This is a genomic window from Liquorilactobacillus cacaonum DSM 21116, from assembly GCF_001436735.1.
Classification (GTDB): domain Bacteria; phylum Bacillota; class Bacilli; order Lactobacillales; family Lactobacillaceae; genus Liquorilactobacillus; species Liquorilactobacillus cacaonum.
Genome location: NZ_AYZE01000014.1, coordinates 460,405 through 518,075, shown reverse-complemented (window position 1 = coordinate 518,075; position 57,671 = coordinate 460,405). Strand labels below are relative to the sequence as shown.

Here is a 57,671-nt window from a genome sequence, read left to right as displayed (position 1 = left end):
GATATTGTGTGTGCAGCTGTCTCAGTTTTATCGATTAGCACAGTTAACGGTCTTGAACAACTTGCTAAAGCGGACATCCGTGTTGATTCTAATGAACAAGAGGGTGGCTTTATGCAGGTGGAACTTGCTGAATCTGCAATTGGTAATGCAGCTGCACAGTTGTTATTAGCTAATTTCAAACTAGGAATTAGTGATGTAGCGATAAGTTATTCTGATTATATTAAAATTATGAAAGATAAAAGCTAGGGAGGTGCACTAATTATGTTAATGAATTTACAATTCTTCGCTCATAAAAAGGGTGGTGGTTCGACTTCTAACGGACGTGACTCTGAATCAAAACGTTTAGGCGCTAAACGTGCTGATGGTCAGTATGTTTCTGGTGGTTCAATCCTTTACCGTCAACGTGGTACACGTATTTATCCAGGTGTTAACGTTGGTATGGGTGGCGATAACACTTTGTTTGCTAAGGTTGAAGGTGTTGTTCGTTTCGAGCGTAAAGGTCGCGACAAGAAGCAAGTATCTGTTTACCCAGTGGCTGAATAGATTAATTTAAGCTTTTGATATAAGATCAATACGGAACGTTAAGTTTTGTGTTGGTCTTTTTTTATTCTTTTTCAATGGTAGGAGGAATTTTGATGAACTCTAGCAGAGTTGAGAATTTACGTGCTGAAATGGTTAAAATGAGCATTGACAGTTTTTTGATTACAGATCCACTCAACATTTATTATTTAAGTGGATTTACAGGTGATGATGGTCTTTTATTAGTAACTGAAAACAATCAGTATTTGATAACAGATAGCCGTTTTGAACAACAAGTTAAAGCTAATCATCCCGATTGGAATTTTTGTAATACACGTAACTATTTAAAAACAGCCTGTGATATTGTTACCAAAGAACATTTGTCAGCTATGGCCTTTGAAGATACTATCTCATATCAAAATTACGACTACATAGATGAAAATGCTAGTTCTGACATTGTTCCTGTATCTGCGATTATTGAAAAGTTACGCGCTTTAAAAGATTACGATGAGATTAAAGAGATTCGCAAGTCATGTCAAATTGCTGGTAAGGGCTATGAGTTCATGCTAGAAACCGCTCATGCTGGTCAAAGCGAATTAGAATTATCAAATGAACTTGATTATTTTATGAAGAAAAACGGCACAGAAGAGAAATCTTTTGAAACGATTGTTGCAAGTGGAGATCGTACAACTTGGCCACATGGAACGGCAACGCATAAGTTGTTAGCTGATGGTGATTTGATAACTGTTGATTTTGGCTATTACTATAATCATTATACTTCAGACGTGACAAGGACCTTTTCATTAGGACAACAGTCTCAAGTTGTTAAAGATTTGTATCAAGTTGTCCTTGAAGCTCAATTACGTACAATTGAAGCAATTAAACCGGGAATAAGTGGGAAAGAATTGGATGAAATTGGACGCAGCTTCATCGAGAAAAAAGGATACGGTGAGTATTTTAATCATGGGATGGGACATGGAATCGGTTTAGATATCCATGAATTACCGAATGTTGGCTCACGCTATCTTGATATAATGGAACCAGGGCATATTGTTACTATTGAACCTGGGATTTATATTCCAGGCACAGCTGGGATAAGAATCGAAGATGATGTACTTGTGACAAAGAATGGATTTGAAGTGTTAACTAACTTTTCAAAAGAATATCAAGAGATATAGGATAAACTTGCTTTTTTATATTAAGTGTTGCTATTATAAAATGTATTCAATTTATTCTAGGTGTTTTTATGTGTTCGTTATGGTGAAGCACAATTAATGATGATTACCTAGACTATAATTTTTAGGAGGATTACAATGATTTCAGTTAATGAATTTAAAAATGGGTTAACGATTTTGGTAGATGGTGAAATTTGGCGTGTTGTTGAATTTCAGCATGTTAAACCAGGTAAAGGTTCAGCTTTTGTACGTTCAAAATTAAAGAACTTACGTAGCGGTGCAGTTCAAGAAAAGACGTTCCGTGCTGGTGAAAAAGTTGAAAGAGCACAGATTGATAATAAAAAAATGCAATATTTGTATGCGGATGGAACAAACCATGTATTCATGGATATGGAAACATACGAACAACTTGAATTACCAGAAGAACGTGTTAAAAACGAATTGAACTATCTTAAAGAAAATATGGTTGTGAGCATTATTATGTTTGGCTCTGAGACTCTTGGAGTTGATTTGCCAAATACAGTTGATCTTGCGGTCGCAGCTACAGAGCCTGGAATCAAGGGTGATACAGCTTCAGGTGGTTCAAAGCCAGCTACGCTTGAAACTGGGTTAGTTGTTCAGGTCCCATTCTTTATTAATGAAGGTGATGTGTTAACGATTAATACCCAAGATGGTAGCTATATTTCTCGTGCCTAATTCAAAGGAGGTTTCGATGATGGCAGAAAGCAATAACATTGTGATAGAAAGTAATGAATCAACATTAGGGCAGATTGAAATTGCACCTGAAGTGATTGAAGTGATTGTTGGAATTGCTGCAAGTCAAGTTGAAGGAGTTTATTCAATGCGCGGTTCACTTGCCAACAGTGTAAATGAACTTTTTGGACGCAAGAGTCGAGGTAAAGGTGTTAAACTTAGCCAAAATTCAGGTACTCTGAACGTTGAAGTCTATGCTTTTTTGAACTATGGTGTTTCAGTACCAAAAGTTGCAGCCGAAATTCAAGAAAAGGTGAAACAACAATTATTATTCATGACAGGGTTAGAATTAGCGACGATTGATGTTTATGTTCAGGGAGTTGTTCCTGAGAAACAGGTTTCAGCTATCAATCCGGCTAATTTATTTGATGAGGAAAATGGTGACGCAAAGTGACTATGAGTAGACATGATATGCGAAAGACTGCATTTCAAATGTTGTTTGCAATGGAGAGTAACAATGATGTGGAAATTAATGAGGTTTATTATCAAGTTAGAGATAACGAAGATGAACTTGAGCAAATTCCAAGTTATGTTCGCACTTTAGTTGTAGGAACTAATGAGAAAAAAGCAGAGTTAGATACGATTATTCAAAAGTACCTTGGTAAGAGTTGGACTCTTTCAAGGTTAAATAAAACAGATGTGATTATTTTGCGTTTGGCAATTTTTGAAATTCAAAATATTGATGATGTTCCTGGCAGAGTTGCACTTGATGAGGCTTTGGAATTAACTAAGGAATTTAGTGATGAAAAATCGCGTCGTTTTGTGAATGGGGTTCTTTCTAACTTGGTTAAATAATTAATGAGATTAGGTCGATTGCAAATTAATAGTTTGCAAGGCCTATTTTTTTACATCCTGAAGAAACTAAGCGTACTTAGAAGTAGGGAATATGCTAAAATATAATCATGTACAAATCAGAAATATGTTAGGATGAATGTTTATGGCAAAGCTATTAGATGGACGTGCACTTTCAAAAAAAATCAAGCTAGAATTACATGATAGAGTTGACCAACTTAAACAAGGAGGGACTGTACCTAAGTTAGTGGTGATTTTAGTTGGAGATGATGAAGCAAGTAAGATCTATGTTCGCAATAAGCATAAAGCTGCTGAGATGATTGGGATTCAAACAGAAGATATTAAGTTACCAGTGGATACTTCTGAAAAAGCAGTTCTCCAATTAATCGAAAAATTTAATGAAGATGATTTAGTTCATGGGATATTGGTACAACTTCCATTACCGCAGCAAATTAATTCAAGAAAAGTAACAGAGGCAATTAATCCTCAAAAAGATGTTGATGGATTTCATCCAAATAATGTCGGCCATTTGTTCATGGGTGAACCGCGAGCTTTACCATGTACACCGAATGGTATTATACAACTCTTGCATGAGTATCATGTACCAGTTGTCGGTAAAAAAGCGGTGGTTATTGGTAGAAGTAATATTGTAGGTAAACCAATGGCCGCAATGCTACTGAATGAAAGTGCAACAGTTACAGTTGTGCATAGTAAAACAAAAAATATGAAAGAAATTATTAAAACTGCAGATATTGTGGTTGTGGCGATTGGCAAAGCCGAGTTTATCACAAAAGAATATATAAAACCTGGTGCTGTTGTGATTGATGTCGGGATGAATCGCAATCATGCTGGAAAGTTAGTTGGAGATGTTGCTTTTTCAGAAGTTGAATCTGTTGCTTCGTATATAACACCTGTTCCTGGTGGTGTAGGTCCTATGACCATTGCAATGTTACTTGAACAGACTGTGAGATTTGCTGAATTGGAGGGATGACTTTTTGCCAGAACATGAATATTTATCCATAAGTGTATTAACAAAATATTTAAAGCGGAAATTTGATGTAGATCCCTATTTAGGCCGAGTTTATTTAACTGGCGAAATTTCAAACTTTCGGTTGCGCCCTAATGCACATCAATATTTTAGCCTTAAAGATGAACACGCTAAAATAAATGCGATTATGTTTAAATCAGCTTTTGAAAAAGTTAAGTTTAAACCAGAAGAAGGTATGAAAGTCCTTGTAGTCGGGAGAATATCACTTTATGAGGCAAGCGGTGGCTATCAAATATACATTGAAAAAATGGAACCTGACGGTGTGGGGGCTTTATATCAAGCCTATGAGCAACTAAAGAAAAAATTAGCACAAGAGGGATTATTTAGCGTTGAAAAAAAGTTTCTACCAAAGTTTCCAAAGAAAATAGCTGTAATTACAAGTCCATCAGGAGCAGTTATTAAGGATATTATGACAACCGTAAGACGACGCTTTCCAATTGCACAGATTGTTTTGTTTCCGGCATTAGTACAGGGAGAAAATGCTGCACGTGATATTGTTGACCGAATTCAGCAAGTTCAAGAAATTGGCAACTTTGATACTTTGATAATAGGGCGTGGTGGTGGATCGATTGAAGATTTATGGCCATTTAACGAGGAAATTGTTGCCCGTGCGATTTTTGATTGTCAAATTCCAGTAATTTCTTCTGTAGGTCATGAAACTGATACAACGATTGCTGATTTGGTGGCTGATGTACGTGCTGCAACTCCGACAGCGGCAGCAGAGCTAGCTGTGCCTGTATTAAACGACGAGATTTTGAAAATTGAGCAATTACGAATCAGGCTATTCCAAAATTTGCAAGCAAAAATAAAATTAAAACAGCAATTAGTTAATAAATTGAGTAATTCTTACGTATTTAAGCAGCCTGGTAGACTATATGAAGGTTTTTTACAAAAGATTGATATTTTAAAAAAGAGTGCACAACAAGCACTTCAAAAAAAATTGACTGAAAGAGAACGTGTTGTTCATTCCCTGATACAAAGGTTACAAGAAAAAGCCCCAAACGAAAGAGTACATTTGTATGGTTCACAACTGGAGTATCTAACAAAGCAACTTGAACACGCTATTAAGGAAGTGTTTCAAGATAAGCAACAAGGTTTAAGTAAAGCAACTTCGGATTTAGATAAACTTAGCCCATTGAAAATTATGGGACGTGGATATAGTTATATTTCTGGTGAAAAAGGAGAAATTATTAAGTCTGTTGTGCAGCTTTCATTGAATGAGGAACTTGAACTTCATTTACAAGATGGAAATGTGAAAGCAAAAGTAATGGAATTAGGGAAGGAAAAAAACAATGACTGAAAAAAAGAGTTTTGAAGATAATTTAAAAGAATTGGAAGAAATTGTACAAAAATTAGAACAAGGTGATGTTCCGTTAGAACAAGCTTTAAATCAGTTTCAAAAGGGAGTCTCATTAAGTAATGATTTACAAAAAACACTTGAAGAGGCTGAAAAAACACTTGCAAAAGTAATGGATAAAGATGGTAATGAAACTGTTTTTGAAAGAGATTCTGCTAATGAACAATAGAATGAAGGATTTTCAAGAACAAAATCTTCCCAAATTTGAAAAAAAGATTGCTAGTTTTTTAGGTAGTTTAGAAGCTGAAAAAACTTTGAAAGATGCAATGAGCTATTCAGTTGAAATTGGTGGAAAAAGAATACGTCCCTTAATGATAATGGCAATTTGTAATTTTTTCGAAAGGCCAGTCGATGATGATGTTTTAGTTATTGCGGGCAGTCTCGAGTTACTACACACATATTCTTTAATACATGATGATTTACCAGAAATGGATAATGATAATCTAAGAAGAGGTAAGCCGACTAACCATAAAGTCTATGGGCAAGCTCATGCCGTATTAGCGGGAGATGGTTTATTAACACTTTCTTTTGATTGGATAACGCGAACTAATTTAGGTGATAAGGCTAAGCTAGATTTAATTTCTTTCCTAGGGAAAGCTGCGGGCCCTGAAGGAATGGTAAGTGGGCAAGTTGCAGATATTGAAGGGGAACAAAAAATATTAACCTTGGAACAATTGCAGCGAGTTCATGCCCGAAAAACAGGGGCTTTGTTAAAGTATGCTTGTCAGGCTGGCAGTATATTAAGTAATGTAAACGAACGTGAATTTAACTTGTTAGTTAGTTTTGGAAGTCTTTTTGGACTAGCATTTCAGATTTACGATGATATTTTAGATGTAGTTTCAACAACAGAGAAGATGGGGAAAAAGGTCCATAAAGATCAAAGTGAAAATAAAAATACATACCCTGGGATTTTAGGATTAGAAGGGGCATATAAAATGCTAGATGAAGTAATAGGAAAAGCAAGAAATGAACTTATTCGATTAGATGCAGTGGACAGTATTCTAGGGGATTTTTTAGGATATTTTGAGAGAAAGGGTAATTGATGAAAAAAGAACGTATTGATGTCTTACTTGTACAGCAAGGATTGTTTGAAACGCGTGAACAGGCTAAAAGAGCAGTAATGGCAGGTGAAATTTTAGGTGAGAATGAGGAACGATTAGACAAACCCGGTATGAAAATTGATACGTCTACTCAGTTACACTTTAAAGGCAAAAAGATGCCTTATGTTAGCCGTGGGGGATATAAATTAGAAAAAGCACTTAAGGTATTTGATGTAGATATTAAAGGTAAAACTGTGTTAGATATCGGTTCTTCAACAGGCGGGTTTACTGATGTTGCTTTGCAAAATGGTGCAAAATTAAGCTATGCATTAGATGTGGGGACAAATCAATTGGCTTGGAAAATCAGGCAAGATTCTCGTGTTATCGTAATGGAGAATACAAATTTCCGTTATAGTAAACCTGAAGATTTCACGAATGGAGTACCAGAATTTTCTACAATTGATGTTTCATTTATTTCATTAGAACTGATTTTGCCACCTTTACATGCAATTTTGCAAGATGCGGGAGATGTGATTGCATTAATAAAACCACAATTTGAAGCTGGACGTGAGAACGTAGGTAAAAATGGGATTGTGAGAGATAAAAAAGTACATTTGGCTGTTCTAGAAAAAATTACTACATTTGCATTATCAACAGGATTTGATGTTTGTGGAATTGATTTTTCACCGATAACTGGTGGAGAAGGTAATATTGAATTTATTTGTCATTTGAAAAAAGTAGATAATGAGGGTTCTAACAAGTCTGGAATTGATAATAAAGCCATAATTGAGAAAGCATATACAACTTTTGGCAAATAATTATTAATTTTTATGAACTTTTTCTTTAATATTTATTCAAGTTGGGCTATTATAATTAGTGAATTATGAATAAATGTGGGGGATTGGTGATTGGTATGCGTAAACAAGAGCGACAAAAGGCGATAAAAGAGTTATTAACACAGTATAGTATTGATAGACAAGAAGACATCGTAAAGCTTTTGGGTGAACAAGGAATTGGTGTGACACAGGCAACAATTTCACGCGATGTCAAGGAGATGCAGTTAATAAAATTACCGTCTGCTTCTGGTGATTATCAATACAGCCTTCCCACAGAAAAAAAATTAAATGCGGAAAAGAAATTGCGGAATACATTGAAGGATGCATATTTATCCTCACGTATTCAAAGAGAATTATTACTCATTAAGGTTTCTCCTGGAAATGGACCAGTAATTGCAAGTTTGATAGATCAAATGCGTTATGAAGAAATTTTCGGGACGTTGGGTGATGATGATACCGTTTTAATAATTGCAAAATCAAGTGAAGCTGCAATTATTGCTCAAGAATTAATCCTTGAAATGACGAACTAATAAAGGAATGATAAGATGTTACGCGAGTTGATGATTAGAGATTTTGCAATCATTGAGAGACTTGATATAAACTTTGAGGACAAAATGACTGTCTTAACTGGTGAGACCGGTGCAGGTAAATCAATAGTAATTGATGCATTGGGTCTTCTTGCAGGTGGAAGGAGCTCTCAAGAGTATATTCGAAAAGGTGCAGAAAAAGCTCTATTGCAGGGTTTATTTATTTTACCAAAGAGTGCGCAATTATATCATGATTTGGACGAGATGGGTATAATCGTTGAGGATGAATCTTTAATCATTCAACGTGAACTTTATCGTAGTGGCAGGAGTGTTTGTCGTATAAATAATATTTTAGTAACCTTGGGTGCATTGAAAAAAATTGGAAATCAACTGATTGATATTCATGGGCAAAATGAGCATCAAATGTTAATGAATCCAGATAATCATATTTCACTTTTAGACAAATTCAGTTCTAAAACGCAAGAATTAAAGAAAGAATATCGTAATTTGTATAATGGCTATTTAGAAAAGGTAAAGATTCTCAAGAAACAACAAAGCAATGAACAACAATGGGCACAAAGATTAGATATGTTACAATTTCAAGTTCAGGAAATTAATGAAGCCAGTCTTATTTTAGGAGAAGATGTCGAACTTGAAAATAAAAAGCAAAAACTAGAAAATTTTCAAACAATTAGAGACACTTTATCACAAAGTTATGAATTGCTTTCAGGAGAAGCGATTGATTTTTTGGGACATTTGGGTGATACAGTAGAAGGAATGCAACGCATCGAGAATTTATCGGAAGATTTGCATAATATTTCAGAAAACTTGTCGAGTTCTTTTTATATGCTTCAGGATGCTGCGCGTGACATCTCAAATGAATTGGATATTATGGAATGGAATGAAGATGAACTTAATCAAGTCAATCAACGGCTTGACTTAATAAAACAACTTGAGCATAAGTATGGGAATTCTATAAAAAAAGTGCTGGATTATTATACTCAAATTGAAAATGAATTGACACAGATGCAAAATGCTGGCGAAGATAGTGAAATCCTACAGAAAACTGTACAAAAGTCTTATAATAAAGCACTTGAAGTTGCCAAGCAATTAAGTCAAGAGAGAATACAAGTTGCTAAAAATTTGGCAAAAGAAGTTGAATTACAGTTAAACTCCTTGTACATGAGTAAGGCACGATTTGATGTTCGTTTTATTACCAATGAAGATCAACTAACAATTGATGGTATTGATAGAGTTGAATTTTATATTCAAACAAATCAAGGTGAAAGTAGTGGCCCTTTGGCAAAAATTGTGTCGGGTGGCGAATTATCACGTATAATGTTGGCACTCAAAACGATTTTCTCACAAGAACGTAACAAGACAAGTATTATTTTTGATGAGGTTGATACTGGTGTTAGTGGTCGTGTTGCACAATCAATGGCTGAAAAGATAGGACAAATTGCTGAAACATCGCAAGTCCTCTGTATTACACATCTGCCACAAGTAGCTGCGATTAGTAATCACCATTTTCTTGTTACAAAGAGAACCATTAAGGGGCGAACAGAAGCCACTGTAGAAAAGCTAGATGCACAAAGTAGAATTAGCGAAATTGCACGAATGCTAGCTGGTACTGAGATTACAAAATTATCATTGGAGCATGCTAAAGAATTACTTGAAATGGGTAAGAAAACACAGCAAAAATTAGATAATGATGTTTAATAAACAGTGTCAGTATTATTAATAAAAAGGATCCTTTTAGATACGAGACTTGGATATTAAAGTAGAGTGTCAAAAAAAGGGTGCTTTTTTTAAAATAATAAATTAGTTTTTTTTAGAATCAAAATCATGATTTAATGCTTTTTTGTGATCACTTAAGAAAAATCCTTGCCATTTTAGCATACCACGATCTTTATAATAATTTTTGAAAAAATTTTCAGCAAAATTATCATTGTAGATTTTATCATTTTTCATTTTTGATACCTCTTTTTGTTTGAAATTAATTTATTGTTACTGGGCCAGCGTTGATCTTCAAATAAAATAAAAATGAATGTTAATGTTGTTTTTTGACGAAGAAAACCTATCACTTCTTCGAGATATTCAAGAGTTTGATTCATAAGCCGACGCATTGGAATTGATCGGCTTAGTTGTCGTGGCTTGAAAATGTTGAAGAAGAAATTGTAAGAAGAATCAAAGCGATCATTAACTACTAATATGTAATAACGAGCACGAACATGGGGCTTGAAATGTTTTTTTGTTTGTTCAAAAATATAATCAGCTTCTTTTTTTGCATTATTCGAATGAATTTCCACCATTGTGTCCTCCTACTAGATTTTGACGTTGAATAAAGGTACCGCCTTTTTGTAAACTATTAGCGTACATAATAGTTTTTGTACCGAATTTGTCACGAATTTGATCAATTAGACTATCAAATTCAATTTTTTTTAATTGTATATTGGTATCTTCAAAAAAGGTCAATTGATCACCTCTTTTTGGACTTAAGCGACTATAAGAAACACTTATACGGCGAATGGGTTCACCTTGCCAAAAATTTCGAAAAATAAATAAAAGTTGTGTAATCAAAAGTTGGCTATTATCTGTTGGTAAAATTTTTAATTCATGTGAAAAGCCACTGTAATTATTTTCAATGCTACTCAAAGAAAACCCAATACCCAAATGGACACAAGCCGTTGTTTTATGAATATGTCTAATTCGCGATGCAACTTGTTGTCCAATTTCTTTGATAACAACTTCGATTTCGGATTGTTTAAGATAATCTCGTGGTAATATTTGAGAGTTACCAATACTAGAGTTTTTAGTTGGTGTTTGTTCGTTCAACTGACTCCGATCAATGCCCCATGATAATGCAAATAACTGAGTTCCAATAATACCCATTTCTTTTTTTAGCTTGAATGGATTAGTATGAGCCAAATCGGCTAATGTATAAATGCCTAGGTGATTCAACCTTGTTTCTGTTTTTTTTCCAATGCTCCAAAATGAAGTTAGCTGCGAAATACTCCAGAATTTTTTAGTGAATGTTTCATAAGTAACTTGAAAAATTAGGTTGTGTGCTTTTTTTGCATAAATATCAAGTGCTAATTTAGCCTGGAGAGGATTTTCACCAATTCCAATTGAAGTATACAATCCAGTTTTTTTGCGAACAGTTCTTTGGATTAGTTTTGCAACCTCAAGTGGAGATGAGCCAAATAATTTCCAAGAATGGGTTACATCCAGAATTGATTCGTCAATTGAATAAGGATAGAGATCTTCTTCAGCAACGAAATGAGTAAAGATATGATTAATCAATAAACTTTTAGAAATATAAAGATTCATTCGTGGTGGAACTACTATTAATCTTGGATCATCGGGCAAATCATAACGGCGATCAACATTGCTAATATGGAATATTTTTTTAGCATTTGGCGATGTAGCCAAAATTAAACCGCCATTTGTATTTTCTTGTTCAGACATAACCACTAAAATTGATTTTAAGGGGTTTAACCCACGTTGGACACTCTCAACGCTTGCATAAAAGGATTTATTATCAATCATGAAAAAAACACCATGAGGTTCGTCTTGATAGTTCATATGAATACCTCCTATTTTTAATTATACAAACATACGTTCGATTTTTCAAGAGTGTTATTTTTGAGAATTTTAGGTACAATTGACTATGCTTAGAAATTTATTTTTTACAGATTGGATAATCTAGGCTAATGTTAGTTGGAAAGGAAGGTGTCTAAATTGTATGCAATTTTAATGAATGATTATGGGAGTACAGATGTATTCGAGGAAGTTGAGGTGAGGATGCCAGTTCTTAAGCCCAAGCAAGTTTTGATTAAACAAATGGCTGTTGCAATTGATCCGTATGATGTTAAATTTCGCGCTGGATTCATGGGGAGAAGTTTAGTTCCTCCGATTATTGATGGCTCGAGTGTTTCAGGGGAAGTAGTCGCAATTGGGGATGAAGTTACTGATTTTGAAGTAGGTCAAAAAGTTGCAGCAAGTCCACATTTACATGCTTATGCACAATATGTGGCAGTTGGGCAATCCCAGTGTGCCAAAATTCCAACTAATGTTAGTTTTGAGCAAGCAGCTGCGGCAGCATTAGGTATTCAGACTGCTTATCAGCTAGTTACAGATGCATTATATTTGGACAAAAATGACAGTCTATTGATTCATGGAATAGCTGGTAATGTAGGATTGGCAGTACTTCAATTTGCTAGAATGGCTGGAGTAAACAAAATTTACGGAACTGCAAGTGAAAGAGGAATTAAATATCTTGCTAAATTTGATTCGAAAGTGGAAGTTATTAATTATAAAAAGGATGACTTCACGGAAAAAATTCCATTAGTTGACAAAATTGTGGATTTAGTAGGAGAAGAGACAACAACGAAATCACTAAAAATTTTAAAAGAAAATGGCAAGTTAATTTCAACAGTAAATCAAATTAGTGATGACAGAGTGACAATGTTTTTTATGAAGTCGAATGGCCCAAAATTAGAGGTGGCTATGAAAGAAATCGCAAGAGGAAATATTCATGTAGAGATTGCAAAAATTGCAACTTTCAATGTAACCAACCTAAGAAATTTTCATGATATGAAACACGTTCTTGGCAAGTTAATTTTACGATTTAGTTAGCAAAATTTTACATTATCGGAGGGAATTTTATGGAACTTGTTGATATGACAGCAAAGTATTATGTTCAATTTGAAAAAAATAGTATTGTAGAGTATGCTTCTGAAAAAATAAAAGCTGGTACTTGGGATGAAAAAGAAGCGTTGATTAATGCAAAGAGGGAATTTGAAGTTCTAATTCCTCAAGGATTAAAAACGCCAGATCATTATTTTTATTTATTCAAAAATAATGATCATGAAATTGGTCACGTTTGGTTTGCAAAAGAATCAAACGAAAAAAAAGTGTTTATTTATGATATTTTAATAAAGCCAGAATTTCAAAATCAGGGTTTAGGAACAGAAGCAATGGGGTTAATAATGATCAAGGCAAGAAAATTGGGATTTGAGAAAATCGGTCTGCATGTTTTTGGACACAATCAAAGGGCACTGCATGTTTATCAAAAGGTAGGGTTTATTCCAGTTGATATTCGAATGGAACGAGATTTATAAAGTTATGGTTTTTGAGTCGTAAACTATATAAACAATAAATCAAAGCATAAAAATTAACCAAATAATGATTGAGATATCTATATAGATATCTCAATCATTATTTGGTTATAGCTTAGGAGCTAATTTTGGAAAATCCAAATTATTATTTTCTTTTTATGAAAATTAAATACCAATCGCCTAAGTATTGCCTATAACGTGGGCAGCAGTCCCAATAAAACCCTAACCTAATACCCGTAAAAATATTCTTACTGTCATAAAAATTATACCGAATATTTAGCCATTTTGCGTTTCGCTTAAGTACTGAAAGTTGGTGTAATGTATTTGAGTTTACGTCATTAGTCAGAAAATTTTCTAATGTTTTTTGGAATGCTTGGGCTGTTTTAATCCATTTCTTTTTTTCACCAATTGTTTTTAAATTACGTCCTTCTTTAGCGAATGCGCTTGAAGTATGCTTTCGCCAATTAATAAGAGTATCCGTGTAAGTGTACAAACCATCTGAAAAAATAGCTAAACGCCAAAATAAAGCATCATGGGGATACGCTGGCTGCCAGTATTTTTTGCTTAAGTCCACTAAACTTCTTCTTATACAATGTGTACAGCCAGGGCTTTTTACTAATAAGTAGTTATTTGGTAAAGAAATTTTATGTAGTTTTTTATCATTTTCCCATGGTCCAGAAACGGTATGCTCATCTTCATAAAATTCTTGATAATTAGAGGTTAACAGAGTTATTTTCGGATTCTCCTCCATTATTTTATTCATGATAGCTAATTTATCTTTACGCCAAATGTCATCTTGATCGCATGTAAAAACGAGCTCACCAGAACTTCTCCAAATACCATTCATAAAGTTTTGGCGCCAACCTAAGTTTTTTTGATTAACATCAATATTCCAAGCAGTTAACTGATACTTGTTTATATATTTTTTAATTATATCAACAGTTTTATCAGTCGAGCAGTCATCTATAATAAGTACCTCATTAGCAGCAAGAGTTTGATTTCGTAAAGAGTCTAATTGTTCAGTAATAAATTTTTCGCCATTATATGTCGACATTACAATTGAAATTTTCATTGTTATTTTTCCTTAAGTAATATTTGGTTGGACTTTAGAATCTCATAAAATTTCCAGGCGTACTTATAAACAAATACACCAAAACCTAGGAAGAAAAAGGCAATTCTATCTCTTCGGGGTGTTTTAGGATTTTTTAGAATATCTTTTTTATGGGATTTTAAAAAGCCCATAATTTCTTTTTTTTCTTGAGGCACATGTGCTTGTGAATCGGCTAAAATTTGATTTAACGTACTAAAACGAGCATATACTTGGCGGCGAAGAGTCGCCTCTGAGAGATCAGGATATTTTGAATTCACATAAGCAGCCATTTTATCTGTCATGGGTAGTAGTTCAAGTTTTTTGTTATTAAAACCTGAGGTGACAATAGATCCATCACGAATAACGTAAAAATACTTTGCTAAAAATCCGCAACAAACTGTATCACACAAATCAAATAGTTGATAGGTTGTTGCGATGTCTTCAAAAATCATACCATCAGGGAATTTTACCGTATCATATAATTCTCTAGCACCTAATTTAGCATAAGCACAAGTGTCAACCAAATCTTGGTAGCACATTTTTTCAATACATTCTTTTCCTGTAAGAACTATTTCTTGACCATTACCATTGTCCTTTTCGGTATTTGTTTTTGTAAAAACATTCATTAATGAACAAATAGCTAATTTTGATTTGAAATTATTTTTCTTAAGAAGTCCCAATAAGTAAGAAATGTAGTCTGACGATACATAGTCATCGGAATCAACAAAGGTAATAAAAGCGCCTTTAGAACAAACTATACCTGCATTTCTAGCGTTTGATAAACCACCATTTTCTTGATGGAATACCGTAATTCTTGAATCTCTTTGTTTGTAATCAGCTAAAATCTTGGCTGAATCATCAGTAGAACCATCATCAATAAAAATTAATTCAATATTTTGATAGGTCTGGTTAATTAGTGAATCTATACAGCGATGTAAATAAGGAGCGACATTATAAACTGGAACGATAACGCTTATTAATGGTGAAGTTGACATAATAATCTCCGTAATAATATTTTTGTAAAAAAAGCTCTCTTACGATAAAACAATCATATTTTTAATGATATGAAGATGTACCGTTATTAACCTTGAATCATTATAGCTATTTAATTCATTTTTTTCAATATAAAGGGAGGGTCGGTATGTGTATATAAAAAAAGAAACCATAGCTCAAATGTTATATTTGAGTTAGCTTCTTTTTTTAGTAAACCTTAATCCTTTAAAATTTCCGGTTAAATTCACACTCTTTTTTATAAAATAAAATTACGATACAAACCAACAACTTTTCCTAAAATTGTCACAGAATCAAGAATGATAGGATCCATGGAATCATTCTCAGGTTGTAAGCGATAATAGTTACTTTCTTTGAAAAATCTTTTACATGTTGCTTCATCATCATTATTCATCGCAATAACAATTTCCCCATTTTCTGCACTATTTTGTTTGCGAATAATAACTTGATCACCGTTTAAAATACCAGCATTGATCATACTTTCGCCACGAATAGTCAAAATGAAAAGATTTTCAGAAGAATTAAAGTTAGGAGGAAGTGGGAAGTACTCAGAGGTTTCTTCAACCGCAAGTATTGGCACTCCAGCAGTAACAGTTCCAAGCACTGGGATAGAATCTGCGTGTTCTTCAATTCCTAAAGCTTCTAACCCAATTGATGTTAACTCAATTGCACGTGGCTTCGTTGGGTCTTTTTGAAGATAACCTTTTTTTTCAAGACGTGCTAAGTGTCCATGGACAGTAGATGTTGAGGATAAATCGACTGCTTGGCAGATTTCACGAACTGTTGGTGGATAACCTTTTTCAGTAACACGTTCATATATGAAACGAAGAACAGCCATTTGTCTTTTTTCAGAAATTTTTGTCATTAACGACACCTCAATTACGATATTAATACACTAATCTTAGCACAAATAATTCATCATTACAAACAAGCGTTCGTGTTTACTATTTGAAAATCGGCAGACCCTAATGTATGATGATTTTATTCATAATTTTAAATACTAGTGAGGTAATAAAATGGCAGGAAAAATACCACAGGAACTCATTGACCGAATTAATGAGCTTTCCAAGAAGAAAAAAAGTACAGGTTTGACAAAAGAAGAATTGATTGAACAAAAAAATTTGAGAGAAGATTATTTAGCAGCTTTTCGCCAGACCTTTCGCAGTAATGTTGAGATGCTTCAAGTTTTTAACAAGGAAGGAAAAGAGATAACTCCTGAAAAAGTTAAGAAAATTCAAAGAAAAAAAGGACTACGTGATGATTAACTAATTTTGCGCTTTATTTTTACTTAATAATTGTGTAGAATTGTTATTTGAAACGACATGAAAGGAGAAATTCATGATGTCAACTCCAATTTGGATATTAATTGTTATTTTGGCGCTTGTCCTAGGATTTGTTGGTGGATTCTTTGCTGCTCGTAAATACATGGAGAGTTATTTAAAGAAAAACCCACCAATCAACGAAACAATGTTGAAGACTATGATGCTTCAGATGGGGCAAAAGCCGTCTGAAAAAAAGCTTCATCAAATGATGAATGCAATGAAGTCTCAAAATACTAAGAAATAAAGCTAGAGGCAAATTAGGGCTAGGATGATATAAAAAGACTAGGACAATATAAAATTTGGCCTAGTCTTTTTTGTATAGAGTAACTACAATTTAAAAAAAGAAGTACATCAGTTAGTTAATCTTGCTTTCATCAATATAGACATAGTCTGGATTAATTTGGGCATCTATTTTTTTGAATGAGTTTGTCATTTTTTCAAGAATTACTTGTTGCTCATCTTCAGTTAATTTTTTGCGAGAATTAAGCTCAATTGGGTCGCCAAAAGCAATAGTGACCTTTTGTCTTTTCAAAAGACCTTTTAATGTGGTAGGCCCTTGATAAACTGTAGGAACAATTGGCACATTGGCAAGGCGGGCAATTAACAAAACGCCACCTTTTAAGTTTTGTGAGTGTCTTGTTCCAGAAGGAAACATAATCAGTGAAATGTCACGCTTTTTTAACCAATTAACGGGTGTTTTGATAACCGATGGTCCTGGATTTTTACGATCAACAGGAAAAGCATTGGCGTGTACAAGTATATAGCGGAGAATTGGATTTTTAAATAATTCTTCTTTTGCCATAAAAGAGAATTTTTTTGGCGCTGCACCTAAAGCAAAATAAATCATATCAAACCAAGCTCGATGTGGGCCAACAAGTATATAATTACCACTTGGAAGCTTTTCTTTATTAAGATAGTGTGCGTTACCATTAATTAGGAATACAATAATCCGTGCTACAATGCGAATAAATGAATAGAACATCACAAGACATTCCTTTCTGTAAGAGATTTCAAAGATAAGTATGCATAATTTTTTGCTGACTTGCAAGTTTAAAAATGAAGGTGATTATTAATTGGAGTTATATAAAAACGAAAGAATTGATAGGCTATATTCAAATGAAGTTCAAATTATTCAAAGTGCTGAAGTTTTTTCTTTTTCTTTAGATGCTGTATTGTTGGCATACTTTACGGGAATATTACGAAAAAAAAATGGACTTTTAGTGGATTTATGTGCAGGAAATGGCGCAGTTGGACTGTTTCTAACTAAAAAAATTTCAGGCCAAATTATTGAGATTGAAATTCAAGAACGCTTGGCTGACATGGCTCAAAGAAGTATTGTACTAAATAATTTAGAGAGCCGAGTTAAGATGTTAAACATTGACTTAAATAAAGCAACTAACTATATAAAAAAAGATTCAGTAGATATCGTAACTTGTAATCCTCCTTATTTTTCTGACTTACCAACTAGTAAAAAAAATGATAATGAATATTTGGCAATTGCGCGTCATGAAATATCTGTGAATTTAGAACGGATTATTGAGGTTACAAGTGATTTGCTAAAAATGAATGGGAAAGCATATTTTGTGCATCGACCAGAAAGAGCAGCTGAAATTTTTGAATTAATGCGTAATCATCGACTTGCTCCCAAAAAAGTACAATTAGTTCATCCCAAAAAAGAAAAAGAAGCTAATATGATTTTGATTGAAGCAATTAAAGATGGACGTCCCAATGGTGTACGATTTTTACCTGCAATTGTTGTGTATGAAAAAGAAAATGAATACACACCTTTATTAAAGGAGATTTTGTATGGAAATAAAGAATAAGCAATATTTTTTTTATATATTACTATGTGCTGACAATACTCTCTATGGGGGCTTTACGAATGATGTTAATCATCGTTTAGCCGTTCATAATGCTGGTAAAGGGGCAAAGTATACACGTCTAAAAAGACGCAGACCGCTTGAACTAATATATTATGAAACATTTGATAATAAGTCTGATGCATTGAAAGCTGAATATGCATTTAAGCACCAAGCAAGAAAACAAAAATTGCAATTCCTTGAAGAAAATGGAGTTGAAGTTAAAAAACTTAAGAAATGAAAAGACATTGCTAATTAAGCGCGCGTAAGATAGTTTTCGTGCTACAATATTTAAAGGACAAGGATTTAGGAATCTTACTTACATCTAATTTTCGATGTCCCACCGTAGAAATAGAGATATTTAATTTGGAGGTTCATGATGAAATTTATAGCTTTTAATGTACGTGAAGATGAAGAAAAATATTTTGCCCAATGGGTAGATGAGACTGGTAACGAAGTTTTACGGCTACCAGATATGTTGGATATGAGCACCGTTGATAAGACAAAGGGTTTCGATGGCGTTTTAGCACTTCAAACAGGGGTTTATCCTGATGAAATGTTTGCTAAGTTCAAAGAATACGGAGTTAAAGTCTTTTCAATTCGTAATGTAGGTGTTGACAATATTAATTTAGAAGCAGCAAAGAAAAATGGAATTGTTGTAACAAATGTTCCTGCTTACTCACCAAATGCAATCGCTGAATTTTCAGTAACTCAATTAATGCAACTTCTTCGCAATACTACGATTTTTAGAAATAAAGTTGCGAAACAAGATTTTCGTTGGGCTCCATACGTTGGAAAAGAATTGCGTTCATTGACAGTTGGAGTTGTCGGAACAGGTAGAATCGGACGTGCTGCAATTGATATTTATCGTGGCTTTGGTGCAAAAGTTATTGCATATGATTTATATCCTAATCCTGAATTGAAAAAACTAGGAATATACGTTGATAGCTATGATGAACTTTTTTCTAATGCTGACGTGATCACACTACATATGCCAGCGACACCAGCTGATCAGCATTTAGTAAATACTGAAAATCTTAATAAGATGAAGGATGGATCGTATATAATCAATACTGCTCGTGGAGCATTGATTGATACAAAAGCCTTGATTGAAGCATTGAAATCTGGAAAATTAGCAGGTGCAGCGCTAGATACTTACGAAAATGAAAGTGATATATTTAATCATGATTTAAGTAACCAAGAGATCAAAGATGCTACTTTCAAGGAATTGTTGGCTCTTGATAATGTGCTTGTGACTCCACATGTTGCTTTTTATACGGAAACAGCGGTTGAAAATATGGTCTTAATAGCTTTGAATAGCGCAAAAGATGTCTGCAAAGATGGGACTGCAAGTACAGTGGTAAAATAGAATATTATTCTTGCGTTTTAAACTAAATTAAGTTATACTATTTCAGGTGCTTTATGGTTAAGCACCAATTCACACTTCGTACGATAGTTTTCAAGGTGCTCTTATTGAGTCTGAATGCAGTTGAATACGGAGGAGGAAAACAAAAACAATATCGGAGGTATTTTATATTATGGCAGTAATTAGCATGAAACAATTGCTTGAAGCTGGTGTTCATTTTGGACATCAAACACGTCGTTGGAACCCTAAGATGAAGAAGTATATCTTTACAGAACGTAATGGTATCTACATCATTGATTTACAAAAAACAGTTAAATTAATTGATGATGCATATAACTTCATGAAGAAATCAGCAGAAGATAATGGTGTTATTCTTTTTGTTGGTACAAAAAAACAAGCACAAGATGCAGTTGAAGAAGAAGCAAAGCGCGCTGGTCAATACTTTGTAAACCATCGTTGGTTAGGTGGAACTTTAACAAACTGGGATACAATTCAAAAACGTATCAAGCGTCTTAAAGAAATCAAAGCAATGGCAGAAGATGGTACTTTTGATGTTCTTCCTAAGAAGGAAGTTGCTTTATTGATGAAGCAACAAGAACGTCTTGAAAAATTCTTAGGTGGAATCGAAGATATGCCTCGTATTCCAGATGCATTGTTTATTGTTGATCCTCGTAAAGAAAGAATTGCTGTAAAGGAAGCTCGTAAGCTTAATATTCCTATCATTGCGATGGTTGATACAAATGCTGATCCAGATGAAATTGATGTTAAGATTCCTTCAAATGATGATGCTATTCGTGCAGTTCGTTTAATCACTGCTAAGATGGCTGATGCTATTATTGAAGCTAACCAAGGTGAAGATGATCTTAACGTTGAAGAAACATTTGAAAATGCAGATACAGATGCAGATGCAGTAGATTCAATCGAAGATATTGTTGAAGCTGTTGAAGGTAAAAATAATACCAAAGATGCTGAATAATTAGATCTTAGGCTGTTTCCAAATTTGGGCACATTAATGGCCTTAAGGTTTGGGACAGCTTTTTTATAATTTAAAACAAGGAGGCCATAGTGATGGCAAAAATTTCTGCTTCTCAAGTTAAAGAATTACGTGATAAAATAGGCGTGGGTATGATGGAGGCTAAAAAGGCCTTAGTTGCTGTTGATGGTGATATGCAAAAGGCAATTGATTTTCTTCGCGAAAAAGGAATTGCAAAGGCAGCCAAGAAGAGTGACCGAGTAGCAGCTGAAGGATTGGCTGACGTTGAAGTAGCTGGCAATGTTGCTGCAGTTGTTGAAGTTAATGCTGAAACTGATTTTGTTGCACAAAATGCACAATTCAAAGAATTAGTTAAAAACGTTGCGACTAAGATTGCTGAAGCAAAACCAGCTGATGTTGAAGCTGCTTTGAAAATCACTACAGACAAAGGCACTATTAACGACGAAATTATTGAAGCAACTCAGGTTATTGGTGAAAAAATTACGTTACGTCGTTTTACACTAGTTGAGAAAACAGAAACACAAAACTTTGGATCTTATCTTCACATGGGTGGGAAAATTGCATCATTAGTGCTTGTTGAGGGTGCTGATGAAGACACTGCTAAAGATGTTGCAATGCATGTTGCTGCAATTAATCCTAAGTATGTTGATCGAACTGAAGTTCCAGCTGAAGAACTTGCACATGAAAAAGAAGTTCTTACGCAAGAAGCTCTTAATGAAGGTAAGCCTGAAAAGATTGTTGAAAAAATGGTTGAAGGACGCTTAAATAAATTTTTGGCAGAAATCAGTTTAACAGATCAAGAATTTGTTAAAGATCCAGATCAAACTGTTGCCAAGTATGTATCTTCTAAAGGTGGCAAAGTTGTTTCATTTACTCGCTATGAAGTTGGCGAGGGAATTGAGAAAAAAGAAGATAACTTTGTTGAAGAAGTTATGAACCAAGTTAAAGACTAAAACAATACAAACAGATAATATTTAGATATTATTAAAGGACCAAATCAAAATTGAATTTTGATTTGGTCCTTTTTATTTGAACATATTCTACAATATAAACAACTCACACGTCACTTCACAGTTTATCATTAAAAAAATATTGTATTTTCGAAAGCAAGGTGATTGCAATATTCATACTTCTAAAAAGTTTTCCATAGAAAGTTTTTTTTGAGATATTCAATGTTGATTAAGTATGCTAAAATGAAAAGTGAGTGTATTCATGTTTTGAGACACAAAAGATAACTATAGGAGGACCATCATGACAGATGTAAAATATAAGCGTGTAATATTAAAATTGAGTGGGGAAGCCCTTGCGGGAGATCAAAAAGTTGGAATCAATCCTCTAGAGATTAGAAAAGTTGCTGAAGAAATTAAGGAAGTTTATGCATTAGGTGTTCAAATCGCGATTGTAGTTGGCGGAGGCAATATGTGGCGCGGAGAAGCTGGTGCGCAGATGGGAATGGAGAGATCTCAGGCTGATTACATTGGTATGTTAGGAACAGTGATGAATGCTTTGGCACTGCAAGATAACTTGGAATCTTTGGACGTTCCAACACGTGTTCAAACCTCAATTGAGATGCGTCAAATTGCAGAACCTTATATTCGTAGAAAGGCTATCCGCCATCTTGAAAAAAATAGAATAGTTATCTTTGCTGCTGGGACGGGTTCTCCGTATTTTTCAACTGATACTACGGCAGCCTTACGTGCATCAGAAATTAATGCAGATGTAATTTTAATGGCAAAAAATGGAGTTGATGGGATTTATTCAGCTGATCCATTGAAAGACCAAACAGCTGTTAAGTTTGAAGAATTAACACATCTTGATATTATTAATAAAGGATTACAAGTTATGGATACAACGGCCTCATCATTGTCTATGGATAATGATATCCCATTGGTTGTGTTCAATATGAATGAGCGCGGTAATATCCAAAGAGTAGTTAAAGGTGAAATAATTGGAACAACAGTGAAAGGAAAATAATTATGAAAATTAATGATCCGATTCTAAAAAATGCACAAGAAAAAATGGTAAAGGCTCAAGAATCATTGCAACGAGAACTAGGAAACATACGTGCTGGACGAGCAAATGCAAGTCTTTTAAATAGGATTATGGTTGTTTATTATGGGACACCAACACCATTAAATCAAATAGCACAAATTTCTGTTCCAGAAGCACGCGTCTTATTAGTTACACCTTACGATAAGTCTTCTCTTAAGGACATTGAACATGCGATTTTAGCATCAGATTTAGGAATTTCACCAGCAAATGATGGATCAGCAATTCGCTTGGTTATACCACAGTTAACTGAAGAACGTCGCAAAGAGATTGCGAAAGATGTTAAAGCTGAAGCTGAAAAAGCAAAGGTCGCAGTGCGCAATGTGCGCCGTGATGCGATTGATGAACTTAAAAAGGCACAAAAAAACGGCGATTTAACTGAAGATGATTTGCATAATTTAGAAGAAGAAACACAAAAACTTACAGATGCTTCAGTAAAGAGCGTTGAGGCTATTCAAGGTGAAAAAGAAAAGGAAATTCTTGACGTCTAGTTAAAAAATGATTTTTAGATACAACGGAGTGGCATGTCAGGAGTTTAGTATCAATGATTAATTTTTTGTTAATCATTTTCTAAAATGACAATGCTTTTTGCTCCGTTGTTACTTTTTTGTTAGAATAAGTTTTGAATTTTATTGGAGGTGAACTTTTGTTCTCAAAATTTATTAGAAACAGTACCTTACAAGAAATAACTAATGAATTAGATGAAAGTCGAATTCCTCAACATGTTGCAATAATTATGGATGGCAACGGTCGTTGGGCGCAAAAAAGGCATTTACCTAGAATTGCAGGCCACAAAACGGCACTGACTACTGTTAAAGAAATAACGAAAGCAGCGAATAATATTGGTATTAAGGTTTTAACTTTATATACATTTTCAACTGAAAATTGGAAACGACCTAAAAAAGAAGTTGAATTTTTAATGAGTTTACCAATAACTTTTTTTGATACCTTTGTGCCAGAGCTTATTGAAAATAATATTCGAGTTAATGCTATAGGTGAACTTGACGCGCTCCCTAGTGAGACACTTACTGCTGTTAAACATGCAATTGCACAAACTAAGCATTGCACAGGGATGATTTTAAACTTTGCAATTAATTATGGTGGGCGAGATGAATTGATTGCGACAGTGAAAAAGGTTGCAACAAAAGTTTCAAAAAATGAATTATCAATTGATGAGATTAATGAAAAGGTAATTTCCGATACTTTGATGACTAATAGTTTAAAAGAATTGGCAAATCCTGACTTATTAATTAGGACAAGTGGGGAACAAAGAATTTCAAATTTTTTGCTGTGGCAACTTGCATATAGTGAGTTTGTTTTTAGTGATATCTTGTGGCCGGATTACACCCCGGAAAACCTGTTTGAAAATATTATAGAATATCAAAAACGTGATCGTCGTTTTGGCGGTTTAAAGAAAGGGTAAAGAAACATGAAACAACGTGTAATTACGGCAGTAATAGCTTTAATAATATTTGTACCTTTAGTCAGGATAGGTGGGGTATCATTTGATATTTTAGCGATTTTATTAGGATTGATAGCACTATCTGAAATTTTGATAATGCGAAAAAAATTATTGGTCTCACCCGAGGCAAGTATTGCAATGCTTGCAGCACTATCAATACTTATTCCACAAAAATGGTTAATCTTTTTGCCAAGTGATACAACACAATTTACAATTTTTTATTTCTTTGTATTACTGTTGTTAACATATACGGTTATCTCAAAAAACCGTTTTTCTTTTGACGATGCAAGTATGTTAATTTTAGGTACTATTTATTCAGCAGTTGGATTTCACTACTTGATGGAAGCTCGCAATGTTGGACTTTCGACAGTTTTTTATCTTTTGTTAATAGTTTGGTCTACGGATAGTGGTGCATATATAGTTGGACGTAAAATTGGTAAAAATAAACTTGCACCACACATTAGTCCAAATAAAACATGGGAAGGTTCTATTGGCGGTGTAGTGATAGCAATGATAATTGCCGGCGGATTTACATTAATTTATCCACAAAACTTTGGTTTTTTGTCGATGCTTTTAATAACTTTAATTTTATCAGTTGTTGGACAAATAGGAGATTTAGTTGAATCAGCTTTAAAACGTTTTTATGGAGTTAAAGATTCAGGCAAAATTTTGCCAGGGCATGGTGGAATTTTGGATCGTTTTGATTCTTTGCTATTTGTATTACCAGTTGCACATTTTATGGGTCTGATTTAAACAAGACTTTATTTTGAGAGGAAGCTAACATGCTAATTACAATTGTGACATTTATCATTGTCTTTGGAATTTTGGTAGTAGTTCATGAATTTGGACATTTCTATTTTGCAAAGCGTGCAGGTATTTTAGTACGCGAGTTTTCAATCGGTATGGGGCCTAAAATTTTTGCACATCAAAAAAATGGTACAACATATACAATTCGAATTCTTCCTTTGGGTGGATATGTTAGGATGGCTGGATTAGAAGATGATGATGAATCATTGAAACCTGGTGCAACTGTCAGTTTGCTTTTGAACCAGGATAATGTTGTTGAAACAATTAATACAAGTAAAAAAAAGACACTTCTTTCAGGAATCCCTGTTGAAATCGTAAAGTGGGATCTTGAACAAGAACTTTGGATTGAGGGCTATGAAAATGGTGAAGAAGATAAATATCAACGATATTCAGTTCTTCATGATGCTTCAATTATCGAAGAGGATGGGACAAAAGTAAGAATTGCTCCACTGGATGTTCAATTTCAATCAGCAAAATTATGGCAGCGAATGTTAACTAATTTTGCTGGCCCACTCAATAACTTTATTTTGACAATTGTTGCCTTTACTTTGGTGGCTGTTCTTCAAGGTGGGGTAGTTACATCTGTTTCTTCTACAAAAATTGGTGCTTTTTCAACAAGTTCTGTAGCCAAAAAAGCCGGGTTAAAAGTAGGTGATAAAATCATTGCAGTTGATGGAAAAAAAACATCTACTTGGCAAAAGCTAGCATCATTTATTAATGCCTCACCAAACAAAAAAATTAGTGTGACTTATGAAAGAAATAGTGAAAAAAAGACGGTTGATTTGATTCCAAAATCACAAAATCAAAATGGTAAAAAAGTGGGCTTGATTGGTATTGAAGCAAAAACGAAGGTTGATTCATCGTTTAGGGCAATTGCTACATATGGTTTTATTAAAACATGGACTACAATGTTAGCATTATTTTCAGCTATTGGTGGAATGTTTACACATGGCTTTAGTTTAAACGATTTGGGAGGACCGGTTGCAATTTATTCGTACACTTCTGAAGCTGCTCAATATGGATTAACGAGTGTTATTGGGTTATTGGCGTTTCTTTCAATTAATCTTGGAATTGTCAATCTGTTTCCAATTCCGGCATTGGATGGCGGGAAAATTATTTTAAATATAATCGAAGCAATTAGAAAGAAGCCACTTTCGCCGGAAAAAGAAGGAATGATTACATTAATTGGGTTTGGATTTTTAATGCTTTTGATGGTATTAGTAACTTGGAATGATATTAATCGCTATTTTTTTAAGTAAAACCGTGTGAATTTTAATATAGTAATATTAGTACAATTTGCATACAAATTTTATGAGTTATAGATGTAATGAGAATTTGGACTAGGTCGGAATTTAACTTTTGAAAATACCTCCTAGATAAAATGACGAAAAAGGGGATTGAAAATGAAACAATCAAAAATTTTGATACCTACTGTTAAAGAGGTACCAAGTGACGCAGAGGCACTGAGTCACCAAATGATGCTCCGGGCTGGATATGTAAAACAAATCACTGCTGGAATGTATGCCTATTTACCATTAGCGCACAGAGTATTGTCAAAAATCCAACAAATTATTCGCGAAGAAATGGATGCGATTGATGCATCTGAAATGTTAGTTCCAGCCATAATTCCAGCAGAGCTGTGGGAAGAGTCTGGAAGATATGAAACATATGGTCCAGCCTTATTTAAGCTGAAAGACAGGCATGAACGCGATTTTATTTTAGGCCCAACTCATGAAGAAACATTTACATCGATAATTAGAGATGCAATTAAATCATATAAGAAATTACCTTTGAATTTATATCAGATTCAAATGAAGTATCGTGATGAAAATCGTCCTCGCTTTGGACTTTTACGCGGACGTGAATTCTTAATGTTTGATGGTTATTCATTTCACGCATCCCAAGAAAGTTTAGATGCTGTCTATAATCAAATGGAATCAGCTTATCAGAAAATATTTGAACGATGTGGTTTGAATTTCCGTTCAATCATTGGGGATGCTGGTGCAATGGGGGGAAATGATTCAAAAGAGTATATGGCAATTGCTGATATTGGTGAAGACACAATCGTATACTCAGATGAAAGTGATTATGCTGCAAATTTGGAGATGGCAAAAAATTTAAGGGTCGCTAAAACTTCACATGAAAGTGAACACGATTTAAAAAAGGTACCTACACCAAATGCTAAAACAGTTCAAGAAGTCGCTGATTATTTGGATACGACCACAGATAATGTTTTAAAAACACTTTTATTATACGTTGATGAAAAAGCAACAGTTGTTTTGTTAAGAGGTATAGATGAACTAAATGAAATTAAATTAAAGAATTTCTTGGGTGCAGAGGAAGTTAGAATGGCAACAGAAGAAGAAGCTGTTAAAGTTCTTGGAGCCAATTTTGGGTCGCTGGGTCCTGTTGGGATCTTAAAGACATTAAGGGTTGTTGCTGATGTAGATGTTGAAAAAATGCGTAATGCGGTATGTGGAGCCAATGAAGATGGTTATCACTTTGTTAATGTCAATGCACCAAGAGATTATGAAATAGATGACTATGTTGATTTAAGAATGGTATATGAAGGGGAAACTTCTCCTGATGGCCAAGGGACGTTGAAGTTCACAAGAGGAATTGAAATTGGGCATATTTTCAAGCTTGGGACTCGTTACTCTAAAGACTTAAAAGCTGAAGTTCTTGATGAAAATGGTCGCCAGCAACCTGTAATCATGGGGTGTTATGGAATTGGGGTCTCACGTCTTTTATCCGCGATTATCGAACAAAATAGTGATGAAAATGGAATTATTTGGCCACAAACGATTGCACCATTTGATATACACGTTGTTCCAATTAACTCTAAAAATAAAGAACAAGCAAATCTGGCAGATGAAATCACAGCTGACCTTGAAAAAGCTGGGTATAGCGTCTTAGTCGATGATCGTAAGGAACGTGCTGGGGTCAAATTTGCAGATTCTGATTTAATGGGATTACCTGTTCGTGTAACAGTTGGGAAAAAGGCTGAAGAAGGCATTGTTGAAGTCAAGCTTCGCCGTAATGGAGAAACTGTTGAAGTTAAGCGTGAGGAATTACAAAATGCAATTAGTATTTTGCTTTCAGAAGAATCAGAAGCAAAAGTAGATTAGTTAAAAGTAAAAAGCTATTAATTGATTTTGGAAAATAAAAATTCAATCTAGGTATGCTGATATAAATAAAGGACTGAGTCATAGTTTTTTGACCAAGTCCTTTTTTCTATTTGGATGTTATATATTGATAACGTAAATTTGTACTTTAAGATAATTTTAGTGATAAAATTTAATTAGTTCACTTTGAACAATTGTGAAAAGAAAGGAAGTTCAGTTTGGGAATTGATAAAAAAGCATTATTTCAAAAGTTACTTTTACAATTAAACTGGAATTCAAGTAGTAGTGATAAAGAAATTTTTGAAAATACTCAAATTGAGAAGGTTGAATTACACCATGTTTCTCAACGATGGGATTTTGTGTTCAAAACAGTTGATATTTGGCCATTTCAACTATTTGAAGAGTTCTCACAACGATTAGAAGAAAGCTTCAGAAATATTGCACATGTAAATATTTCAATTGTTGTAGAAGAACCTAAAATAAATAAGAGGAACCTTGGGGAATATTGGGGATGGGTACTCAAACATTGTGGCGTAAACTCACCTTTTGTCCAAGAATTGACTTTTGGGAAAGTCCCATATTTGGATGATCAAAGAGTAATTCTAGAAGCTGAAAATGAAATTTTGAAAAATTTTCTTGTGAATCAGGCACTTGGCCCAATTGAAGAAACTTATCGGCGCGTAGGATTTCCTAAATTTGCAATTCATACAATTATTGATGAATCAAAGTCACAAATGAAAATTGCTGAGTTTAAGGCACAAAAAGCTAAAGATGATGAAGAGCTTGCACAAAAAGCAGTTCAAGTAATCCAGCAACAAAATAAGCAAAAACAGGATAAACCTCTTCCTAAAATAGAGGGATTAGTTGTTATGGGTAAGAAAATTGATGACAAAAATGAAATTACCCAAATGATTAACATTACTGAAGAAGAGCGCTCGATTGTTATTCAAGGATACATTTTTGATAAGGAAGTTCGAACTTTACGTTCTTCACGTAAATTATTAATTTTAAAAGTAACCGACTATAGTTCCTCTATTGTTGTTAAGAAATTTTCACGAAATGATGAAGATGAAGCCTATTTTGATGCAATTGCGGAGGGACAATGGGCCAGAATAAGAGGGAGTGTTCAAGAAGATAGTTTTATGCGTGATCTTGCAATTAATGCATTTGACATTAATCAAATTCCGCATGAGGTTCGTAAAGACACCGCGCCAGACGGGAAAAAACGTGCCGAATTACATGTCCATACGAATATGAGTATGATGGATGCAACAAATAGCATTACAGATTACATTAAACAAGCTGCAAAATGGGGACAAAAAGCAATCGCAGTAACAGATCATAGTACGCTACAAGCTTTTCCGGAGGCATACGCGGCTGGTAAAAAAAATGGAATTAAAATTTTGTATGGTGTCGAAGCTAATGTTGTTGATGATGGGATTCCGATTGCCTATAATGAGGCACATGTTGCTTTGAAGGACGCAACTTATGTGGTTTTTGATACTGAAACAACAGGGTTATCTGCAAGTTTTGATAAAGTTATAGAACTTGCAGCTGTTAAGATGAGACAAGGAACTGTGCTCAAAAAATTTGATATGTTTATTGATCCCGGACATCGCTTATCATCAACTACTATTAATTTGACTGGAATTACAGATGATATGGTACGGGGTTCTAAGTCTGAAAAAGAAGTTTTTGAACTATTTCAAGAATTTTGTGGAGATAGCATTATTGTGGGACATAATGCAACATTTGATGTTGATTTTATGAATATTGGCTATACAAGGCATGATTTGCCAACCATTAAGAATCCTTGGATTGATACTTTACCATTAGCACGTTTGTTATATCCAGAACTAAAGAGTTTTCGGTTGAATCGTATTGCTAAATTATTGAATGTTGAACTTGAACATCACCATAGAGCAATTTATGATGCTGAAGCTACTGGATACATTTATTTTGCAATGTTAAAAGAAGCCAAAGAGCAATTTCAAGTAGAATTTCAAGATGATTTTAATAAACATGCAGGAGAGGTCGATGCATATAAACATGGTTTTCCATTTCATGCAACTATCATTGCGCAGACACAAGATGGACTAAAAAATCTCTTTAAATTAGCATCTTTATCAATGATTAAATATTATCATCGTGTTCCAAGAATTCCTCGCTCAGAATTAGTGAAGTATCGTGAAGGGTTACTTGTTGGATCAGCTTGTTCAAGTGGTGAAGTTTTTATTGCAATGATGCAAAAGGGATATGAAGAGGCAAAAGAAAAAGCACGTTTTTATGATTATCTTGAAATTCAACCAAAACCTTTATATGAACCACTACTGGAACAAGAGATGATTAAGGATAATGATAATCTTGAAACAATTATTGCAAACATGGTTGATCTTGGTGAAGATTTGCAAATGCCAGTCGTTGCAACAGGGGATGTTCATTTTCTAAATAAGGAAGATGCAATTTATCGTAAAATTTTGATTCATTCACAAGCAGGTGCTAATCCACTAAATCGGCTAAAGAAGTTTCCAGATGCGCATTTTAGGACAACCGACGAGATGATAGAAGATTTAGGATTTTTGGGAGAAGAACGTGTACAAAAAGTTGTAGTAACCGATCCGCAAAAAGTTGTTGATTTAGTTGATGAAATTTCGCCAGTTAAGGACAAACTTTATACTCCTAAAATGGATGGAGCAGAAGATGAAATTCGTAATCTTGCGATGAATAAAGCGCATGAACTTTACGGTGATGAGCTTCCAGAGGTGGTACAGGCTCGTTTAGATAAAGAATTAAAGAGTATTATTGGGAACGGATTTTCTGTTATTTATTTGATTTCACAAAAACTTGTATTTAAATCAAACAAGGATGGATACTTGGTGGGATCACGTGGATCTGTTGGATCTAGCTTTGCCGCCACTATGACTGGAATAACAGAAGTTAATCCATTGCCACCACATTATCGTTGTCCTGATTGTAGATGGAGCAAGTTCTATGAAAAAGGTGAATATGGTTCCGGATATGATCTACCAGAAATGGATTGTCCAAAATGTGGTACAAGGTTGATTAAAGATGGTCAAGACATTCCATTTGAAACTTTCTTAGGTTTTTATGGAAATAAAGTTCCCGATATTGATTTGAATTTTTCTGGAGATTATCAATCAATTGCACATAATTATACGAAGGTATTGTTTGGTGAAAATAATGTTTTTCGGGCAGGGACAATTGGAACTGTTGCTGATAAAACAGCTTATGGATATGTTAAAGCCTATGAACGTGACACTGAACAAACTTTTAGAGGTGCAGAAGTGGATCGTTTGGCTAAAGGTGCAACTGGAGTGAAGCGGACAACCGGCCAACATCCTGCGGGAATCTTAGTAGTTCCTGATTATATGGACATTTATGACTTTACGCCAATTCAATATCCGGCTGATGATTTATCAGCAACATGGAAAACAACACATTTTGATTTTCACTCAATTCATGATAATATTTTGAAACTTGATATTTTGGGACATGATGATCCAACAATGATTAGAATGTTACAAGATTTGTCTGGGGTTAATCCACAATCAATACCAACTGATGATCCTGGAGTCATGAAACTTTTTTCAGGGACGGACATTCTTGGAGTTACTCCTGAACAGATTGATTCAAATATTGGGACACTTGGGATACCAGAATTCGGTACGAGATTTGTTAGAGGAATGCTTGAAGAAACAAAGCCTAAGACATTTGCTGAGTTACTTAAAATATCAGGACTTTCACATGGAACTGATGTATGGCTTGGTAATGCGGAAGAATTAATAAAAAATGGTACAGTGACGATGCCTGAAGTAATTGGGTGTCGTGATGATATTATGATGGATTTGATTCATATGGGAGTAGAAGCAGACCGAGCTTTCAAGATAATGGAAAGTGTTCGAAAGGGTAAAGGGATTCCTGATGATTGGCAAAATGAGCTACGAGAATCTAAGGTTCCCGAATGGTATATTAATGCATGCTTAAAAATTAAATATATGTTCCCTAAAGCTCACGCAGCGGCATATGTATTGATGGCACTCAGAATTGCTTATTTCAAAGTATATTTTCCGCTTGTATATTACGCTGCATATTTTAGTGTGCGTGCTGATGATTTTGATCTCATTGCAATGTCTCGTGGAAAAGAGGCAGTTAAAATGGCAATGAAAGAGATTACAGATAAGGGTATGGATGCTTCAACGAAAGAGAAAAATCTATTGACGGTATTGGAAATTGCTAATGAGATGCTTGAACGTGGATTTGAATTTAAGATGGTTGATTTAAAGCGTTCATCTGTTTCTGATTGGCTCATTGAAGGTAATACCTTGATTGCACCTTTCAATGCGATGCCTGGGTTAGGAACAAATGTTGCAAAACAGATTGTGGCAGCACGTGAGGAAAAGGAATTTTTGTCGAAAGAAGATTTAGCAAAAAGAGGTAAAGTCTCGAAAACATTAATTGAATTTATGACACAAAATCATGTGGTGGATGAACTACCAGATGAGAATCAATTAAGTCTTTTTGATTCGTTGTTTTGATTTATAAGGTTTATTTGTCAAAATAATTAGTATATGATATAATAATTATTGTATTTAGATAACTCGTTAGGAGTGAGCAGTGATGCTCGCTCTTTTTATTGCAACCACTAGGAGTGTCTTGTTGAGTAATAAAAAAGGAGGTTGACTTGTGAGTACTGTAGTTGAAACAGTAACTAAGCTTGTTACACCAATCTTGGAAGCTGATAATTTCGAATTGGTGGATATTGAATTTGTAAAAGAAGGTAAAAGTTGGTATTTAAGAGTTTTTGTTGATAAGGAAAACGGAATCAATATTGAAGAATGTGCATTAATAAGTGATAAGTTAAGTGAAAAACTAGATGAGTGTGATCCAGACCCTATTCCACAAGCTTATTATCTAGAGGTTTCTTCGCCTGGGGCTGAAAGACCGCTAAAAAATGAAAAAGATTATGAACGTGCTTTAAATAAATATATTCATGTTTCGCTTTATCAACAATTTGCTGGAGCAAAAGTTTTTGAAGGAACTATGACAGAATTATCAGAAAGTTACTTGAAGTTAGAGTATATGGACAAAACACGCAAAAAAGAGGTTGAGATACCGCGTGAAAAAATTGCTAAGGCCCGTTTGGCTATTAAATTTTAGATTCAATAAGGAGAAAATTTAGATGAGTAAGGAATTACTAAATGCGTTAGATGCATTAGAAGTCGAGAAAGGAATTAAGAAGGATATTGTTTTAGAAGCTTTAGAGGCCGCACTTGTTTCAGCTTATAAGCGAAATTATGGACAAGCTCAAAATGTAGAAGTTGAGTTTGATAAAACTCGTGGAGACCTTCATATTTTCGCTGTTAAAGAAGTTGTTTCTGAGGTTTTTGACTCACGTCTAGAAGTTAGCCTGGAAGAAGCTTTACAAGTAAATCGTGCTTATGAGATTGGAGATACGATAAGATTTGAAGTTACTCCAAAAAACTTTGGGAGAATTGCTGCACAAACTGCTAAACAAGTAATTATGCAACGTGTTCGTGAAGCAGAACGCGGCATTGTTTATGATGAATACATTCAGTATGAAAATGAAATTGTAACTGGAGAAGTTGAGCGCCACGATCATCGCTATGTCTATGTTAACTTAGGAAAAGTTGAAGCTGTTTTGTCCCATCAAGATCAAATTCCTGGTGAAGAATATAAATCACACGATCGGATTAAGGTTTATATTTATAAAGTAGAAAATACTTCAAAAGGGCCACAAGTTTTTGTGAGCCGTTCACATCCTGATTTATTGAAGCGTTTGTTTGAACAAGAAATACCTGAAATTTTCGATGGAACTGTCGAAATTATTTCAATTGCACGAGAAGCAGGTGACCGTGCTAAGGTTGCTGTACGTTCCCATAGTGATGGAGTTGATCCTGTTGGAACTTGCGTAGGCCCAAGAGGTGAAAGAATTCAGGCAATTGTTAATGAACTCAAGGGTGAGAACATGGATGTTGTTGAATGGCGTGAAAATCCAGCTGAATTTATTAGCAACGCACTTAATCCAGCAGAGGTGATTGAAGTAAGGTTTAACCCTGAAAATGAACGTGCTTGTACTGTTATTGTTCCAGACAATCAATTATCACTTGCAATCGGGAAAAAAGGTCAAAATGCTCGTTTGGCAGCACGCTTAACAGGATTTAAGATTGATATAAAATCAGAGTCAGATTTTGCCAAAGCTACAGAAGAAGTGTTAAATACAGATTCGGTAACTGAAGAAGATTAATTCTTGATTCTTGAGTAAAGGAGATGATTAGATGGTAAAACAACGTAAGATACCAATGCGAAAAGATATTGTTTCCGGAGAAATGATGCCTAAAAAAGAACTAGTTAGGATTGTGAAAAATAAAGAAAACGAAATCAGTATTGATCCAACTGGAAAAAAAGCGGGTCGAGGTGCATATATTTCTTTAGATGTTGCTATAGCAAACAAAGCAAAGGAAGAACATACTTTCAATAAGGCTTTTGGCATAAAAGTGACAGACGAATTTTATGATGAGTTAATTGCGTATGTTGATCATCAAGTTGCACGTAAGGAGCTTTTTGGAGATGCTCGATAAGAAACAAAGAGCTTTGCAGTTACTTGGACTCGCAAGAAGAGCAGGCAAGCTAACTACAGGTGAAGAAGGAGTTCTTAAAAAAATAAGAACTAAAAAAGTAAAGTTAGTTTTTGTTGCTAGTGACGGTTCAGAGGCAACTAAGAAAAAATTTATAGACAAGTGTACAAGTTATCAGATTGATATAAATTGTGATTTTACAAAGCAGGAACTTAGCTCAGCAATCGGAACAAGTCGAACAATAGTTGCGGTTGATGATTTGGGTTTTAGCAAAAAAATGATGATGATATTGAAATGAAGCTTTTACCATAAAGGTTTGGACTATCTAATCTGTAGGGATATAAATTAGATAGCGAGATTGGAGCGTGAATACATGGGAAAAAAACGAATTTATGAATTAGCAAAAGAATTGAATGTCAGTAGTAAAGTTGTGATTGAAGCAGCTAGAACAAAAGGTTTTACTGTGAATAACCATATGTCAACAATTGGAGATAATGAGGAACGTCAAGTTAAAGAGGTTCTTCTAAAAAAAGGTTCTGCAGACAATGGGAACGTTACGAAAAAAAATTCGGTAACAGAATCAAAAAATTCGAAAATTTCAAATGAACCAAAGCGTTCTCCACGAAATAATAATAGTAAAGAGGCCGGACCAATTCAAAATACAGTAAATAAGAATAATAATAAACCACAATATACACAAAGCAATACTAGAAAGACAACATCAAGTACTCAAACAAATGAAACAACGAATAATACTAACAAGGGAAATAGTTCTCGATTTGAAGGTAAATCGAATAACAGTTCACGTTCAAATAGTTTTGGACAAAATAGATTTGGCGGACAAAATAACAATTCACAAAATAAGTTTAGTAATAAGAAAAAGCGCAAGAATAAAAAGAATACTCGGTTCCAAGATAACAAAAAGCCTGCGGTTCCACCTCGTAAAAGCAAGCCACTTCCAGAAGTACTTATTTATTCAGTGGGAATGAATGTTGCTGATATTGCGAAGAAAATTCATCGTGAACCAGCTGAAATTATCAAGAAGTTGTTTATGATGGGTGTGATGGTTAACCAAAATCAATCTTTAGACAAGGATACAATTGAAATTTTGGCTGATGATTACGGCATAAAGGCTGAAGAGAAAATTGAAGTTGATGTTGCCGATATTGATAAATTTTTTGAAGATGAGCAAGGCAACACTAAGCATCTTGAAAATCGTCCACCAGTTGTTACAATTATGGGACATGTTGATCATGGTAAGACTACCTTGCTTGATAAATTAAGACATACTCATGTTACAGATGGTGAAGCAGGTGGAATTACACAACATATTGGTGCTTATCAAGTTAAGCATGATGGGAAAATAATTACTTTCCTAGATACACCAGGTCATGCGGCATTTACTAATATGCGTGCGCGTGGAGCTGATATTACTGATATTACTGTATTGGTTGTGGCTGCTGATGATGGTGTGATGCCACAGACAATTGAAGCAATTAATCATGCTAAAGCTGCCGAGGTTCCTATAATTGTAGCAGTTAACAAAATTGATAAACCAGGTGCGAACCCTAATCATGTAATGGAACAATTAACTGAATATGAACTTATTCCAGAAGATTGGGGCGGTGAAACAATTTTTGTTGAATTGTCAGCTAAATTTGGAAAAAACCTCGATGAATTATTAGATATGATTTTACTACAGGCCGAAGTTCTTGAATTACGTGCGAACCCTAAGCAACATGGTGCTGGTTCAGTTATTGAAGCCCGTTTGGATAAAGGAAAAGGAACGGTTGCTTCATTGTTAGTACAGCAAGGAACATTGCATGTTGGTGATCCAATTGTAGTTGGTAATACTTTTGGTCGTGTACGTACTATGATTAATGACAAGGGACAACAAATCACGAAAGCATTGCCTGCTACACCGGTTGAAATTACAGGTTTGAATGAAGTACCAGATTCTGGTGATCGTTTTATCGTCTTTAGTGATGAAAAAACTGCACGTGCTGCTGGTGAAGAGCGTGCTAAACGTGCATTGTTGAAAGAACATAGCAATACACAACATGTGACACTAGATAATCTTTTTGATTCGCTTAAAGAAGGTGAATTAAAGGAAGTTAATGTAATTATTAAAGCAGATGTTCAAGGCTCAGTTGAGGCTCTTGCTGGAAGTTTGAAGAAGATTGAAGTTGAAGGTGTCAGAGTTAATATTATTCATCAAGCTGCTGGTGCAATCAACGAAAGTGATGTGACGCTCGCTGAAGCTTCTAATGCGATTATTGTAGGTTTCAATGTTCGCCCAACCCCACAAGCTAAATTACAAGCTGAAAGCGATAGCGTTGATATTCGTTTGCATCGTGTTATTTATCAAGCAATTGACGAAATTGAAACTGCAATGAAGGGAATGCTTGAACCAGTCTTTGAAGAAAAAATTATTGGTCAGGTTGAAATCCGTGAAATCTACAAAGTTTCGAAGGTTGGAACAATTGGTGGTGGATATGTTACTGATGGATATATTCAACGAGACAGCGGTGTCCGAGTAATTCGTGATGGCATTGTTATTTATGAAGGTAAGTTAGCTTCATTAAAACGTTTTAAAGATGATGTCAAGCAGGTTAAACAAGGCTTTGAATGTGGTGTCATGGTTGAAAAGTATAATGACATCAAGGTTGGAGACCAAATTGAAGCATTTATTATGGAAGAAGTTCCAGTTGAATAAATAAATTTAGAAATTATGGAGGAAACGTAATGGCACAAAATTATCGTGTTGGTCGTTTGTCTCAAGAAATCCAGCGTGAAGTTACAGATATTTTGATGAAACGAATTCGTGACCCAAGGGTGCAAGGAATCACGATTACTGGTGTTGAGGTCACGGGTGACTTACAGCAAGCAACAATCTATTACAGCATTCTTTCTGAACTTGCATCTGATGGTGAAAAAACACAGATTGGCTTAGAAAAGGCTAAAGGATTGATTCGTAAGGAATTAGGATCTAGATTAAGTATTTATGTGACACCTGAGTTGTTTTTTGAAAGAGATCGCTCGGTTCAATATGGTGATCACATAGATGAACTTTTAAATAAATTAAATCGTCCTGAAAATTGAAAAAGGGCGTCGTTAAGTTTTGGATTACTTTGAGGTTGAATTAAAAAAAATATGTTTATCTAGTAAAAAAAGGGAGCCAAGTCAAATTATCTTTGACCCAGCCCCTTTTTTTAAAATGGTTCATGTATAATTTGGAGGAAAAGAATGGATGGGATTATTCCAGTATATAAAGAACGAGGGATGACAAGTACTGATTGCGTTTTTAAATGTAGGAAAATTTTTAAAATGAGACGTATCGGTCATAGTGGAACTCTTGATCCAAATGTTGATGGTGTGTTGCCAATTTGTGTTGGAAAAGCAACAAAGGTCGTTAATTATCTGATGGACTCAGGAAAGATATATATTGGTGAAATTACTCTAGGCTTTGCGACGACTACAGAAGATTTAGATGGTGAAGTTGTAGAAGAAAAGCAGTTAAGCCAACCATTCACTACTGAAGAAATTAATGATAAAATGGGAGAGTTAACAGGCGATTTAATTCAAATCCCACCAATGTATTCTGCGATTAAGGTAAAAGGCCGCAGATTATATGACTATGCGCGTGCTGGAGATGCAGTAGAACGTCCAAAAAGAAATATTCATATTGATTATTTTAAACAAACAAAAAAGCCAATCTTTGATCATGAAAAAGGATATCAAAAAATATTTTTTGAGGTTGGTTGTGGTAAAGGGACATATATAAGGACACTAGCAGTGGATTTAGGGAAAAAACTTGGAGTTCCAGCGGTTATGTCAGATTTATCACGTTTGTCAAGTGGCGGTTTTACAATTGGACAGGCTGTTAAGCTCGAAGATTTAAAAAAGGCAGCCGAAAATGGTGTCTTAGATAGCAAGTTATATCCAACAGATTATGCTTTAACTAAATTTTTTCATGTTGAATTGAATGAAAAGCAGTGGCTAACTGTAAAAAATGGTGGCTTTTTGTTTCCTAGTGAAGTTGGAGTTGAAGAAAACAAAATAGTTTTGATGTTTGAAGATAAAGCTAGATGTATTTATAGATACAATGAAGAAAAAAAGAGATATCAACCAGAACAGATGATTGATTTAAATTAGAGGAGAATTGAAAGTGGAAGTAATCAATTTAAGTGAACCTTTTAATAAATCTTTGTTACCATCGGGCAATGTTGTTTTAGCATTAGGCTTTTTTGATGGTTTGCACCGAGGACATCAAGCAGTGATTCAACGAGCAAGAGATGAAGCACTTAAAAGAAATGTTAAATTGGCAGTGATGACTCTTGATATACATCCATCAATTGCGTTTCAAGGTGTGGCTGAGCAAGATGTAAAGTACTTAACTACCTTAAAGCGCAAGAATGACTTGTTTGAGAAATTTCATGCGGATATCCTCTATATTGCAACGCTAAATGATTTACTGGTTAAAATGGGACCAGAAGAGTTTGTTGATAAATATATGGTTGGTTTGAATGCCATTGCTGTAGTGGCAGGGTCAGACTATACTTATGGCAAAAAAACAATTGCTAATATGGAAACACTTGTTAGCTATGCAAAAAAGAGATTTGAAGTTATTGAGGTCCCGCATTTAACAGAAAATAAGGAAAAAATAAGTTCAACCCGGATAAGGAAAGCACTTTCTGTTGGTGATATTACAACTGCAAACAGATTATTAGGATATCATTATCAAAATAGTGGCGTAGTCGTGCATGGTGAACAACGTGGCAGGGAACTTGGGTTTCCGACGATTAACATTGAAGTTGGAGCAAAAGAATTAATGCCAGCAGAAGGAATTTATGCTGTCAAGGTTTCAATTGTGGGCAAAACAGTTTTGGGAATGGCATCAATCGGACGTAATGAGACCTTTGGGGAAGGACGTCAAGTTACGTTAGAAATAAATCTACTAGATTTTTCACAAATGGTATATGGTGAACAAGTTTTAGTTAGTTGGTATAAAAATTTGAGAGACCAAGTGAAATATACTGGTGCTCAAGCTTTAATTAAACAGTTAGAGCAAGATGAAGAAGATACACGAAACTTTTTTGAAAAAAACTAGAAAAAATCGATAATTGGGAGTACTTTCTTGACTTATGATAATAGTTCTTGTATATTAATAATTGGCTTAGCACTCTAAGAGGCTAAGTGCTAATCGAGGTGATTGAGATGCTTACTGAGAGACAATTATTAATTCTTGAAGCTATTGTCCAAGAGTATACTACTATTGGAAGGCCTGTTGGATCAAAATCATTGGGAGAACATTTACCAATGCAAGTAAGTTCTGCGACTATCCGTAATGAAATGGCAACATTGGAACGTCTGGGATTTATTGGCAAGGAACATTCTTCTTCTGGTCGTGTACCTACCTTGCAGGGCTATCGTTATTATATTGATAACCTTGTTAAGCCTGATATTGTTAATCAAAAACAACTTGAAAGTATTAGAGCCACATTTGGCAACAACTTTTATAAAATTGATGAAATTGTTGCTGAGTCAGCTCGTATGCTTTCGGACATGACTAATTATACGGCGATTGCTTTTAAGCCTGAGGCTAAAAATATTAGGTTTCAGGGTTTTAGGATACTTCCAATCGGTAATCAACAATTGATGATGATGCTTGTCACTAGTGATGGAAATATTGAAAGTCAATTATTTAATATTCCCCAGGGATTAAGTGGTGATGAGATTGAAGCTGTGATTCGGGTAATAAATGATCGCATAGTTGGCTTGCCAATTGATCAAGTCACAGATAGATTGCATGAGACAATTCCCCTGTTATTACACTATGTTCAAAGGCCAATCGGATTTCTGGATATTTTTGGAAATATTTTAGAGCGGGCGGCCCGTGAACAGTTTTTTGTAAGTGGTAAGCTGAATTTGTTGAATTTTGTTGGTGAAGCAGATGTAGGCCAAATCAAGGAGCTTTACTCGTTGATTGAACATTCTGAGGATATCAATAATTTGATTGATACCACTGCCGGAAAAATTCAAGTTAAAATTGGTGCAGAACTGATTAACAGTTCATTAAGCAACTATAGTTTGATTTCAACCACTTATGATGTAGCGCAACATGGTCAAGGTTTAATTGCTCTACTAGGACCAACTAATATGCCGTATTCGAAGATGATTGGGCTTGTCCAGACATTTCAAGAAGAATTGGCACGTAAATTATTAGATTATTATAGTTTTTATGATGATTAGAAAAGGGGTGTTTGTTTGTCAGAACAAAAAGGAAGCGAAGAAAAGCAAACTCAAAAAGCTGATGAAGAAGCTTCAGTAACTGAAGAGACTGTCAAAGATCAAAAAAGTCCAGAAGTAGATGAAAGTAAGACTAACGAGGAAATACCTGAAACAGAGACTCAAAAGACTGAAGATTCTAAAGAAGAGGCATTGGAAAAAAAGTTAGCTGACCTTCAAAAAAAATGTGATGACTTTGAAGATAAATATCTTCGTGCTGAGGCAGAAATGGCTAATATGCATACACGATTTAAGAAGGAACAAGAAAAATTATTGCGTTATGATGGTCAAGGACTTGCTAAAGAAGTTCTTCCTGTTATTGATAACTTAATCCGTGCACTACAAATAGAAGTTACAGATGATGCCTCAATACAATTAAAAAGAGGAATTGAGCTTGTTTTTAATGACATGGAAAAAGCTTTGAAATCAAATAATGTTACAAAGATTGAAGCACTTGGTCAAAAGTTTAATCCGAGTCTTCATCAAGCAGTTAAATCTGTTCCTGTTGAAGAAGGTCAAGAATCTGAAACAGTTGTTGAAGTATTTCAAGATGGCTATATGTTAAAGGATCGTGTTTTACGACCTGCAATGGTAGTTGTCGCACAATAAAAATTTTGAAAGAGGTTGAAATTAATGTCAAAAATTATTGGTATTGACTTAGGAACAACTAACTCAGCAGTTGCTGTTCTTGAAGGAAAAGAAGCAAAAATTATTACTAACCCTGAAGGAAATCGTACAACACCATCAGTTGTGTCATTTAAAAATGGAGAAACACAAGTCGGTGAAGTTGCTAAAAGACAGGCTATTACAAACCCTGATACAATTGCCTCAATCAAGCGTCATATGGGTGAAGCTGGTTATAAAGTTAAAATTCAAGACAAGGAATATACGCCACAAGAAATTTCTGCGATGATTTTACAATATATCAAAGACTATGCAGAATCATATCTTGGCGAAGATGTTACACAAGCTGTAATCACTGTACCTGCTTACTTTAACGATAGTCAACGTCAGGCAACAAAAGATGCTGGTAAGATTGCCGGATTAAAAGTTGAACGTATTGTTAACGAACCAACAGCTGCTGCTTTAGCATATGGTCTTGACAAGACAGATCGTGATGAAAAAATCTTAGTATTTGACCTTGGTGGTGGGACTTTCGATGTTTCTATCCTTGAATTAGGTGATGGTGTCTTTGAAGTACTTTCAACAAATGGTGATACATTCCTTGGTGGCGATGACTTTGATAACAAGATTATGGAATGGTTAGTTGATGAATTCAAGAAGGAAAATGGAATCGATCTTTCAAAAGACAAGATGGCAATGCAACGTTTAAAAGATGCAGCTGAAAAGGCTAAAAAGGATCTTTCAGGAATTACTAGTGCACAAATTAGCTTACCATTTATCACAGCTGGTGAGAGTGGTCCACTTCATTTGGAAAAGACATTGACACGTGCTCAATTCGATAATCTAACAGCTGATCTTGTCGAAAGAACTAAGATACCTGTGCGTAATGCATTAAAGGATGCTGGACTTTCAATGAGTGACATCGATGAAGTTATTTTAGTTGGTGGTTCAACTCGTATCCCTGCTGTTCAAGCTGCAGTTGAGGCTGAAACAGGTAAGAAACCTAATCAATCAGTCAATCCTGATGAAGCAGTTGCTTTAGGTGCTGCTATTCAAGGGGGGGTTATCACTGGTGATGTAAAAGATGTTGTCTTGCTTGATGTTACACCATTATCACTTGGAATTGAGACAATGGGTGGCGTGTTTACAAAATTAATTGATCGTAACACAACTATTCCAACAAGTAAGTCGCAAGTCTTTTCAACTGCTGCAGATAATCAGCCTGCTGTTGATATCCATGTTTTACAAGGAGAACGTCCAATGGCTGCTGACAACAAAACACTTGGTCGTTTCCAATTGACTGATATTCCTGCAGCACCTCGTGGAATTCCACAGATTGAAGTTAAATTTGATATTGACAAAAATGGGATTGTAAATGTATCAGCTAAAGATCTTGGCACAAATAAGGAACAGAAGATTACGATTAAGAGTTCATCTGGTTTATCTGATGAAGAAATTGATCGAATGGTAAAAGAAGCACAAGAAAATGAAGAGACTGATAAAAAGCGTAAAGATGAAGTTGATTTGAAAAATGAAGTAGACCAATTACTCTTTACGACAGACAAGACATTATCAGACATCAAAGATAAAGTTTCTGAAGATGAAATCAATAAAGCAAAAGAAGCTCGCGATGCATTGAAGAAAGCGCAAGATGAAAATAATGTTGAAGAAATGAAGACTAAAAAGGATGATTTGACAAAGATTGTCCAAGATTTATCAGTTAAGTTGTATCAACAGGCTCAAGAAGCACAAGCTCAAGCAGGTACAGATACAACTGCCGAGGGAAATGCTGAAAAGAATGATGATGATAACACTGTTGAAGGTGACTTCAAGGAAGTTGATCCTGACGACAAAAAATAGTCGCTAACTGATAAAAAGTCAAAGACCGTGGTTTGGACTTTGGCTTTTTATTTAGCTATTATTGTGTTACGCTTGGTTAGGCAAACAGCTTATTTATGATGGAGGGTTAAAATGGCAGAAATCAGAAATCCGTATGAGGTTTTGGGTGTATCCAAAGATGCCTCTGCCGCTGATATAAAAAAGGCTTATCGTAAGCTATCAAAAAAATATCATCCGGATTTAAACAAAGAACCAGGAGCAGAAGAAAAATTTAAAGAGATCAATGAAGCATATGAAATTCTAAGTGATCCACAAAAGAAAGCACAATTTGATCAATATGGGTCAACTGGTGGTCAACAAGGATTTGGTGGATTCTCAGGGCAAAATGGTGGTTTTGGTGACTTTGGTGGTGGCGGATTTGAAGATATATTCAGTTCGTTCTTTGGTGGCGGCGGTTCATCACGCAATCCAAATGCACCAAGACAAGGACGCGATTTGCAGTATGAAATGGATTTGACCTTTGAAGAAGCAATCTTTGGTAAAAAAACAAGTATTCAATATACACGTGACTCGCTTTGTAAAACCTGTGATGGAAGTGGTGCTAAACCTGGAACGACTCCTGAAACCTGCAAGCGTTGTGGGGGAAGCGGTGTTCTTCGTGTAAAGCGTTCGACTCCTCTTGGGCAGGTTGTTACGCAACAAGAATGTGATGTTTGTCGTGGAACAGGGAAGATTATCAAGGAAAAATGTGAGACTTGTCATGGTGATGGCCATGTACATGAGAAACACGAGGTCGAAGTTTCTATCCCTGCTGGAGTTGAAGATGGTAATCAAATGCGCCTTCAAGGGCAAGGAGAAGCCGGTGAAAATGGTGGTCCCTATGGAGATTTGTATGTTGTCTTCAACGTTGCTCCAAGCAAAATTTTCAAACGTGATGGAGCAAATATTTATTTTGATATGCCAATTAGTTTTGTTCAGGCTACCCTTGGTGATGAAGTTACTGTAAAGACTGTCCATGGGGATGTTCAGATGAAGGTGCCGGCTGGTACTCAATCAGGAACTGTTTTCAGGCTTCGTGGAAAAGGTGCACCACATCTTAGAGGTAACGGAAACGGTGATGAACAGGTAACTGTTAAGATTCAAACACCAAAGGGATTAAATCAAAAGCAAAAAGAGGCATTGCATGCTTTTGCAGAAGCAAGTAATGAACGTTCTGAGTCTTTCTTCGATAAATTGAAGAAGCATAAAAAATAATTAGTATTGAAGTGTTATTAAAGTAACCAGTTGATACTAATACAAAGATTACGAGACAGATATTACTATGAAGTAATCCACGATTAAATAAAGGGGCTGCATCAAAATGTATTTTTGATGCAGCCTTTATTGGTTCTTTGGCAAATTCTGTAACTAGTTAAAGTTTATTTGGAATCAGAAGTTAATTAACTTCTGGTTCTTTTTTTATTTTGTAGATTTAATACACATTAATTATTTGCGTTGCTTAACAGGGAAAACATCGTTGGTAAATAGCGCTGTTGTTTTTAATTAATTTTGATATTTCAAGTATTAAAAAGTATTGGTTCTGTAAAGGTTAAATATCTTTTTTTTAGTCCGATACTTTAATATAGTAAATAATTTGGAGGTTTTATAGTTGAATAGGAAAAAAAATAAGAGCGTTGGTAACATCTTTGCAATATTATTAATAATTGTTGCAATTTTACCCATACTAATTATGTTGGTAAGTTCATATACTAATACATACAACTTATTAATTAACAGAATTAGTTTGAGTAGAAAAGATGCGGTTGAGGCTGCATTAAGCAATAGAGCAGAATTAAGAAAACAAGCTAATCAGGCTTTATCTGGCTTAGCAAGTCAAAAGGTTTTCAAGAGTACTAGTTTTGATATGAATAAAATTAAGGAAAGTATTGCTACTGCAGAAAAAGAAAATCGGACTATCAAAAATGCAATATTTTCTGATTTGAATGGCAATTATGTCGCTAATAGTTCGTCTTTAAAAGGAAATTATGATCCCACTGTTCGTCCTTGGTTTAAAGGTGCAGTAAAAAAAGGAACCGGTGTTTACTGGGCTAAACCAACATTATCGTCAACGGGAGATGGCTATGTTACAACTGTTTCTGAGGTAATTAAAAATAGTAAAGGGCAAAAGGGTGTACTATCATTTAACGTTTCTTATGGAATTGTTCAAAGCGGAATAAAGCATGTAGGCGTGGGTAGGACTGGAAATGTAATGTTGGTTTCTAATGGAGGAGTAGTGGTAGCTTCCAAAAATAGTAAACTTATCGGTAAAAGTATTAAAAATACATTGCTTTATAAAACAGTAATGAATTCTAAAAAAAGAAGTGGAAGTGTTATACCTAGAGGAGATTCTAAAGTTCAAAGTGTTTATTTTGATAAAGGTAGCTCAGATAGTTTAACTTTTGCAGTTTCTCAAGTTAAAAAAGTTGAATTGAACCAAGAATTGGGAGCATTGATTCAAAATACTATAATTATTTCGCTGATAATGATTGTAGTTATAATTATATTATCAATTGTAATTACTAGAATTATTAAGCAAATTTTTGAAATTCTTAAAGAATACTTTGAGAAGACAGGCAAAGGTGAATTTGAAATTATTCAAGTTGAAAAACTTAAGGAGAAAAAGATATTAGGGATTTCTAGAAAAATGGTGCAACCTAATGAATCGGGAAATGAACTCCAAGTTTTAAGTAGTAATTTCAATAAAATGGTTAATTCTATCGCTGATCTTGTAACTAAGGTACAAGCGGAGAGTAGTAATGTTTACGATAAGTCAGATGAGCTATTATCACTAGCTAAACAAACAAGTACTGCTACAGAAGAAGTTGCTAAAGCAACAACTGGTGTTGCCAAAGTCACAAGTGTACAAGCACAGGACACAGAAAAAAGTGTTGAGCAGGTTCAAAATCTCTCTCAAATTGTTCAAGAATTACGTGGTAGTGTGTTACAAGCAACCGATAAGAGTGGTAAAGCTGCAAAATTAAATGAAGAGAATATTGCAATTTCCAAACATGTGAATGACAATTGGAATAACGAACTTGGTCAAATGAGAACGTTGAGTAAATCAATGGGTGAATTAAATAATAACGTAAAAAATATTAATAAAATAATTGGGGTTATTAATGGGATTTCGCAGCAAACTAATTTGTTAGCATTGAATGCCTCAATTGAGGCGGCAAGTGCAGGAGAAGCAGGTAAAGGATTCTCAGTAGTTGCGAGTGAAATTAGGAAACTTTCTGAACAGACTAAAGATTCAACACATGAAATTGAGAAAATCATCGGAATAATAACTGAACAATCGGACGTAATGGTTGGACAAACAGGAAAATCACTTGAGGGTGGCGAAAAACAGGCAGAATTGATTGGGCGTGCAATTGAATCTTCTAATGAAGTTTATTCGATAAATAAGGATGTTGTACAAACAATTCAAAGTATAGAAGTTGCAAGTGGAGATCTTGAAAAAATTCAGGATGAAGTTCTTAAAAACCTTGAGAGCATTTCGGCTTCTACTGAGGAAAACGCTGCTGGTACAGAGGAAGTATCAGCAAATTCAGAAGAAGTTTTAGCAACAATGGAAGAACTTACGCTTACAGTTGCAGATTTACAAAAGGGATCTAAGAAATTAAAAGATAATTTGAAAGAACAATTTAAAATAATTAAAAAATGATATGTGTCTAAATTTTTTTGAGTTAACCAGAAAATTTTGACTTATGGAATATGTTTTACGCGAACTAATTAGAGAGGTTGGGTCAAAATTTAACTTTTGGCACGACCCCTTTTTTTAGTTCATAAAAATGATGATTGATTATCATTTTCACCATATAGCAACAAGAGAAAATTTAGCGCCTTTGTGAATAGTTACGACTACATTGTATTTAGTCATATAGCTTGATATAATTACAACTAGGAACATTTCGAGTAGGAAAGTAGGAAATAATGCATGGATGTTGAATTATTAAGAGAACGTCAAAAAAGAATTCGTAATTTCTCAATTGTTGCACATATTGATCATGGTAAGTCAACCTTGGCTGATCGAATTTTAGAATTGACCGAGACGGTATCAAAAAGAGAAATGCAAGCACAGCTTCTCGATTCAATGGAACTAGAGCGTGAGCGTGGAATCACAATTAAATTAAATGCGGTTGAACTTAATTACCATGCTAGAGACGGAAAAACATATATATTTCACTTAATTGATACGCCTGGACATGTTGATTTTTCATACGAGGTTTCAAGGAGTCTAGCTGCTTGTGAAGGGGCAGTCTTAGTTGTTGATGCAGCTCAGGGTGTGGAGGCACAAACCTTAGCGAATGTCTATTTAGCCTTAGATGATGATTTGGAGATTGTACCCGTCATTAATAAGGTTGATTTACCTTCTGCACAACCTGAAGTAGTTAGACAAGAAATTGAAGATGTGATTGGTTTGGATGCTTCTGAAGCTGTTTTAGCAAGTGCAAAACAAGGCATTGGGATTGAAGAGATGCTTGAAAAAATTGTTAAAGATATTCCTGCGCCTGAAGGAATGCTTGATGCACCATTAAAGGCCTTGATTTTTGATTCCGTATACGATGATTATCGTGGTGTTGTCTTAAGTGTACGTGTCTTTGAAGGAGTAGTAAAACAAGGTGATCGTATTAGATTAATGAATAGTGAAACTGAATATGAAGTTACTGAAGTGGGTGTTAATTCTCCTAAACCAATCAAGCGCGAGTTGTTAATGGCTGGTGATGTAGGTTATTTAACTGCGAGTATTAAGGATATTCAAGATACTCGAGTAGGTGATACAGTTACCGGGGTTGCCAATCCAGCTGATAAAGCATTAGCGGGATACCGTGAAATGAATCCGATGGTTTATTCAGGATTGTATCCAACTGACAATGCAAAATACAACGATTTAAGAGAAGCACTGGAGAAATTACAGTTAAATGATGCGGCTCTTGAATTTGAACCAGAAACGTCAACAGCGCTTGGCTTTGGTTTTCGCTGTGGTTTTTTGGGCTTACTTCATATGGATGTTGTTCAGGAAAGGCTTGAAAGAGAATTCAATATGGATTTGATTACAACGGCTCCATCTGTAACTTATGATGTTGAGTTGACCGATGGCAGTCATAAAATTGTATCAAATCCGGCTGAAATGCCAGAAACAACAGAAATTAAAGTGATTAATGAACCGTTTGTCAAGGCGACAATCATGGTACCAAATGACTATGTTGGAGCAGTTATGGAACTGTGCCAAGCAAAACGAGGAAAGTTTGTTACAATGGAATATCTGGACGAATATCGGGTTAATGTAATTTATGAGATGCCTTTATCAGAAATAATTTTTGATTTTTTTGATAAATTAAAATCTAATACAAAAGGATATGCGTCGCTTGATTATGATCTTGATGGCACACGTCCTGGAGATTTGGTGAAAATTGATATTTTATTAAATGGTGATAAGGTTGATGCACTCAGTTTTATTGCTCATCGTGAGTTTGCTCCACAAAGGGCAAGGGTAATCACAAGTAAATTAAAAGAGATAATTCCTAGACAAAATTTTGAAATTCCAATTCAAGCTGCAATTGGTGCAAAAATTATCGCAAGAACAAATATTAAAGCTTATCGTAAAGATGTTACAGCTAAAATTCATACTGGAGATCCTGATAGACGCGCTAAGCTTTTAGATAAACAAAAACGTGGTAAGAAACGAATGAAATCAGTGGGAACTGTTGAAGTTCCACAAGAAGCATTTATGGCAGTTTTAAAAACAAATGAAGATTAGTTTTTGTAAAAAAAATGTAAAAATCGTAAATGCTTGGTAAAACTGGTTTAAAAAAATTTTTTTGAAGATATAATAAAGTTATCCTCAAATTCACACAAAAAGACTGAACTGCCAAAATAAAAAAGAGTCTCGACATTTTAAGTTGAGACTCTTTTTTATTTTATTATTATTTAAAGCACATCCTTGATATAATTTAAAAAATAAAAAAGCTTGCGATACTTATGATGCCAATTCCAATGATTAGTACTAAAGAACTAATCCAAGTTTTCCCTGCTTTAAATTTGAAATTTGCTAAGGACATCAAAACTGTAATAATCCCCGTAATGAAAAAAAGTAGGTAAATTTGTTTCAGTGGCAAAAAAATTTCAATCAGAAGTAAACTAACTAGTAATATTAAAACTCGTGTGTTACGGTACCAAGTAATTCTCCCAAAAAAAACACGAAAATAGGAAAATGTAGTATCTTTTTCCACTGCAAGATATTTAAGGATTAACAGAATTATCCAAACGATATACAATCCTAAAGCAATTTTTGTCATTTTTGTCCCCCAATTAATGGTTTTCAAATAATGTAGTAAGCCGTTCCATGAATTTGGTAATAAAGCGCAACACATCAACATTTATTGCAGCTTGAGTAGTTGTAGCAGGGATATTTAAGCGTGCTTCATCACCAATTGTTCTTCCTTCAAACGGTGCTATTGTATCAACTTTAATATTCAAATAAACTGTTTGCAAGAGGTTTGGCTCAAGGGCTGCCGCTACAGCAAGTGGATCATGAAGTGCACAACCACCAAGATGTGGATTAGTTTGTTTATATGCATCAATATAATAATCAACTAGATCTGCATATACTTCACCAGCTTTTGTGTGTAAATTGCGCCAAATTTGTGTTTCATTACGTGTCAGTAATGTTCGAGTTGTAACATCTAAACCGACCATTGTTAAGGGAATATCAGATTTAAAAACTTCATCAGCTGCTTCAGGATCTTGGTGGATATTCGCCTCTGAAACAGGACTGACATTACCTGGAACAGTTAAGGCTCCCCCCATCAAGGTTACATGACCAATCAACTTTGTAATTGTAGGATCCTTTTTAATCGCTGCAGCCAAATTAGTCAGTGGTCCAGTTGGAACGAGTAGCAAATCCTTTTGATATTTATGAATTGCTTCAATTAAGAAATCCACACCCGATTGTTTTTCGATTTTTTTAGGAGTATGTTTGATTTTTAAATTTGCGATACCGTTATTACCATGGATTCGAGCACTTACAGGCTGCACAGCAAAGTTTGAAGTTGTTGAAGAATGGGATAAGCCTTCATAGACAGGCACATTGCTAGCTCCTAAAAGGGCAAGTAAATCTAGACTATTTTGAGTACCTTGTTCAACTAAAACATTGCCATATGAACCAATAATACCAATAAGATCACAATCTTGGTCAGCTAACGCATAAGCGAGTGCTAATGCATCGTCAATTCCTGTATCTAAATCTAATATCATTTTATATTTAGCCATTTAATTTGTTGCCTCCAATAATCTAAGAATTTCATTACATATTATATTATCAAAAAAAGGTAACTGTTACTAGATAATTTAGGTTGATTAACAATTGTAACTAAGCGTTTAGCATGGTATACTCATAGTTACTTTTAGTATACTTGTTGTATTGTAATGAATATAATTTTAGTGAGGTGATTTTTTTGGGGCAAGTTGAGCGTAGATTTGAAATGAGACAATTAAAAAAGCAGGACCTATTGGATGCAGCGCAAAAATTAATATTTGAACAAGGTTTTAATAAGACCAATATTGATGAAATCGCTAAAGAAGCAGAATTCAGTAAAAAAACACTCTATACTTATTTTAATAGCAAAAATGAGATATATTATTTGATAATGTTAAGAGGATATCAAAAATTGCTAAAAGCTATTCAGTCACAGTATCAAAGAGACTTTTCCAATAATTTGTATAATCGCTTTGAAAGCTTTTGGAAAATAATTAAACAATGCTCTCAACATGATAGGGGCTATTTAGAAGCTATTCATTATTTTTGGCAATATAATGAAAAAGATCAGGTTGATTATCAGACAGGAGAATATAACCAGTTAAAGGAAGAATTGCTTGACTATATAATGGAATTTTTTAATGATACTGATAAAAATAACAAAGTAAAAAGTGAATTGACTTGGGGCTTTATATTGAGTGCGCTTACCAATAAAACTCATGATGAGATGGTGCTTCAAAGCTGTTATGAGCTATTGTGTTCAATGGTTGAGAAAAAAAGTGTTTAAAAAGTAGCTAACAAAAAATATATGAATAAATAAGTTGTCACAAGCAAAAGGAACTATTACTATTAATATTAAGTAACGTTTTTGTTAGAATTTTTAATGGCAAATAATTGTTAAGAGAAAAAATTTTTTGAGGGTGGTGCAGGGATGGTACAAAGTCTAAGTGAATTTTTAACAACAGGACTTGCTGATTTAGGATTCGATGGGGGATTAGACTTACTTTGGGACAAAGAAGAAAAAACTTTTACAGTTGAAATAACATTTAGAATTGAACAAAAGGGACAACATTTTTTACTTGATCTAACAGGAGATAATTCTACAGAAAATCCTATTGATTTTGTAGACGCTATTTTGTTGTATGACAATACCAAGCAAGAATTAAATATGACCGATAATGATGATTACCTAGCTTGTATTGGTTATGATGGGCTTAATGGATGGACAAAAGCTCGTGGTGTTGCCTTTTTAGAATATTTAAAAGTAATCTTGGTATCTAGCAGAGAAAATCTTAAAAAATTTCTAGGTAATGAAGATAATTTAGATTTTTTATTAAACTTTGAATTGAAGTGGTCAGAAGAAACATTTGAAGAACTGGTTAAGAATAAACAAAAAGTTATTAGTGGTACTTTGCCCTATATAAAGTAGAAATTGATTTGGAGGACTTTGATTTGCAATGGGATAAATTAACAATCAAAGCAAGTAATGAGTTACAAGCACCAATTGAAAATATTTTATTAGATTTAGATGCACAAGGAATTGAAAAAGATGATACTGAATTTTTGAGTAATCAGGATAAGCAAATTAATATCAGTGGTTTTTTTGAACTTCAACAAGAGATTAGTAACAAGCTCGATTTAATTAAGAAAAAGCTCTTAGAACTTGAAAAATATGGATTCAATACACAGGGAATCGAATTGGTTAGTCAAATCATTGATGATGAAACATGGAAAAATGAATGGGAAAAATATTATCATGTTCAACGAATTACCAATTTTTTGACAATTGTACCTTTCTGGGAAGAATATAGAAAGACAAAAGATTCTGAGATTGTCATCAACTTAGATCCGCAACAGGCTTTTGGAACCGGAACACATCCTACTACTATACTTACTTTGCAGGCACTTGAGTCACATTTGCGAGGAAATGAAAGGGTATTTGATGTGGGAACTGGTACTGGTGTGCTGAGTATTGCAGCTAGTCTTTTAGGGGCAAAAGAAATATATGCTTGCGATATTGAAGATGATTCGCTTATTTCGGCTAAGCGAAATTTGGAATTAAATAAAAAGGTTACCAATGTTGAACTTGAATTGAGTAGTCTATTAGATAAAGCAAAAGGCAAAGCAGATTTAATACTTGCAAATGTATTGCCTGAAGTCCAGGCAATGTTATTGCCACAAGTTGAAGCTCATTTGAATAATAATGGCATGATTATCATGTCAGGGATTATTCTTGAAAAAGAAGCAGCTATGAGATCTCTGATTAAGGAGAACGGCTTAGAGATTATGGAAACATTAAGTGATGGAAAATGGATTGCAATTACTGCTAAAAAAACTCAGGAGGGCTAAATTATAATGCAACGTTATTTCATTGATAGCTCTGAAATAGTTGATGAACTTATCTTGCCTTCTGAAATTTATCATCATGCGATTAGAGTAATGCGGATGCAAGAAGGTAGTACTTTTGAATTAGTTTTGCGAAACCAAGAGATAGCTGTAATGCAAATTAGCAAGTTAACCAAGGAAACAGCAAGCGCAAAAGTCATTAACTGGCTACAACAAACTGTTGAATTACCAGTTCCCACAACGATTGCTTGTGCAATTTCAAAAAGTGATAAAGCTGAATGGATAGTTCAAAAAGGAACGGAACTAGGTGCAAGTAAATTCATCTTTTTTAATGGGGAATTTTCAGTTGCAAGATGGGATCAAAAAAAAGTTACTAAGAAAATTGAACGGCTATCTAAGGTAGCGCTAAATGCAGCGCAACAGGCACATAGAAGTAAAGTTCCAACAATTGAATACTATCAAGATATTACTGCTATTGATTTTAGTAATTATTCACATAAAATCGTTGCGTATGAAGAAGCAGCAAAAAAAGGTGAAAAAAACAATTTAACTAAATTAATGATGTCCTTACAAGATAGTCGTTTGTTAGCAACTAAAAGTGAATTAATAGCAATTTTTGGTCCAGAAGGCGGGATTTCTACTAAAGAAGTGAATTACCTAGGCAAACAAAACTTTATTTTTGTAGGTCTTGGGCCAAGAATTATGCGAGCAGAAACGGCGCCATTATATCTGCTTTCGATACTTTCATTCACATTAGAATTAGGGTAGAATATAGACAATATAAGTAAGTGAGGATTTCTAATGAGTTCAAAAAAAATAATTTCACTAGCAACAGTATGGTATTTGGCATTCGCAACAGCAGTAGCAATCGTTGTACCAATCGTTTTTAGTTTTATGGATTTAACAGATGTTCAGAAATATACGTTTGCACTTTTTGGTATTAATGTGATATTTGCAATTATTTCCGGATTGATTGTAGGTATCAAAAAACAACCAATTATATACTTGATTTTTTTCCCAATTTTGTATTTGATTGGTGTAAAAATGTTTTTTGAGAATTTTGCATATTATGTTGCAATTATATATTTGTTAATTAGTTTTTTATCGTATGGAATCGTAAAAGACTAAAAAGAATTAAAATCATAGTACAATAAAACTAAGGAGAAAATGTGTTTGAAAGGTTAGAAAACTTTTATCGCATTTCTTTTTATTATAGGCAATGTTTGTTAGTTGAATTAAAAAAAGAGACTAGGTGTAGTTGATTTTGGGAGTGGACGTTATGGAAAAAGAAACAAATTGGAGTGCAGATGATGTAATTAAAGGTGTCCAGCAATATATGAATGCAAAGCATGTTGCACTGGTAAAAAAAGCTTATGACTTTGCAAACTATGTGCATAAAGAGCAACGACGCCAATCTGGTGAACCATATATTATTCATCCAATACAAGTAGCTGGAATACTTGTTGATTTGAAAATGGATCCTGCAACCGTTTGTGCAGGATTTCTTCATGATGTTGTAGAGGATACTCCGGTTACCTTGGGAGACTTGGGCGAGCTTTTTGGCAAAGATGTTGAAATAATTGTTGATGGTGTCACTAAGTTAAGTAAAATCGAATATAAATCACATCAGCAGCAATTGGCAGAAAATCATCGTAAATTATTGTTGGCGATGTCAAAGGATTTAAGGGTAATCATTGTAAAGTTGGCTGATCGTCTGCATAATATGCGAACACTCTCTCATTTACGCCCTGATAAACAACGTAGAATTGCGAATGAAACTTTAGAAATATATGCTCCTTTAGCTGATCGTTTAGGTATTAGCACAATCAAATGGGAACTAGAGGATGTTTCTTTACGTTATCTAAACCCACAGCAATATTATAGGATAGTTCATTTGATGAGTTCTAAAAGAACTGAACGTGTTGAATATATAGACAAGGCAATTATAGATATCGAAAAAGCTATAGCTGACTTGAATATCGACTGTGAAATTTATGGTAGGCCAAAGCATATTTATTCAATTTATCGTAAAATGAAAGATCAACATAAACAATTTAGTCAAATCTATGACTTACTTGCGGTTAGGGTGATTGTCCATTCAATAAAAGATTGTTATGCTGTCTTAGGCGCGATTCATACCCAATGGAAGCCAATGCCCGGACGTTTTAAAGATTATATAGCGATGCCCAAAGCCAATATGTATCAATCGCTACACACAACTGTAATAGGTCCAAAAGGGCAACCGTTTGAGGTTCAAATTAGGACATCTGAAATGCATCGTGTTGCTGAATATGGGATTGCCGCACACTGGGCGTATAAAGAAGGTAAAACAGATGCTATCTCAAGTGATGATACGGGAACAAAACTTAATTGGTTTAAGGAAATCATAGAATTACAAGATGAAAGTACTGATGCTGCAGAATTTGTTGAGAGTGTAAAAGGTGATTTGTTTGGAGATCGGGTTTATGTCTTCACCCCTAAAGGTGATGTTTTTGAACTTCCAAAGGGTGCTGGTCCTTTAGATATGGCATATTCAATCCATACAGAAATTGGTAATAAGACGGTTGGGGCAAAGGTTAATGGCAAGATTGTTCCCCTCGATTATCAGGTGAAAAATGGCGATATTGTTGATATCTTAACTTCAACAAATTCGGCGGGGCCGAGTCAAGATTGGTTAAAATTGGTACACACCAATAAGGCTCGTAACAAAATTAAACGGTTCTTTAAACAACAAGATCGTGTTGAAAATATTGATAAAGGAAAAGAAGTAATTGATGAGAATTTGCTTGAAATGGGTTTTGAACCTAAGGTTGTATTAACAAATGAAAATATTGCAAAGGTTTTAAAAAAGCGAAAATTTTCAAGTGCGGATGATTTATTTGCAGCAATTGGTTTTGGTGAAGTGGCTCCTTTAGGTGTTATTAATATTTTGACTGAAAAAATAAGGGCTGAACAAGAATCTAATCGTAAACGTCAAGAAGAAAAGGCGCTACTTGAAGATCATAAAGAAATTACTAACGATAATATTCAAAATACGCAGAAGTCAAAAAATGGTGATGGAGTTGTAATTGCCGGAGTAGATAACTTATTAGTTAGATTAAGCCATTGTTGTAATCCAATTCCAGGTGATAAAATTGTAGGCTATATTACGAAAGGGCGCGGTGTTTCTGTGCATCGTGTAGATTGCCCAAATGTAAAAAATGCGGAACAAACAGGAAGTAGGTTTATTGATGTAGCCTGGAACGTTGCAGCAGAAGCACAAAACTTTTACAATGCGGATTTACAAATTCAAGGATATAACCGCTCGGGATTATTGAATGATGTATTACAAGCTTTAAATAATAGCACGCGTCAATTAAATTCTGTTAACGGACGGGTAGACAATAATAAGCTTGCCACAATGGAAGTTACTGTAGGAATTCGTGATGGAATACATCTGCAAAGGGTTATTGATAATATTAAAAAAGTGCCAGATGTTTATGTTGTAAAAAGGACAATTCATTAAGGAGTAATAGTTAATTGAAAGTTGTAGTTCAAAGAGTTACTAAAGCAAGTGTTTCCATCAAAAACATCGTTTATAACAAAATTACGAATGGCTTTTTGTTGCTAGTAGGATTTGAGGAAGGTGATGGAGTTTCTGAAATCAATTATATAGCACACAAGATTAGTCAGCTGAGAGTTTTTTCGGATGAAACAGGCAAAATGAATTTAAATATTCAGCAGATTAATGGCGAAGTTTTATCAATTTCTCAATTTACACTTTATGCTGCTCTAAAAAAAGGTAATCGACCAAGTTTTACAGCTGCTCAAGATCCCAAGAAAGCAAAAGATAATTATGAAATTTTTAATACTGTTTTGCGACAAGAGGTGCCAACTGTTAAAGAAGGAATTTTTGGAGCTGACATGCAAGTCGAATTAGTTAATGATGGACCCGTAACAATTATATATGATACAGATAATTTGATATAGGGGAGGAACCAAAGTGCGTCTAATCTCACTTGAAAAAGAAGCCCAAGAATTCAGTAAAAAAAGAGAGAATGTTTTTGTTCCAACAACTTTTGGAGTTAAGGTAATTCGAGAGCGATTTGAACTGGAGCAAAGAACAAAAACTTATTTGCATGATGCAATTATTTTGGAAAAATCTTTAAAAATCGAAAATGAAGGATGTATCAATATTCACCTGGTTTTACCAAATGAAACGACGAATGAAAAATTTCCTATCGTATTTTATGTACATGGCGGACAATTTATTTCTGGAAGTGTCCAAACACATAATAAATTAATCCGAGAACTTGCTAATAGAGCACACGTGGCAGTGATTTTCCCAGAATATTCATTGGCACCAGAAGCAAAAAATCCTGAAGCACTGAATGAATTGAAGAGAGTGTTTGCCAACTTACCAAAGCTT

At 34.5% G+C, this 57,671-nt stretch carries 60 protein-coding genes (1 of these 60 running past the window's edge); 51 read left to right on the top strand and 9 right to left on the bottom strand.

The genetic code is table 11. The features are described from left to right. From FC80_RS06415 to recN, 13 genes are all read left to right on the top strand, one after another. Positions 1-246, top strand: partial view of a ribosomal-processing cysteine protease Prp gene (locus FC80_RS06415; RefSeq protein ID WP_057829299.1) — the 3' portion only. Its footprint begins 87 nt before the window's first position; 246 of the gene's 333 nt are visible here — the last part of the coding sequence; the start codon falls outside the window, past its left edge; it ends in the stop codon at positions 244-246. Positions 247-261: 15 nt separating this feature from the next. Then, entirely contained in the window at positions 262-543 is a 282-nt protein-coding gene (gene rpmA, locus FC80_RS06410) for a 50S ribosomal protein L27 (protein WP_057829298.1), read from the top strand. Positions 544-635: 92 nt separating this feature from the next. Continuing rightward, entirely contained in the window at positions 636-1,697 is a 1,062-nt protein-coding gene (locus FC80_RS06405; RefSeq protein WP_057829297.1) for a M24 family metallopeptidase, read from the top strand. Positions 1,698-1,832: 135 nt separating this feature from the next. Then, the gene (efp, locus tag FC80_RS06400; protein ID WP_057829296.1) at positions 1,833-2,390 is read left to right on the top strand and encodes an elongation factor P; all 558 of its coding nucleotides are present in this window, start codon (positions 1,833-1,835) and stop codon (positions 2,388-2,390) included. A 19-nt stretch (positions 2,391-2,409) separates the two neighbouring features. Then, a complete protein-coding gene (locus tag FC80_RS06395) occupies positions 2,410-2,841 on the top strand; it encodes an Asp23/Gls24 family envelope stress response protein (RefSeq protein WP_057829295.1) in 432 nt (143 codons plus the stop codon). 2 nt (positions 2,842-2,843) lie between these two features. Continuing rightward, positions 2,844-3,242: a transcription antitermination factor NusB gene (gene nusB / locus FC80_RS06390; RefSeq protein ID WP_057829294.1), complete on the top strand. Its 399-nt coding sequence runs from the start codon at positions 2,844-2,846 to the stop codon at positions 3,240-3,242. Between the two features lie 142 nt (positions 3,243-3,384). Beyond that, the gene (gene folD, locus FC80_RS06385; protein WP_057829293.1) at positions 3,385-4,230 is read left to right on the top strand and encodes a bifunctional methylenetetrahydrofolate dehydrogenase/methenyltetrahydrofolate cyclohydrolase FolD; all 846 of its coding nucleotides are present in this window, start codon (positions 3,385-3,387) and stop codon (positions 4,228-4,230) included. A gap of 4 nt (positions 4,231-4,234) precedes the next feature. Next, positions 4,235-5,587: an exodeoxyribonuclease VII large subunit gene (gene xseA / locus FC80_RS06380; protein ID WP_057829292.1), complete on the top strand. Its 1,353-nt coding sequence runs from the start codon at positions 4,235-4,237 to the stop codon at positions 5,585-5,587. Beyond that, positions 5,580-5,813 (top strand): exodeoxyribonuclease VII small subunit, encoded by a 234-nt coding sequence (locus FC80_RS06375; protein WP_057829291.1) that lies wholly within the window; start codon positions 5,580-5,582, stop codon positions 5,811-5,813. Before xseA ends, FC80_RS06375 begins: the two co-directional genes overlap by 8 nt. Then, positions 5,803-6,687, top strand: a complete 885-nt coding sequence (locus FC80_RS06370) for a polyprenyl synthetase family protein (RefSeq protein ID WP_057829290.1) — start codon at positions 5,803-5,805, stop codon at positions 6,685-6,687. The genes FC80_RS06375 and FC80_RS06370 overlap by 11 nt, the downstream gene beginning before the upstream one ends. Beyond that, positions 6,687-7,502, top strand: a complete 816-nt coding sequence (locus FC80_RS06365) for a TlyA family RNA methyltransferase (RefSeq protein ID WP_057829289.1) — start codon at positions 6,687-6,689, stop codon at positions 7,500-7,502. Before FC80_RS06370 ends, FC80_RS06365 begins: the two co-directional genes overlap by 1 nt. Before the next feature lie 95 nt (positions 7,503-7,597). Continuing rightward, positions 7,598-8,050, top strand: coding sequence for an arginine repressor (locus tag FC80_RS06360; protein WP_057829360.1), 453 nt, complete (start codon positions 7,598-7,600; stop codon positions 8,048-8,050). Between the two features lie 15 nt (positions 8,051-8,065). Further along, positions 8,066-9,766: a DNA repair protein RecN gene (recN, locus tag FC80_RS06355; protein WP_057829288.1), complete on the top strand. Its 1,701-nt coding sequence runs from the start codon at positions 8,066-8,068 to the stop codon at positions 9,764-9,766. A gap of 102 nt (positions 9,767-9,868) precedes the next feature. Here the strand turns inward: recN and FC80_RS09600 are convergent, their stop codons facing one another. The 3 genes from FC80_RS09600 to FC80_RS06345 are packed head-to-tail and all read right to left on the bottom strand — an operon-like array spanning position 9,869 to position 11,632. After that, the gene (locus FC80_RS09600) at positions 9,869-10,018 is read right to left on the bottom strand and encodes a hypothetical protein (protein ID WP_169790545.1); all 150 of its coding nucleotides are present in this window, start codon (positions 10,016-10,018) and stop codon (positions 9,869-9,871) included. Further along, positions 10,015-10,359 (bottom strand): hypothetical protein, encoded by a 345-nt coding sequence (locus FC80_RS06350; RefSeq protein WP_083486932.1) that lies wholly within the window; start codon positions 10,357-10,359, stop codon positions 10,015-10,017. The genes FC80_RS09600 and FC80_RS06350 overlap by 4 nt, the downstream gene beginning before the upstream one ends. Then, entirely contained in the window at positions 10,337-11,632 is a 1,296-nt protein-coding gene (locus FC80_RS06345; protein ID WP_057829286.1) for a Y-family DNA polymerase, read from the bottom strand. Before FC80_RS06345 ends, FC80_RS06350 begins: the two co-directional genes overlap by 23 nt. 147 nt (positions 11,633-11,779) lie before the next feature. On the opposite strand from FC80_RS06345, the gene FC80_RS06340 reads away from it, so the two are divergent. Further along, positions 11,780-12,685 (top strand): NADP-dependent oxidoreductase, encoded by a 906-nt coding sequence (locus tag FC80_RS06340; RefSeq protein ID WP_235807244.1) that lies wholly within the window; start codon positions 11,780-11,782, stop codon positions 12,683-12,685. 29 nt (positions 12,686-12,714) lie between these two features. Further along, positions 12,715-13,170 carry a GNAT family N-acetyltransferase gene (locus FC80_RS06335; RefSeq protein WP_057829284.1) on the top strand — a complete coding sequence of 152 codons (456 nt, stop codon included), beginning with the start codon at positions 12,715-12,717 and terminating at the stop codon, positions 13,168-13,170. Between the two features lie 142 nt (positions 13,171-13,312). Here FC80_RS06335 and FC80_RS06330 read toward each other — a convergent pair whose 3' ends face one another. The 3 genes from FC80_RS06330 to lexA form a co-directional block, all read right to left on the bottom strand. Continuing rightward, on the bottom strand, positions 13,313-14,239 hold the full coding sequence (locus FC80_RS06330) for a glycosyltransferase (RefSeq protein WP_057829283.1): 927 nt from the start codon (positions 14,237-14,239) through the stop codon (positions 13,313-13,315). A 2-nt stretch (positions 14,240-14,241) separates the two neighbouring features. Beyond that, entirely contained in the window at positions 14,242-15,252 is a 1,011-nt protein-coding gene (locus tag FC80_RS06325) for a glycosyltransferase family 2 protein (protein ID WP_057829282.1), read from the bottom strand. A 254-nt stretch (positions 15,253-15,506) separates the two neighbouring features. Further along, the gene (lexA, locus tag FC80_RS06320) at positions 15,507-16,133 is read right to left on the bottom strand and encodes a transcriptional repressor LexA (protein ID WP_057829281.1); all 627 of its coding nucleotides are present in this window, start codon (positions 16,131-16,133) and stop codon (positions 15,507-15,509) included. Positions 16,134-16,284: 151 nt separating this feature from the next. Between lexA and FC80_RS06315 the strand changes: the two genes are divergently transcribed. Together FC80_RS06315 and FC80_RS06310 are read left to right on the top strand one after the other, a co-directional pair. Further along, a complete protein-coding gene (locus FC80_RS06315; RefSeq protein ID WP_057829280.1) occupies positions 16,285-16,533 on the top strand; it encodes a DUF896 domain-containing protein in 249 nt (82 codons plus the stop codon). Between the two features lie 76 nt (positions 16,534-16,609). Then, a complete protein-coding gene (locus tag FC80_RS06310) occupies positions 16,610-16,834 on the top strand; it encodes a YneF family protein (protein ID WP_057829279.1) in 225 nt (74 codons plus the stop codon). A 111-nt stretch (positions 16,835-16,945) separates the two neighbouring features. Here the strand turns inward: FC80_RS06310 and FC80_RS06305 are convergent, their stop codons facing one another. Then, a complete protein-coding gene (locus tag FC80_RS06305; RefSeq protein ID WP_057829278.1) occupies positions 16,946-17,572 on the bottom strand; it encodes a lysophospholipid acyltransferase family protein in 627 nt (208 codons plus the stop codon). 91 nt (positions 17,573-17,663) lie between these two features. On the opposite strand from FC80_RS06305, the gene FC80_RS06300 reads away from it, so the two are divergent. The 26 genes from FC80_RS06300 (at position 17,664) to lepA (ending at position 49,420) form a co-directional block, all read left to right on the top strand. Then, positions 17,664-18,413 carry a tRNA1(Val) (adenine(37)-N6)-methyltransferase gene (locus tag FC80_RS06300; protein ID WP_057829277.1) on the top strand — a complete coding sequence of 250 codons (750 nt, stop codon included), beginning with the start codon at positions 17,664-17,666 and terminating at the stop codon, positions 18,411-18,413. Next, positions 18,397-18,690 (top strand): GIY-YIG nuclease family protein, encoded by a 294-nt coding sequence (locus FC80_RS06295; RefSeq protein ID WP_057829276.1) that lies wholly within the window; start codon positions 18,397-18,399, stop codon positions 18,688-18,690. Before FC80_RS06300 ends, FC80_RS06295 begins: the two co-directional genes overlap by 17 nt. 138 nt (positions 18,691-18,828) lie before the next feature. Beyond that, positions 18,829-19,818 (top strand): D-2-hydroxyacid dehydrogenase, encoded by a 990-nt coding sequence (locus tag FC80_RS06290; RefSeq protein WP_057829275.1) that lies wholly within the window; start codon positions 18,829-18,831, stop codon positions 19,816-19,818. A 169-nt stretch (positions 19,819-19,987) separates the two neighbouring features. After that, entirely contained in the window at positions 19,988-20,791 is an 804-nt protein-coding gene (gene rpsB / locus FC80_RS06285) for a 30S ribosomal protein S2 (protein WP_057829274.1), read from the top strand. Positions 20,792-20,883: 92 nt separating this feature from the next. Further along, positions 20,884-21,762, top strand: coding sequence for a translation elongation factor Ts (gene tsf, locus FC80_RS06280; protein WP_057829273.1), 879 nt, complete (start codon positions 20,884-20,886; stop codon positions 21,760-21,762). 298 nt (positions 21,763-22,060) lie between these two features. Then, positions 22,061-22,783, top strand: a complete 723-nt coding sequence (gene pyrH / locus FC80_RS06275) for a UMP kinase (protein ID WP_057829272.1) — start codon at positions 22,061-22,063, stop codon at positions 22,781-22,783. A gap of 2 nt (positions 22,784-22,785) precedes the next feature. Then, on the top strand, positions 22,786-23,349 hold the full coding sequence (frr, locus tag FC80_RS06270) for a ribosome recycling factor (RefSeq protein ID WP_057829271.1): 564 nt from the start codon (positions 22,786-22,788) through the stop codon (positions 23,347-23,349). Between the two features lie 155 nt (positions 23,350-23,504). Beyond that, the gene (locus FC80_RS06265; RefSeq protein WP_057829270.1) at positions 23,505-24,281 is read left to right on the top strand and encodes an isoprenyl transferase; all 777 of its coding nucleotides are present in this window, start codon (positions 23,505-23,507) and stop codon (positions 24,279-24,281) included. Positions 24,282-24,287: 6 nt separating this feature from the next. After that, on the top strand, positions 24,288-25,073 hold the full coding sequence (locus tag FC80_RS06260) for a phosphatidate cytidylyltransferase (protein ID WP_057829269.1): 786 nt from the start codon (positions 24,288-24,290) through the stop codon (positions 25,071-25,073). Positions 25,074-25,102: 29 nt separating this feature from the next. Then, positions 25,103-26,386, top strand: coding sequence for an RIP metalloprotease RseP (gene rseP / locus FC80_RS06255; RefSeq protein WP_057829268.1), 1,284 nt, complete (start codon positions 25,103-25,105; stop codon positions 26,384-26,386). 144 nt (positions 26,387-26,530) lie between these two features. After that, on the top strand, positions 26,531-28,255 hold the full coding sequence (locus tag FC80_RS06250; RefSeq protein WP_057829267.1) for a proline--tRNA ligase: 1,725 nt from the start codon (positions 26,531-26,533) through the stop codon (positions 28,253-28,255). A 215-nt stretch (positions 28,256-28,470) separates the two neighbouring features. After that, positions 28,471-32,808: a PolC-type DNA polymerase III gene (locus FC80_RS06245; RefSeq protein ID WP_057829266.1), complete on the top strand. Its 4,338-nt coding sequence runs from the start codon at positions 28,471-28,473 to the stop codon at positions 32,806-32,808. A gap of 148 nt (positions 32,809-32,956) precedes the next feature. Then, positions 32,957-33,430, top strand: a complete 474-nt coding sequence (gene rimP / locus FC80_RS06240) for a ribosome maturation factor RimP (protein WP_057829265.1) — start codon at positions 32,957-32,959, stop codon at positions 33,428-33,430. Positions 33,431-33,452: 22 nt separating this feature from the next. Further along, a complete protein-coding gene (gene nusA / locus FC80_RS06235) occupies positions 33,453-34,538 on the top strand; it encodes a transcription termination factor NusA (RefSeq protein WP_057829264.1) in 1,086 nt (361 codons plus the stop codon). A gap of 31 nt (positions 34,539-34,569) precedes the next feature. Beyond that, entirely contained in the window at positions 34,570-34,872 is a 303-nt protein-coding gene (gene rnpM, locus FC80_RS06230; protein WP_057829263.1) for an RNase P modulator RnpM, read from the top strand. Continuing rightward, positions 34,862-35,167: a L7Ae/L30e/S12e/Gadd45 family ribosomal protein gene (locus FC80_RS06225; protein WP_057829262.1), complete on the top strand. Its 306-nt coding sequence runs from the start codon at positions 34,862-34,864 to the stop codon at positions 35,165-35,167. Before rnpM ends, FC80_RS06225 begins: the two co-directional genes overlap by 11 nt. A gap of 75 nt (positions 35,168-35,242) precedes the next feature. Further along, entirely contained in the window at positions 35,243-37,585 is a 2,343-nt protein-coding gene (infB, locus tag FC80_RS06220) for a translation initiation factor IF-2 (RefSeq protein WP_057829261.1), read from the top strand. A gap of 29 nt (positions 37,586-37,614) precedes the next feature. Next, positions 37,615-37,971, top strand: a complete 357-nt coding sequence (rbfA, locus tag FC80_RS06215; protein ID WP_057829260.1) for a 30S ribosome-binding factor RbfA — start codon at positions 37,615-37,617, stop codon at positions 37,969-37,971. Between the two features lie 144 nt (positions 37,972-38,115). Further along, positions 38,116-39,024: a tRNA pseudouridine(55) synthase TruB gene (truB, locus tag FC80_RS06210; RefSeq protein WP_057829259.1), complete on the top strand. Its 909-nt coding sequence runs from the start codon at positions 38,116-38,118 to the stop codon at positions 39,022-39,024. 13 nt (positions 39,025-39,037) lie between these two features. Beyond that, entirely contained in the window at positions 39,038-39,979 is a 942-nt protein-coding gene (gene ribF, locus FC80_RS06205; protein WP_057829258.1) for a riboflavin biosynthesis protein RibF, read from the top strand. 107 nt (positions 39,980-40,086) lie between these two features. Beyond that, positions 40,087-41,121 (top strand): heat-inducible transcriptional repressor HrcA, encoded by a 1,035-nt coding sequence (hrcA, locus tag FC80_RS06200; protein WP_057829257.1) that lies wholly within the window; start codon positions 40,087-40,089, stop codon positions 41,119-41,121. A gap of 15 nt (positions 41,122-41,136) precedes the next feature. Continuing rightward, positions 41,137-41,766 carry a nucleotide exchange factor GrpE gene (grpE, locus tag FC80_RS06195; RefSeq protein WP_057829256.1) on the top strand — a complete coding sequence of 210 codons (630 nt, stop codon included), beginning with the start codon at positions 41,137-41,139 and terminating at the stop codon, positions 41,764-41,766. Between the two features lie 24 nt (positions 41,767-41,790). Then, positions 41,791-43,641 carry a molecular chaperone DnaK gene (dnaK, locus tag FC80_RS06190; protein WP_057829255.1) on the top strand — a complete coding sequence of 617 codons (1,851 nt, stop codon included), beginning with the start codon at positions 41,791-41,793 and terminating at the stop codon, positions 43,639-43,641. 111 nt (positions 43,642-43,752) lie between these two features. Continuing rightward, positions 43,753-44,874, top strand: coding sequence for a molecular chaperone DnaJ (gene dnaJ, locus FC80_RS06185; RefSeq protein ID WP_057829254.1), 1,122 nt, complete (start codon positions 43,753-43,755; stop codon positions 44,872-44,874). 394 nt (positions 44,875-45,268) lie between these two features. Then, on the top strand, positions 45,269-47,323 hold the full coding sequence (locus tag FC80_RS06180; protein WP_057829253.1) for a methyl-accepting chemotaxis protein: 2,055 nt from the start codon (positions 45,269-45,271) through the stop codon (positions 47,321-47,323). A gap of 273 nt (positions 47,324-47,596) precedes the next feature. Further along, entirely contained in the window at positions 47,597-49,420 is a 1,824-nt protein-coding gene (gene lepA / locus FC80_RS06175; RefSeq protein WP_057829252.1) for a translation elongation factor 4, read from the top strand. A gap of 193 nt (positions 49,421-49,613) precedes the next feature. Here lepA and FC80_RS06170 read toward each other — a convergent pair whose 3' ends face one another. After that, positions 49,614-49,958, bottom strand: coding sequence for a hypothetical protein (locus FC80_RS06170; protein ID WP_057829251.1), 345 nt, complete (start codon positions 49,956-49,958; stop codon positions 49,614-49,616). Between the two features lie 13 nt (positions 49,959-49,971). Then, positions 49,972-50,931: a nucleoside hydrolase gene (locus FC80_RS06165; protein ID WP_057829250.1), complete on the bottom strand. Its 960-nt coding sequence runs from the start codon at positions 50,929-50,931 to the stop codon at positions 49,972-49,974. Between the two features lie 185 nt (positions 50,932-51,116). On the opposite strand from FC80_RS06165, the gene FC80_RS06160 reads away from it, so the two are divergent. From FC80_RS06160 to FC80_RS09660, 8 genes are all read left to right on the top strand, one after another. Beyond that, positions 51,117-51,704 (top strand): TetR/AcrR family transcriptional regulator, encoded by a 588-nt coding sequence (locus FC80_RS06160; RefSeq protein WP_057829249.1) that lies wholly within the window; start codon positions 51,117-51,119, stop codon positions 51,702-51,704. Positions 51,705-51,848: 144 nt separating this feature from the next. Beyond that, on the top strand, positions 51,849-52,346 hold the full coding sequence (locus FC80_RS06155) for a DUF3013 family protein (RefSeq protein WP_057829248.1): 498 nt from the start codon (positions 51,849-51,851) through the stop codon (positions 52,344-52,346). 23 nt (positions 52,347-52,369) lie between these two features. Beyond that, positions 52,370-53,266, top strand: a complete 897-nt coding sequence (locus FC80_RS06150) for a 50S ribosomal protein L11 methyltransferase (RefSeq protein ID WP_057829247.1) — start codon at positions 52,370-52,372, stop codon at positions 53,264-53,266. 6 nt (positions 53,267-53,272) lie between these two features. Next, positions 53,273-54,031 (top strand): 16S rRNA (uracil(1498)-N(3))-methyltransferase, encoded by a 759-nt coding sequence (locus FC80_RS06145; protein ID WP_057829246.1) that lies wholly within the window; start codon positions 53,273-53,275, stop codon positions 54,029-54,031. Positions 54,032-54,064: 33 nt separating this feature from the next. Then, a complete protein-coding gene (locus FC80_RS06140) occupies positions 54,065-54,391 on the top strand; it encodes a hypothetical protein (protein ID WP_057829245.1) in 327 nt (108 codons plus the stop codon). 151 nt (positions 54,392-54,542) lie between these two features. Continuing rightward, complete coding sequence (locus FC80_RS06135) at positions 54,543-56,768, top strand: RelA/SpoT family protein (protein ID WP_057829244.1); 2,226 nt, start codon at positions 54,543-54,545, stop codon at positions 56,766-56,768. 14 nt (positions 56,769-56,782) lie between these two features. Beyond that, positions 56,783-57,232 carry a D-aminoacyl-tRNA deacylase gene (gene dtd / locus FC80_RS06130; protein WP_057829243.1) on the top strand — a complete coding sequence of 150 codons (450 nt, stop codon included), beginning with the start codon at positions 56,783-56,785 and terminating at the stop codon, positions 57,230-57,232. 13 nt (positions 57,233-57,245) lie between these two features. Next, positions 57,246-57,671: alpha/beta hydrolase (locus tag FC80_RS09660; protein ID WP_235807243.1), on the top strand; the 426-nt coding region annotated here is incomplete at its 3' end.

Bases quoted from the DNA above. Each gene is read 5' to 3' on its own strand.
- rpmA (WP_057829298.1), top strand. From the start codon at position 262: ATGTTAATGAATTTACAATTCTTCGCTCATAAAAAGGGTGGTGGTTCG.
- FC80_RS06405 (WP_057829297.1), top strand. From the start codon at position 636: ATGAACTCTAGCAGAGTTGAGAATTTACGTGCTGAAATGGTTAAAATG.
- efp (WP_057829296.1), top strand. From the start codon at position 1,833: ATGATTTCAGTTAATGAATTTAAAAATGGGTTAACGATTTTGGTAGAT.
- FC80_RS06395 (WP_057829295.1), top strand. From the start codon at position 2,410: ATGGCAGAAAGCAATAACATTGTGATAGAAAGTAATGAATCAACATTA.
- nusB (WP_057829294.1), top strand. From the start codon at position 2,844: ATGAGTAGACATGATATGCGAAAGACTGCATTTCAAATGTTGTTTGCA.
- folD (WP_057829293.1), top strand. From the start codon at position 3,385: ATGGCAAAGCTATTAGATGGACGTGCACTTTCAAAAAAAATCAAGCTA.
- FC80_RS06375 (WP_057829291.1), top strand. From the start codon at position 5,580: ATGACTGAAAAAAAGAGTTTTGAAGATAATTTAAAAGAATTGGAAGAA.
- FC80_RS06370 (WP_057829290.1), top strand. From the start codon at position 5,803: ATGAACAATAGAATGAAGGATTTTCAAGAACAAAATCTTCCCAAATTT.
- FC80_RS06365 (WP_057829289.1), top strand. From the start codon at position 6,687: ATGAAAAAAGAACGTATTGATGTCTTACTTGTACAGCAAGGATTGTTT.
- FC80_RS06360 (WP_057829360.1), top strand. From the start codon at position 7,598: ATGCGTAAACAAGAGCGACAAAAGGCGATAAAAGAGTTATTAACACAG.
- recN (WP_057829288.1), top strand. From the start codon at position 8,066: ATGTTACGCGAGTTGATGATTAGAGATTTTGCAATCATTGAGAGACTT.
- FC80_RS09600 (WP_169790545.1), bottom strand. From the start codon at position 10,018: ATGAAAAATGATAAAATCTACAATGATAATTTTGCTGAAAATTTTTTC.
- FC80_RS06350 (WP_083486932.1), bottom strand. From the start codon at position 10,359: ATGGTGGAAATTCATTCGAATAATGCAAAAAAAGAAGCTGATTATATT.
- FC80_RS06345 (WP_057829286.1), bottom strand. From the start codon at position 11,632: ATGAACTATCAAGACGAACCTCATGGTGTTTTTTTCATGATTGATAAT.
- FC80_RS06335 (WP_057829284.1), top strand. From the start codon at position 12,715: ATGGAACTTGTTGATATGACAGCAAAGTATTATGTTCAATTTGAAAAA.
- FC80_RS06330 (WP_057829283.1), bottom strand. From the start codon at position 14,239: ATGAAAATTTCAATTGTAATGTCGACATATAATGGCGAAAAATTTATT.
- FC80_RS06325 (WP_057829282.1), bottom strand. From the start codon at position 15,252: ATGTCAACTTCACCATTAATAAGCGTTATCGTTCCAGTTTATAATGTC.
- lexA (WP_057829281.1), bottom strand. From the start codon at position 16,133: ATGACAAAAATTTCTGAAAAAAGACAAATGGCTGTTCTTCGTTTCATA.
- FC80_RS06315 (WP_057829280.1), top strand. From the start codon at position 16,285: ATGGCAGGAAAAATACCACAGGAACTCATTGACCGAATTAATGAGCTT.
- FC80_RS06310 (WP_057829279.1), top strand. From the start codon at position 16,610: ATGTCAACTCCAATTTGGATATTAATTGTTATTTTGGCGCTTGTCCTA.
- FC80_RS06305 (WP_057829278.1), bottom strand. From the start codon at position 17,572: ATGTTCTATTCATTTATTCGCATTGTAGCACGGATTATTGTATTCCTA.
- FC80_RS06295 (WP_057829276.1), top strand. From the start codon at position 18,397: ATGGAAATAAAGAATAAGCAATATTTTTTTTATATATTACTATGTGCT.
- FC80_RS06290 (WP_057829275.1), top strand. From the start codon at position 18,829: ATGAAATTTATAGCTTTTAATGTACGTGAAGATGAAGAAAAATATTTT.
- rpsB (WP_057829274.1), top strand. From the start codon at position 19,988: ATGGCAGTAATTAGCATGAAACAATTGCTTGAAGCTGGTGTTCATTTT.
- tsf (WP_057829273.1), top strand. From the start codon at position 20,884: ATGGCAAAAATTTCTGCTTCTCAAGTTAAAGAATTACGTGATAAAATA.
- pyrH (WP_057829272.1), top strand. From the start codon at position 22,061: ATGACAGATGTAAAATATAAGCGTGTAATATTAAAATTGAGTGGGGAA.
- frr (WP_057829271.1), top strand. From the start codon at position 22,786: ATGAAAATTAATGATCCGATTCTAAAAAATGCACAAGAAAAAATGGTA.
- FC80_RS06260 (WP_057829269.1), top strand. From the start codon at position 24,288: ATGAAACAACGTGTAATTACGGCAGTAATAGCTTTAATAATATTTGTA.
- rseP (WP_057829268.1), top strand. From the start codon at position 25,103: ATGCTAATTACAATTGTGACATTTATCATTGTCTTTGGAATTTTGGTA.
- FC80_RS06250 (WP_057829267.1), top strand. From the start codon at position 26,531: ATGAAACAATCAAAAATTTTGATACCTACTGTTAAAGAGGTACCAAGT.
- nusA (WP_057829264.1), top strand. From the start codon at position 33,453: ATGAGTAAGGAATTACTAAATGCGTTAGATGCATTAGAAGTCGAGAAA.
- rnpM (WP_057829263.1), top strand. From the start codon at position 34,570: ATGGTAAAACAACGTAAGATACCAATGCGAAAAGATATTGTTTCCGGA.
- FC80_RS06225 (WP_057829262.1), top strand. From the start codon at position 34,862: ATGCTCGATAAGAAACAAAGAGCTTTGCAGTTACTTGGACTCGCAAGA.
- infB (WP_057829261.1), top strand. From the start codon at position 35,243: ATGGGAAAAAAACGAATTTATGAATTAGCAAAAGAATTGAATGTCAGT.
- rbfA (WP_057829260.1), top strand. From the start codon at position 37,615: ATGGCACAAAATTATCGTGTTGGTCGTTTGTCTCAAGAAATCCAGCGT.
- truB (WP_057829259.1), top strand. From the start codon at position 38,116: ATGGATGGGATTATTCCAGTATATAAAGAACGAGGGATGACAAGTACT.
- hrcA (WP_057829257.1), top strand. From the start codon at position 40,087: ATGCTTACTGAGAGACAATTATTAATTCTTGAAGCTATTGTCCAAGAG.
- dnaK (WP_057829255.1), top strand. From the start codon at position 41,791: ATGTCAAAAATTATTGGTATTGACTTAGGAACAACTAACTCAGCAGTT.
- dnaJ (WP_057829254.1), top strand. From the start codon at position 43,753: ATGGCAGAAATCAGAAATCCGTATGAGGTTTTGGGTGTATCCAAAGAT.
- lepA (WP_057829252.1), top strand. From the start codon at position 47,597: ATGGATGTTGAATTATTAAGAGAACGTCAAAAAAGAATTCGTAATTTC.
- FC80_RS06170 (WP_057829251.1), bottom strand. From the start codon at position 49,958: ATGACAAAAATTGCTTTAGGATTGTATATCGTTTGGATAATTCTGTTA.
- FC80_RS06165 (WP_057829250.1), bottom strand. From the start codon at position 50,931: ATGGCTAAATATAAAATGATATTAGATTTAGATACAGGAATTGACGAT.
- FC80_RS06155 (WP_057829248.1), top strand. From the start codon at position 51,849: ATGGTACAAAGTCTAAGTGAATTTTTAACAACAGGACTTGCTGATTTA.
- FC80_RS06145 (WP_057829246.1), top strand. From the start codon at position 53,273: ATGCAACGTTATTTCATTGATAGCTCTGAAATAGTTGATGAACTTATC.
- FC80_RS06140 (WP_057829245.1), top strand. From the start codon at position 54,065: ATGAGTTCAAAAAAAATAATTTCACTAGCAACAGTATGGTATTTGGCA.
- FC80_RS06135 (WP_057829244.1), top strand. From the start codon at position 54,543: ATGGAAAAAGAAACAAATTGGAGTGCAGATGATGTAATTAAAGGTGTC.